The sequence below is a fragment of the Arthrobacter globiformis genome (assembly GCF_003261175.1).
Taxonomy (GTDB): Bacteria; Actinomycetota; Actinomycetes; order Actinomycetales; family Micrococcaceae; genus Arthrobacter; species Arthrobacter globiformis_A.
This window is the reverse complement of the sequence record NZ_QLNP01000084.1, coordinates 1-56,146: the sequence shown is the minus strand read 5'-3', so window position 1 is coordinate 56,146 and position 56,146 is coordinate 1. Positions and strand designations below refer to the sequence as shown.

General features: G+C 64.6%; 53 protein-coding genes (1 of these 53 cut by a window edge). 15 read left to right on the top strand and 38 right to left on the bottom strand.

Annotated features, from left to right (window positions below; all coding sequences use genetic code 11):
- From allB to DBZ45_RS13400, 7 genes are all read right to left on the bottom strand, one after another.
- A protein-coding gene (gene allB / locus DBZ45_RS13430; protein WP_111904391.1) for an allantoinase AllB crosses the window boundary here: on the bottom strand, positions 1–748 show its 5' portion. It extends 596 nt beyond the left edge of the window; the window shows 748 of its 1,344 coding nt (coding positions 1–748); the start codon lies at positions 746–748; the stop codon falls past the left edge of the window.
- Positions 741–1,946: a glycerate kinase gene (locus tag DBZ45_RS13425; RefSeq protein WP_111904390.1), complete on the bottom strand. Its 1,206-nt coding sequence runs from the start codon at positions 1,944–1,946 to the stop codon at positions 741–743. The genes allB and DBZ45_RS13425 overlap by 8 nt, the downstream gene beginning before the upstream one ends.
- A 48-nt stretch (positions 1,947–1,994) precedes the next feature.
- Positions 1,995–3,773, bottom strand: a complete 1,779-nt coding sequence (gcl, locus tag DBZ45_RS13420) for a glyoxylate carboligase (protein WP_111904389.1) — start codon at positions 3,771–3,773, stop codon at positions 1,995–1,997.
- Between the two features lie 133 nt (positions 3,774–3,906).
- Complete coding sequence (locus DBZ45_RS13415) at positions 3,907–4,785, bottom strand: 2-hydroxy-3-oxopropionate reductase (protein ID WP_111904388.1); 879 nt, start codon at positions 4,783–4,785, stop codon at positions 3,907–3,909.
- Positions 4,786–4,829: 44 nt separating this feature from the next.
- On the bottom strand, positions 4,830–5,630 hold the full coding sequence (locus DBZ45_RS13410; protein ID WP_111904387.1) for a hydroxypyruvate isomerase family protein: 801 nt from the start codon (positions 5,628–5,630) through the stop codon (positions 4,830–4,832).
- Positions 5,631–5,885: 255 nt separating this feature from the next.
- Complete coding sequence (locus tag DBZ45_RS13405) at positions 5,886–6,299, bottom strand: SRPBCC family protein (protein ID WP_111904386.1); 414 nt, start codon at positions 6,297–6,299, stop codon at positions 5,886–5,888.
- Positions 6,296–6,619, bottom strand: coding sequence for an ArsR/SmtB family transcription factor (locus DBZ45_RS13400; RefSeq protein ID WP_111904385.1), 324 nt, complete (start codon positions 6,617–6,619; stop codon positions 6,296–6,298). Before DBZ45_RS13400 ends, DBZ45_RS13405 begins: the two co-directional genes overlap by 4 nt.
- 274 nt (positions 6,620–6,893) lie before the next feature.
- Here DBZ45_RS13400 and DBZ45_RS13395 point away from each other — a divergent pair, with 274 nt between their 5' ends.
- Positions 6,894–7,100 carry a hypothetical protein gene (locus DBZ45_RS13395; RefSeq protein WP_111904384.1) on the top strand — a complete coding sequence of 69 codons (207 nt, stop codon included), beginning with the start codon at positions 6,894–6,896 and terminating at the stop codon, positions 7,098–7,100.
- Positions 7,101–7,138: 38 nt separating this feature from the next.
- Here the strand turns inward: DBZ45_RS13395 and DBZ45_RS13390 are convergent, their stop codons facing one another.
- The 12 genes from DBZ45_RS13390 to DBZ45_RS13335 all read right to left on the bottom strand — a co-directional run bounded on the left by DBZ45_RS13390 (position 7,139) and on the right by DBZ45_RS13335 (position 20,889).
- A complete protein-coding gene (locus DBZ45_RS13390; protein WP_111904383.1) occupies positions 7,139–8,545 on the bottom strand; it encodes a UDP-glucose dehydrogenase family protein in 1,407 nt (468 codons plus the stop codon).
- Between the two features lies 1 nt (position 8,546).
- Complete coding sequence (locus tag DBZ45_RS13385) at positions 8,547–9,656, bottom strand: phosphotransferase (protein ID WP_111904382.1); 1,110 nt, start codon at positions 9,654–9,656, stop codon at positions 8,547–8,549.
- Positions 9,653–10,966, bottom strand: coding sequence for an aminoglycoside phosphotransferase family protein (locus tag DBZ45_RS13380; protein ID WP_111904381.1), 1,314 nt, complete (start codon positions 10,964–10,966; stop codon positions 9,653–9,655). The genes DBZ45_RS13385 and DBZ45_RS13380 overlap by 4 nt, the downstream gene beginning before the upstream one ends.
- Positions 10,963–12,864, bottom strand: a complete 1,902-nt coding sequence (locus DBZ45_RS13375; RefSeq protein WP_223257075.1) for an ABC transporter ATP-binding protein — start codon at positions 12,862–12,864, stop codon at positions 10,963–10,965. Before DBZ45_RS13375 ends, DBZ45_RS13380 begins: the two co-directional genes overlap by 4 nt.
- Positions 12,861–14,036: a glycosyltransferase family 4 protein gene (locus DBZ45_RS13370; RefSeq protein WP_111904380.1), complete on the bottom strand. Its 1,176-nt coding sequence runs from the start codon at positions 14,034–14,036 to the stop codon at positions 12,861–12,863. Before DBZ45_RS13370 ends, DBZ45_RS13375 begins: the two co-directional genes overlap by 4 nt.
- Positions 14,036–15,256, bottom strand: a complete 1,221-nt coding sequence (locus DBZ45_RS13365; protein ID WP_111904379.1) for a glycosyltransferase — start codon at positions 15,254–15,256, stop codon at positions 14,036–14,038. Before DBZ45_RS13365 ends, DBZ45_RS13370 begins: the two co-directional genes overlap by 1 nt.
- On the bottom strand, positions 15,243–16,445 hold the full coding sequence (locus tag DBZ45_RS13360; protein WP_111904415.1) for a glycosyltransferase family protein: 1,203 nt from the start codon (positions 16,443–16,445) through the stop codon (positions 15,243–15,245). The genes DBZ45_RS13365 and DBZ45_RS13360 overlap by 14 nt, the downstream gene beginning before the upstream one ends.
- Positions 16,446–16,807: 362 nt before the next feature.
- Entirely contained in the window at positions 16,808–17,779 is a 972-nt protein-coding gene (locus tag DBZ45_RS13355) for an SRPBCC family protein (RefSeq protein ID WP_111904378.1), read from the bottom strand.
- 271 nt (positions 17,780–18,050) lie between these two features.
- Positions 18,051–18,632 carry an AAA family ATPase gene (locus tag DBZ45_RS13350; protein ID WP_111904377.1) on the bottom strand — a complete coding sequence of 194 codons (582 nt, stop codon included), beginning with the start codon at positions 18,630–18,632 and terminating at the stop codon, positions 18,051–18,053.
- A gap of 369 nt (positions 18,633–19,001) precedes the next feature.
- Positions 19,002–19,850 carry a PhzF family phenazine biosynthesis protein gene (locus tag DBZ45_RS13345; protein ID WP_111904376.1) on the bottom strand — a complete coding sequence of 283 codons (849 nt, stop codon included), beginning with the start codon at positions 19,848–19,850 and terminating at the stop codon, positions 19,002–19,004.
- A gap of 156 nt (positions 19,851–20,006) precedes the next feature.
- Complete coding sequence (locus DBZ45_RS13340; RefSeq protein ID WP_111904375.1) at positions 20,007–20,534, bottom strand: YbaK/EbsC family protein; 528 nt, start codon at positions 20,532–20,534, stop codon at positions 20,007–20,009.
- Positions 20,527–20,889, bottom strand: coding sequence for a hypothetical protein (locus DBZ45_RS13335; RefSeq protein ID WP_223257073.1), 363 nt, complete (start codon positions 20,887–20,889; stop codon positions 20,527–20,529). Before DBZ45_RS13335 ends, DBZ45_RS13340 begins: the two co-directional genes overlap by 8 nt.
- Before the next feature lie 269 nt (positions 20,890–21,158).
- Between DBZ45_RS13335 and DBZ45_RS13330 the strand changes: the two genes are divergently transcribed.
- Positions 21,159–22,910 (top strand): ABC transporter ATP-binding protein, encoded by a 1,752-nt coding sequence (locus DBZ45_RS13330; RefSeq protein WP_111904373.1) that lies wholly within the window; start codon positions 21,159–21,161, stop codon positions 22,908–22,910.
- On the top strand, positions 22,907–24,946 hold the full coding sequence (locus DBZ45_RS13325; RefSeq protein WP_317616964.1) for an ABC transporter ATP-binding protein: 2,040 nt from the start codon (positions 22,907–22,909) through the stop codon (positions 24,944–24,946). Before DBZ45_RS13330 ends, DBZ45_RS13325 begins: the two co-directional genes overlap by 4 nt.
- 304 nt (positions 24,947–25,250) lie before the next feature.
- Here the strand turns inward: DBZ45_RS13325 and DBZ45_RS13320 are convergent, their stop codons facing one another.
- The 8 genes from DBZ45_RS13320 to DBZ45_RS13285 form a co-directional block, all read right to left on the bottom strand.
- Complete coding sequence (locus tag DBZ45_RS13320; RefSeq protein WP_223257072.1) at positions 25,251–26,150, bottom strand: hypothetical protein; 900 nt, start codon at positions 26,148–26,150, stop codon at positions 25,251–25,253.
- A gap of 153 nt (positions 26,151–26,303) precedes the next feature.
- On the bottom strand, positions 26,304–26,888 hold the full coding sequence (locus DBZ45_RS13315) for an AAA family ATPase (RefSeq protein ID WP_111904372.1): 585 nt from the start codon (positions 26,886–26,888) through the stop codon (positions 26,304–26,306).
- Positions 26,889–26,938: 50 nt separating this feature from the next.
- A complete protein-coding gene (locus tag DBZ45_RS13310; RefSeq protein ID WP_190243124.1) occupies positions 26,939–27,715 on the bottom strand; it encodes an SDR family oxidoreductase in 777 nt (258 codons plus the stop codon).
- Positions 27,712–29,211 (bottom strand): mannitol dehydrogenase family protein, encoded by a 1,500-nt coding sequence (locus tag DBZ45_RS13305; RefSeq protein WP_111904371.1) that lies wholly within the window; start codon positions 29,209–29,211, stop codon positions 27,712–27,714. Before DBZ45_RS13305 ends, DBZ45_RS13310 begins: the two co-directional genes overlap by 4 nt.
- Positions 29,212–29,291: 80 nt before the next feature.
- Complete coding sequence (locus DBZ45_RS13300; protein ID WP_111904370.1) at positions 29,292–30,272, bottom strand: ABC transporter substrate-binding protein; 981 nt, start codon at positions 30,270–30,272, stop codon at positions 29,292–29,294.
- A 43-nt stretch (positions 30,273–30,315) separates the two neighbouring features.
- Entirely contained in the window at positions 30,316–31,401 is a 1,086-nt protein-coding gene (locus tag DBZ45_RS13295) for an ABC transporter permease (protein WP_111904369.1), read from the bottom strand.
- Positions 31,398–32,162 (bottom strand): ATP-binding cassette domain-containing protein, encoded by a 765-nt coding sequence (locus DBZ45_RS13290; protein WP_111904368.1) that lies wholly within the window; start codon positions 32,160–32,162, stop codon positions 31,398–31,400. The genes DBZ45_RS13295 and DBZ45_RS13290 overlap by 4 nt, the downstream gene beginning before the upstream one ends.
- 112 nt (positions 32,163–32,274) lie before the next feature.
- Positions 32,275–32,961, bottom strand: a complete 687-nt coding sequence (locus tag DBZ45_RS13285) for a nucleoside/nucleotide kinase family protein (protein ID WP_111904367.1) — start codon at positions 32,959–32,961, stop codon at positions 32,275–32,277.
- Between the two features lie 362 nt (positions 32,962–33,323).
- Between DBZ45_RS13285 and DBZ45_RS13280 the strand changes: the two genes are divergently transcribed.
- Positions 33,324–34,346, top strand: coding sequence for a LacI family DNA-binding transcriptional regulator (locus DBZ45_RS13280; protein ID WP_223257077.1), 1,023 nt, complete (start codon positions 33,324–33,326; stop codon positions 34,344–34,346).
- 156 nt (positions 34,347–34,502) lie between these two features.
- On the top strand, positions 34,503–35,720 hold the full coding sequence (locus DBZ45_RS13275; protein WP_190243123.1) for an AGE family epimerase/isomerase: 1,218 nt from the start codon (positions 34,503–34,505) through the stop codon (positions 35,718–35,720).
- Positions 35,721–36,497: 777 nt separating this feature from the next.
- Here DBZ45_RS13275 and DBZ45_RS13270 read toward each other — a convergent pair.
- From DBZ45_RS13270 to DBZ45_RS13255, 4 genes are all read right to left on the bottom strand, one after another.
- Positions 36,498–36,995 carry a MarR family winged helix-turn-helix transcriptional regulator gene (locus tag DBZ45_RS13270; RefSeq protein WP_111904364.1) on the bottom strand — a complete coding sequence of 166 codons (498 nt, stop codon included), beginning with the start codon at positions 36,993–36,995 and terminating at the stop codon, positions 36,498–36,500.
- Between the two features lie 100 nt (positions 36,996–37,095).
- Positions 37,096–37,311 (bottom strand): hypothetical protein, encoded by a 216-nt coding sequence (locus DBZ45_RS13265; RefSeq protein ID WP_111904363.1) that lies wholly within the window; start codon positions 37,309–37,311, stop codon positions 37,096–37,098.
- A 36-nt stretch (positions 37,312–37,347) separates the two neighbouring features.
- Positions 37,348–37,551: a hypothetical protein gene (locus DBZ45_RS13260; protein WP_111904362.1), complete on the bottom strand. Its 204-nt coding sequence runs from the start codon at positions 37,549–37,551 to the stop codon at positions 37,348–37,350.
- A 752-nt stretch (positions 37,552–38,303) separates the two neighbouring features.
- Positions 38,304–38,756 carry a MarR family winged helix-turn-helix transcriptional regulator gene (locus DBZ45_RS13255; protein ID WP_111904361.1) on the bottom strand — a complete coding sequence of 151 codons (453 nt, stop codon included), beginning with the start codon at positions 38,754–38,756 and terminating at the stop codon, positions 38,304–38,306.
- Between the two features lie 322 nt (positions 38,757–39,078).
- Here DBZ45_RS13255 and DBZ45_RS13250 point away from each other — a divergent pair, with 322 nt between their 5' ends.
- The 5 genes from DBZ45_RS13250 (at position 39,079) to DBZ45_RS13235 (ending at position 42,191) form a co-directional block, all read left to right on the top strand.
- Positions 39,079–39,555: a MarR family winged helix-turn-helix transcriptional regulator gene (locus DBZ45_RS13250; protein ID WP_111904411.1), complete on the top strand. Its 477-nt coding sequence runs from the start codon at positions 39,079–39,081 to the stop codon at positions 39,553–39,555.
- A gap of 96 nt (positions 39,556–39,651) precedes the next feature.
- Positions 39,652–40,446 (top strand): tetratricopeptide repeat protein, encoded by a 795-nt coding sequence (locus DBZ45_RS13245; RefSeq protein WP_317616963.1) that lies wholly within the window; start codon positions 39,652–39,654, stop codon positions 40,444–40,446.
- Complete coding sequence (locus tag DBZ45_RS13240) at positions 40,443–40,697, top strand: hypothetical protein (protein ID WP_111904360.1); 255 nt, start codon at positions 40,443–40,445, stop codon at positions 40,695–40,697. The genes DBZ45_RS13245 and DBZ45_RS13240 overlap by 4 nt, the downstream gene beginning before the upstream one ends.
- A gap of 4 nt (positions 40,698–40,701) precedes the next feature.
- Positions 40,702–40,965, top strand: a complete 264-nt coding sequence (locus DBZ45_RS22730; RefSeq protein ID WP_146617523.1) for a hypothetical protein — start codon at positions 40,702–40,704, stop codon at positions 40,963–40,965.
- A 323-nt stretch (positions 40,966–41,288) separates the two neighbouring features.
- Positions 41,289–42,191 (top strand): TerC family protein, encoded by a 903-nt coding sequence (locus DBZ45_RS13235; protein ID WP_111904359.1) that lies wholly within the window; start codon positions 41,289–41,291, stop codon positions 42,189–42,191.
- A 259-nt stretch (positions 42,192–42,450) separates the two neighbouring features.
- Here the strand turns inward: DBZ45_RS13235 and DBZ45_RS23265 are convergent, their stop codons facing one another.
- Positions 42,451–42,570, bottom strand: a complete 120-nt coding sequence (locus DBZ45_RS23265) for an SDR family oxidoreductase (RefSeq protein WP_262982860.1) — start codon at positions 42,568–42,570, stop codon at positions 42,451–42,453.
- Positions 42,571–43,458: 888 nt separating this feature from the next.
- On the opposite strand from DBZ45_RS23265, the gene DBZ45_RS13225 reads away from it, so the two are divergent.
- Complete coding sequence (locus DBZ45_RS13225; RefSeq protein ID WP_111904358.1) at positions 43,459–44,250, top strand: response regulator transcription factor; 792 nt, start codon at positions 43,459–43,461, stop codon at positions 44,248–44,250.
- Positions 44,251–45,460: 1,210 nt separating this feature from the next.
- Positions 45,461–45,916: a hypothetical protein gene (locus DBZ45_RS13220; RefSeq protein WP_190243122.1), complete on the top strand. Its 456-nt coding sequence runs from the start codon at positions 45,461–45,463 to the stop codon at positions 45,914–45,916.
- Positions 45,917–46,264: 348 nt separating this feature from the next.
- On the opposite strand, the gene DBZ45_RS13215 is transcribed toward DBZ45_RS13220, so the two are convergent.
- The 3 genes from DBZ45_RS13215 to DBZ45_RS13205 form a co-directional block, all read right to left on the bottom strand.
- The gene (locus DBZ45_RS13215) at positions 46,265–46,801 is read right to left on the bottom strand and encodes a hypothetical protein (RefSeq protein ID WP_146617522.1); all 537 of its coding nucleotides are present in this window, start codon (positions 46,799–46,801) and stop codon (positions 46,265–46,267) included.
- A 152-nt stretch (positions 46,802–46,953) separates the two neighbouring features.
- Positions 46,954–47,454, bottom strand: coding sequence for a hypothetical protein (locus tag DBZ45_RS13210; RefSeq protein WP_111904355.1), 501 nt, complete (start codon positions 47,452–47,454; stop codon positions 46,954–46,956).
- 52 nt (positions 47,455–47,506) lie between these two features.
- Positions 47,507–47,707 (bottom strand): hypothetical protein, encoded by a 201-nt coding sequence (locus DBZ45_RS13205; RefSeq protein ID WP_317616962.1) that lies wholly within the window; start codon positions 47,705–47,707, stop codon positions 47,507–47,509.
- A 209-nt stretch (positions 47,708–47,916) separates the two neighbouring features.
- Between DBZ45_RS13205 and DBZ45_RS13200 the strand changes: the two genes are divergently transcribed.
- A complete protein-coding gene (locus tag DBZ45_RS13200) occupies positions 47,917–48,603 on the top strand; it encodes a TetR/AcrR family transcriptional regulator C-terminal domain-containing protein (RefSeq protein ID WP_111904354.1) in 687 nt (228 codons plus the stop codon).
- A 230-nt stretch (positions 48,604–48,833) separates the two neighbouring features.
- Here DBZ45_RS13200 and DBZ45_RS13195 read toward each other — a convergent pair whose 3' ends face one another.
- The 3 genes from DBZ45_RS13195 to DBZ45_RS13185 form a co-directional block, all read right to left on the bottom strand.
- Positions 48,834–50,528, bottom strand: a complete 1,695-nt coding sequence (locus DBZ45_RS13195) for a serine/threonine-protein kinase (protein WP_223257071.1) — start codon at positions 50,526–50,528, stop codon at positions 48,834–48,836.
- 538 nt (positions 50,529–51,066) lie between these two features.
- Positions 51,067–52,806, bottom strand: a complete 1,740-nt coding sequence (locus DBZ45_RS13190; RefSeq protein WP_111904353.1) for a P-loop ATPase, Sll1717 family — start codon at positions 52,804–52,806, stop codon at positions 51,067–51,069.
- A 637-nt stretch (positions 52,807–53,443) separates the two neighbouring features.
- Positions 53,444–53,914 carry a hypothetical protein gene (locus tag DBZ45_RS13185; RefSeq protein WP_146617521.1) on the bottom strand — a complete coding sequence of 157 codons (471 nt, stop codon included), beginning with the start codon at positions 53,912–53,914 and terminating at the stop codon, positions 53,444–53,446.
- 163 nt (positions 53,915–54,077) lie between these two features.
- Here DBZ45_RS13185 and istA point away from each other — a divergent pair, with 163 nt between their 5' ends.
- On the top strand, positions 54,078–55,295 hold the full coding sequence (gene istA / locus DBZ45_RS13180) for an IS21 family transposase (protein WP_111904276.1): 1,218 nt from the start codon (positions 54,078–54,080) through the stop codon (positions 55,293–55,295).
- Positions 55,295–56,083, top strand: a complete 789-nt coding sequence (istB, locus tag DBZ45_RS13175; RefSeq protein ID WP_111904277.1) for an IS21-like element helper ATPase IstB — start codon at positions 55,295–55,297, stop codon at positions 56,081–56,083. The genes istA and istB overlap by 1 nt, the downstream gene beginning before the upstream one ends.
- The last annotated feature ends 63 nt before the right edge of the window (positions 56,084–56,146 follow it).

The following is a 56,146-nucleotide window of genomic DNA, read 5'->3' as shown; positions in this document are numbered from 1 at the left end:
TCATGGGCAGCGCGTCCGACGACGAGAGGTGCAGGATGTGCGCGCGGGCGCCGGTCCAGCGAGCGCGCTCGATCACCTCGGCGATGGCCTTGTTCTCGGCGCCGCGGGGGCGGGAGGCCAGGAACGTGGAGTAGTGGGCGCCGCCGGGGTGGGGTGCGTGGTCGATCGCGTGCGAGTCCTCGGCGTGGACGATCATGAGCGAGTCGAAGGACTTCAACTCGCGCATGTCCTCCTCCATCTCGTCCGCTTCCAGGTGCGGGAACTCGTCCACGCCGGAGTGCAGCAGGAAGCATTTGAAGCCGAAGACACCCTCGTCGTGCAGCGGGCGTAGGTCGGCTTTGTTCCCGGGGATCGCTCCGCCCCAGAATCCGACGTCCACGAAGGCCTGGTCCTCGGCCACCTCGCGCTTGAGCTTGAGGCCGTCCACGTTGGTGGTGGGCGGGATGGAGTTCAGCGGCATGTCGATGATGGTGGTGACCCCGCCGGCTGCAGCGGCGCGGGTGGCGGAGGCGAAGCCTTCCCACTCGGTGCGGCCGGGCTCGTTGACGTGGACGTGGGTGTCCACGAGTCCGGGGATCAGGGTTTCGTCGTCGGCGAGTTCGATGACCTCGGCGCCCTGGAGCCCGTTGCCGAGCGGTTCCAAAGCAACGATCTTGCCGCCGCGCACGCCCACTTCACGGGCTGCGATCCCGGCGGTGGTGAGGATGCGCCGGCCCCGGATGACCAGGTCAAAGCGTTCTTCAGACATTCAGGGGCTCCTTCGTGTAAGCACTGTCGGTCAGGTGCACGCCGATGTGCTGACCCAATTCTTCAAGCAGTCGGCCTGCTTCAGCTATACATATCTCTACATTGCTTTCCAGCGCCGTCAGCGGGTAGACCTGCCGGAAACCTGACCCCTGCTGCTGTTCCGCCGAAAGCGTGGTGCGGCCGCAGACGGCGAGCACCGGCAGTCCGGCTTCGGCGGCTGCCCGGGCGACGCCCATGGGCGTCTTGCCGAGCAGGCTCTGCTCGTCGAGGCTGCCTTCGCCGGTGATCACCAGGTCCGCGCCGTCCAGCCGTTCTGCCAGCCGGGTGAATTCAAGCACGACGTCGATGCCCGGGCGGCGTGATGCCGCCAGTGCCGCGATGGCGGCGTAGCCGACGCCGCCGGCCGCTCCGGCGCCCGGTGCGTTGGCGGCCTTGACGGCCCGCGGCCCGATCTCCGCGGCGAGGACCTGGACAAAGTTGGCCAGGGCAGCGTCCAGCTCGCCGACGTCGGCGGCGGTGGCGCCCTTCTGCGGCCCGAAGATGGCCGCCGCGCCTTCCGGCCCGAGCAGCGGGTTGTCCACGTCGCTCGCCAGGATGAAGCGGGACTCCTCCAGGCGGGCATCGAAGCCGGAGAAGTCGATGGAGGCGAGGTGCGCCAGGGCGGCGCCGCCGAGTGGCAGCTCGTTGCCGTCGGCGTCGAGCATTCGGGCGCCGAGTCCCTGCAGGACGCCCGCGCCGCCATCGGTGTTGGCGCTGCCGCCGACGCCCAGGATGATCTGCCGGCAGCCGGCGTCGAGCGCAGCTCGGATCAGTTCACCGGTTCCCACGCTGCTGGCGGTGCGGGCGGTTGCGGAACCCGGCCGCCCGCCGTCGTAATTCGGCAAAACCGCGAGGCCGGACGCCGCGGCCATTTCGATCACAGCCTCCCGGCCGCGGACCGCGAACTCCGCCGTCAGCGGCTGCCCGGTGGGGCCGCTGACCACGGCGCTGCGGCGCGTGAAGCCGGAGCCGACGGCGGCGTCGAGGGTGCCCTCGCCGCCGTCGGCCACGGGAATCCGCAGTACCTCAAGAGTGCCCTCTTGTCCAAGGGTGCCGGGGCGGCCCGCTGTGGCGGAACGCAGCCCGGTTTCAAGGTGCCGGGCGACGTCCGGGGCGGAGAGTGAGCCCTTGAACTTGTCCGGCGCGATCACGATGCGCATTGCTTGCCTATCTTCGGTACTTTTCGGTGCGGCTGGATTAGGGCTGGTTTAGTCCTGCAGGGCCAGGATGGCGGTGGGCGCGTCGGCTGCGGTGGCGGCCAGCTCCTCGAACTCGTTCACGGCGTTGATCTCGAGGCCCATGGAGATGTTGGTGACCTTTTCCAGGATCACTTCGACCACCACGGGAACCTGGAACTCGCCCATGAGCGCCTTGGCCTTGTCGAATGCGGCCGGCATGTCCTCCGGGCTGGTCACCCGGATGGCCTTGCAGCCCAGGCCCTCGGCCACCTTGATGTGGTCCACGCCGTAGCCCTCGGTCTCGGGGGAGTTGATGTTGTCGAAGCCCAGGGACACGTTCTGCTCCATGTTGAACCCGCGCTGCGACTGGCGGATCAGGCCCAGGTAGGAGTTGTTCACCACCACGTGGATGTACGGCAGGTTGAACTGCGCACCCACTGCCAGCTCCTCGATCATGAACTGGAAGTCGTAATCGCCGGACAGCGCCACCACAGTCTCGCCCGGCTTGCCGCGGACGACGCCGAGTGCGGCCGGGGCGGTCCAGCCCAGCGGGCCTGCCTGGCCGGCATTGATCCACCGGCGGGCGCCGAACACGTGCAGCATCTGGGCGCCGGCGATCTGGGACAGGCCGATGGTGGACACGTAGGTGGTGTCCTTGCCGAACGCCTTGTTCATCTCCTCGTACACGCGCTGCGGCTTGATCGGCACGCTGTCGAAGTGGGTCTTGCGGTGCAGGGTGGCCTTGCGCTCGGCGCACTCGGCAACCCAGCCCTTGTAGTCCGGGAGGGTTCCGGCGGCCTGGCGCTCGCGGGCCAGTTCCAGCAGGCCGTCCAGGGCGGCGCCGGCGTCCGAGGCGATGCCGAAGTCCGGGGAGAACACGCGGCCGATCTGGGTGGGTTCGATGTCGATGTGCACGAACTTGCGCCCGGCGGTGTAGGTGTCCAGGCCGCCGGTGTGGCGGTTGGCCCAGCGGTTGCCGATGCCGATCACGAAGTCGCTGCGCAGGAAGTTCTCGTTGCCGTAGCGGTGGGAAGTCTGCAGGCCCACCATGCCGGCCATCAGCTGGTGGTCGTCCGGGATGGCGCCCCAGCCCATCAGCGTGGGGATGACGGGAACGTTGAGCAGCTCGGCCAGTTCCACCAGCTGCGCGGAGGCACCGGCGTTGATGATGCCGCCGCCGGCCACGATCAGCGGGCGCTCGCCGGCGGTCAGCATGTCCAGGGCCTTTTCCAGCTGCTTGCGGGAGGCCTTGGACTTTTCAACGGGGAGCGGCTCGTAGGTGTCGATGTCGAATTCGATCTCGGCCATCTGCACGTCGATCGGCAGGTCCAGCAGGACGGGGCCGGGGCGGCCGGAGCGCATCAGCTGGAAGGCCTTCTGGAACGCGCCGGGAACCTGGCCGGGCTCCAGGATGGTCATGGCCATCTTGGTGACGGGCTTGGCGATGGACTCGATGTCCACGGCCTGGAAGTCTTCCTTGTGCAGCTTGGCCACGGGGGCCTGGCCGGTGATGCAGAGCATGGGGATGGAGTCGGCCCACGCGGCGTAGAGGCCGGTGATCATGTCGGTGCCGGCGGGGCCGGAGGTGCCGATGCAGATGCCGATGTTGCCGTCGGCTGCGCGGGAGTAGCCGTCGGCCATGTGGCTGGCGCCTTCAACGTGGCGGGCCAGCGTGTGGCGGATGCCGCCGTGGGCCCGCATTGCGGAGTAGAACGGGTTGATCGCCGCCCCGGGCAGGCCGAACGCCTCGGTGGCGCCCTCCTTTTCCAGGATGGCGATGGCAGCGTCTACGGTGCGCATCTTGGTCATGGTGTGCTCCTAGAAAGTCTGTGTTTTGCCCGGTTCAGGGCGGATTTTGGGTGTGCTGGGGGAGCCGCCGTCGTTTGCGTACGACGGCGGTTGCCCGGTTCTGCTTGTTTTGCCCGGTTCTTAGCGGGGTGCTTTACTCCCGGCCGCTGAGCTGCAGGACCTGCTTGAAGAGTCCCGAGTGGTCCAGGCCGCCGTCGCCCTGGTTGACGGTGGCGGCGACGAGCTGGGCGACGACGGCGCCGAGCGGGATGGAGACGTTGGCTTCGCGGGCGGCGGAGGTGATGATGCCCAGGTCCTTGTGGTGCAGGGCGAGGCGGAAGCCGGGGTCGAAGTTGCGGTCGAGCATCTTCTGGCCCTTCTGGTCGAGGACCTTTGAACCGGCCAGGCCGCCGCCGAGGACCTTGAGGGCGGCGTCGGTGTCCACGCCGTAGGCCTCGAGGAAGGCGATGGCCTCGCCGAGGACCTCTATGTTGACCGCGACGATCAGCTGGTTGGCTGCCTTGACGGTCTGGCCGGAGCCGGAGGGGCCGACGTGGACGATGGTCTTGCCGACGGCGTTCAAAACGTCCTGTGCTGCCTCGAAGTCGGCCTTGTCGCCGCCGACCATGATGGAGAGGACGGCGTCGATGGCGCCCTGTTCGCCGCCGGAAACCGGGGCGTCGAGGGGGCGGATGCCGGCTGCGGTGGCGTCGTCGGAGAGGCGCTTGGCGACGTCGGGGCGGATGCTGGACGCGTCGATCCAGAGGGTGCCCTGCTTGGCGTTGGCGAAGACGCCGTCGGGGCCGCTGACGACGCCTTCGACGTCGGGGGAGTCCGGCACCATGGTGATGACGACGTCGGCGTCCTTGACGGCGTCCGCGATGCTGGAGGCGCCCTTGCCGCCTTCGGAGACGAGCTTGTCGATCTTGTCCTGGCTGCGGTTGAAGCCGGTGACGGTGTGGCCGGCCTTGACGAGGTTGATGGCCATGGGCAGGCCCATGATTCCGAGTCCGATGACTGCAACGTTGCTCATGATGGTTCTCTTTCTGAAGTCTGTTTGTGGTGCGCGGGTGGGGACTAGTTGGCGGCGTGTTCGCGGATCGCCCAGCTGAAGGCGGTTTCCTGCGGTTCCTTGTATTCGAGGCCGATGTAGCCGTCGTAGCCGAGTTCGCGGCTGCGGGCGATCCACTCGCCGAGGGGAAGCTCGCCGGTTCCGGGAGCCCCGCGGCCGGGGTTGTCGGCAATCTGGATGTGTCCGAAGTCCTTGGCGTGGTTCTCGATGACCGCGGCGACGTCGTCGCCGTTGACGGCCAGGTGGTAGAAGTCCGCGAGCAGCCTGATGTTCTGGGCGCCGGATTCCGCCTTGACCCGGGCGATCACATCGAGCGCATCCTGGGCCTTGAGGAGCGGGTAGCGCGGGGCTCCGCTGACGGGTTCGAGGAGGACGGTGCCGCCGATGCGGGCCACGCCCTCGGCAGCCGCGGCCAGGTTCTTGGCTGCGAGTTCGTCCTGCTCCTCCGGGCGGAATTCCTCCTGGCGGTTGCCGTAGAGGGCATTGAAGGCGGTGCAGCCGAGGCGCTCGCCGATGCCGGCGACGACGTCGATGTTGTCCTTGAACTCGGAGCAGCGTCCCTTCCAGGACACCAGGCCGCGGTCGCCGCCGGGCATGTTGCCGGCGTTGAAGTTCAGGCCGGAGAGCTGGACGCCGGCGTCGGTGATGGCGCGCTCGAAAGCCGTGGTCTCGGCGTCGGAAGGGACTGAGGTCTCAAAGGGCCACCAGAACTCGACGGCGTCGAAACCTGCCGCTTTCGCGGCTGCCGGGCGCTCGAGCAGGGGCAGCTCCGTCAGGAGGATGGAGCAGTTCACTGTGTACGTCATCGTAGGTCCTTCCGGGAGGGGCTTTGATCTATCTTCCCTGCTTTGCGGCCTGCATACCGTTTCCGCTTTGTGGAATTTAGATTCTGCTTTATGAAAAGTGTAGGGAAAGGGTGGTGGGGTAGTCAAGGGGAGTGGTCAGGGGAAGGGGACGACGGTGGCGATGGCATTCTGGAGGCCGCCGAAAGCGAAAGAAGGGCCGGCACTTGAGGTGCCGGCCCTTCCTGATGTTTGAGGTCTGTATTTTTCCCTGGGGCGTTACGCCCGCGCCGCGTCGACGAGGACGCCGTCAATCCGGGACAGCACACCTGGCCAGCCGTTGCCCATGCCCTCGAAGGCCTGCTGGCCCATGGGAGTGTCGAGGTTGAATCCGGCGTGCTCGAGGTGCAGGACCGTTCCGTCCTGGACGGTTTCAAGCGTCCACGTGACAGTCGTGTCCAGGCCGCCTTCGGCGAAGAGGAAGCTGATCGACGTGCCGGGATCGACACGGAGGACTTCGCACTGCTGCGTGCCCCAAGCGCCCATGTCGAGGGTGAATCGGTGGCCGACGGCGGGGGCGATGTTGCCCGGCGCCCACCAGCGGGCGAGCAGGTCCGGCGTCGTGAGTGCTTTCCAGACTGCCCCCGGCGGGTGCGGGAAGTGGCGGGTGAGGCGGATCGTATTGTCGGTCATGGGTTCTCTTCTTCCGATAGTTCGGCCAGTAGGTTGCCCAGCGCATCCAGGCGCCGGTTCCAGTAGTGCTCGTAGTGCTTCAGCCAGCCGCCCACCTCGGCCAGGCCGGCAGCCTGCAGGTGATACACCCGGTGCCTTCCTTGCCGCTCCTCCTGGATCAGCCCGGCCTCGCGGAGCACGGCGAGGTGTTCCGACGCTGCGGAGCGGCTCTGCTCAAGCAGCCCCGTGAGGTCGCCGGCTGTCCGCGGCCCGTTCCGGAGTTCGTCGAGGATGGTGCGCCGTGCCGGGTTGGCCAGGGCGCCGAAGATGTCGGGAGGCACGTTTGTAGAATATGTCGGAAATTTCCGAAATGAAAGTGGGGCGGCACTTGTCGGTGGCTGGGTAGCGGTTCTCTGGCAGGAAACCGAAAAAACCCCTGTTTCGCGGGGCTGCAGGCTCGTAAAATGAAGGTGGGGCCGACGGCACGAGCCCCGGAGAGCGATCCTTACGAGCCCGGGGCGCCTTCCCAAAACGCCGCCGGCCCTTATGAATGCCGCCAGGTTTCGATCCGGTCACAGATCTTCCCGCAAGGTCACGCCCATGTGACCATTGGGCATGAGCGAAGAACTTATGGCGGCGGCACCCTCCGGCGGTGGCGCTCCCCGTAACCGAACGGCCGGACTGATCCACTCCGAAGGCTCCGAAGCCACACGGAAGATACGCGAGCAGGCCAAACGGCGCCGGGAAGCAGAAGCGAAACTGCAACTGCACCTGATGGAAACCCGCACCAAGTCAGCGGGAACGCCGGACCCGGCACTCTAAAGCATTCAACCAAGAGCGGGCGACGTACCGGACGCCCGCTACGCCTCTTGTGCCACCTGCCCGGCCAGTACCTGCCCCTGCGAACCACGCACCGGCAGTGGGTTGGGGGCGCCGAGTGCGCGGTAGTCCCAGCCGGCGGCGCGGTACGCTTCGGCGTCCAGCGCGTGCCGGCCGTCCACGATGTTCCGCAGCTGTACCAGGGCGCCGAGCGCGACTGGATCGGCGCGGCGGAAAAGGTCCCATTCGGTCAGGAGCGCCACGATCTCTGCCCCGGTCACGGCGGCCTCGAGGGTCTCGGCATAGGCCAGGTCCGGGTAGCTGCGCCGGGCGTTGTCCATGGCTTTCGGGTCGAACACCGTGACCTTCGCCCCGGCCTGGTGGAGCATGCGGGCCACGTCCAGCGCCGGGGCATCCCGGACATCGTCCGAATCCGGTTTGAACGCGGCGCCCAGGACGGTGACTTGCACGCCCGTGAGGTCCCCGCACGCCATTTCGGTGATGAGGTCCACGGTGCGTTGGCGGCGGCGCTGGTTGATGGCGTCCACTTCCTGCAGGAAGCCCACGGCCTGCCCGACGCCGAGTTCTTTGGCCCGGTGGGTGAATGCGCGGATGTCTTTGGGCAGGCAGCCGCCGCCGAAGCCGAGGCCTGGTTTGAGGAAGCGGCCGCCGATCCGGCTGTCGTAGGAGAGGGCTGTGGCGAGCTGGTTGACGTCAGCGCCGGTGGCTTCGCAGATTTCGGCCATCGCGTTGATGTAGGAGATCTTGGTGGCCAGGAAGGAATTCGCGGCGGCCTTGACCAGTTCGGCGGTGGCGAGGTCCGTCACCACCACCGGTGTGCCGTCCGCGATGATCGGTGCGTAGCAGGCGGCGAGGAGTGCGCGGGCCCGCTCGGAGGGCACGCCGAACACCAGCCGGTCCGGGTGCAGGGTGTCCTCTACCGCGTGCCCCTCCCTCAGGAACTCCGGGTTCCAGGCGAGCTCAACGCCCGCGCCGGCCGGGGCGTTTTGCTGCAGGAACGATGTGAGGCGTTCCGCCGTGCCGATCGGGACCGTGGATTTGCCGGCCACGAGGCATTCCCGGTCGAGGTGCGGCGCGAGCAGGGAAACGGCAGCCTCCAGATAGCGAAGGTCCGCGGCCTGCGAATCGGGCATCTGCGGGGTGCCGACGCAGAGGAAATGGATTCCGGCGTCGGCCGCCGCCGAGAAGTCGGTGGTGAAGCTCAGCCTGCCGGTCTCCAGCATCCGGCGCAGCAGTTTCTCCAGCCCCGGTTCGTAGAACGGCAGCTCTCCACCCGACAGCAAACGGATCTTATCGCTATCGACGTCGATCCCTACCACCCGGCGCCCCATCAAGGCCATGCAGACGGCATGCGTTGTGCCAAGATAGCCCGTCCCCAGGACGGAAAGGGAAAGCCCGTCCGGGCCCTGTGTTGGGAAATTGTTCATGTCAGGTTCCAAACCGTGTCTGTTCCGGATGCGCCGTAACCAGCGACGTTGCATACGTCGCTCGTTGCGGTCCCCATAGCGGGCGGAACGAGTAAATGCAGGCCAGCCGTAGGCGTGCTGACGCGCAATAGGCGGCAAGCCTGCCGGGGCTGACGTCAAGGCGTTCGGCCGAGGACATGATGCTGGCGTGGGCGATGATGTACCGGCCGGTGGTGAGTAGGTGTTGCCGCCACCTCAGTTCCACGTGGACGTCCAAGTTAGCCAAGTCCAGGGCAGCCTCGGCCCGGCAGGACTCGTCGAAATCCAGCAGGCCCGGGGCGCCCGGGTGGTCTGTGCCGAGCATTTGCTTCTCGTGCAGGTCTCCGTGAGCCCAACCCAGAGGATCCCGGGGCTGGGCGAGGAGGGCGGCGGTGACTGCATCCGCCTGCACCATAAGGGCAGCGCGTGCCTCGGCAGCTTCGGCAATGCCCTCGCTGTGGCGCAGCCAGTGGTCGATCCAACGCCGCAGGCTGACGGCTTCCTCCTCCGCGTCATGCAGCGGGAGACGCTCCAAGCTGCTCCGGAATGCCGGGCTGCTGGCACTGGCCACGGTTTCAATCCACGCCCGCTGCCACTGCGCCCACTTGGCGGCGTAGAACGCGTCCGTGATTCCGGTCTGGTCCTGGCCGAGCTCATAGAAGGAGCGGCCGGGGACGGGGCTGAAGACCAGGACGTCCCGCCCGGCGGTGATGAGGCGGGGCGTGTTGAAGCCGGCCCCGGCCAGGGGAGCGGCCGCAATGGTGTGGCTGGCTGCCGCGTTCGGCGCCCACCCGGGTGGAAGCACCTTGATGTAGCTCACCGGAGTGCGCAGCACGGCACGTCTGTGGGCGCGGTGAACCACAACTTCGCCCTTGGATGACTCTCCGGCCAGAGCGGGCAGGCGGCGGTCATTCACCGTGACAGGGTCGAACCGGCCCTCGCGGTAAAGTCCCGCCAGCACACCGGGCCGGCCCGGTGTGCGGACTTCCAAGATGTACCGGCCCGCCGTGGTGCCGGGCCATGCGCGCTGGACCGACCAGACGCGTCCTTCAGCGTCGGTTACCCGGCGGGGGACAGGAGGATGCCAGTTCATGTGATCAGCTCCCTTGCCCTGCTGAGATGCCATGACATGTCTGCGGCCCATTCCGGGGACCGGTCGCGGAAGGGGTCAACGCTGCTGTTGAAGAGCCGAAAGGCCGCCCACGCATCCACCCCGGCTTGCGTGAAGCGCCCGCCCGCCTGGAGGTAGCCGTCCATAAGACCGGCCGTTTTGGGGCCGCCGGCAGACCCGCCGCGGGCAGATGCACCGCCTGCCGATCCTCCGCTGGCAGGAGCGCCCCCGGAAGCGGGCAGCACCGTCTCTTCTGCCGCGGCGAACGATCCCAGGTCGGCCTCGGCCGTCCCGGCGTGTGCCCGGTCGAAGTCAATGAGGCGCACCTCCGAACCCCCTACCAGTACCTGATCGGGTGAGAAGTCGCCGTGCACGAGCACCTGGCCGGGCTGGCCGCCGTTCAGCAGCAGTGCACTGAGCTCGGCTTCGATGCGCCTGGCCGGTTCCTCCAGCGCAGGCAGGAGGGAGGAAACCATGTTGCGGGTGGCCTGCAGTTGCGTGGTGATTCCCGCTGGCCAGCTCCCCGCACCGTCCTGGAGGTGGGGATCAGCAACCCCGTGCAGCCTGGCCAGGGCTTCCCCGGCAGCGAAGGCGCCCGACTCGTCGTCGAGCCCGGCGAGGTCACCGCCGCCCCAGGCGACGCAGGCGCTGATGCCGTGGTCCAGGCACTCCGCGTCCCCCAGCTGGGGGAGCAGCGGGACCCCGTGAAGACGGAGGCGATCCAGGAAGTGGCTCTGCTGTCCGGCGGCGGCAGGTTTCGCTGCGGCCTTAATTACGACGGCGGTGCTCGCCTGGTGCGCGGACAGCACCAGCCGCCGTTCCGGCTTGTACCGCAGCACGCTGCCGCCCGCCAGCAGAGTCCCGCCCTGTCTGCTCGAAATGCCCAGCCGTTCGGCGCCGTGCTCGCGCAGCCACAGGAGATTCTTGTACAGGGCCCAGTCGTCCTCCACTCCGCCTACCGCCACCAGCGTGTCCTGTTGCCCGGGGACCGGCCGGAGGACGCGCATGTTCCCGCCGCGGGACCGTGAGGTGCTTTCGCGCCGCAGCAGCTTGGCGGCGGGGGCGGCCAGGGTATAGGCCCAGCCGTAGTCGAAGCTGCCGCTGCGGATCCTGCGGAAAGCCACCAGCAGTGAAGTGCCCGGCTTGTAGCGGACGCGGGTGACGCGCACGGTCTCGCCGAGCAGTTGGGACAAGCGGCCGTTGTCCAGCAGCCAGGAAAGGGCAGGCAGCGCGGCGTCGCGGCTGGCCAGGGACTGGTCCGGATTGCTGAATCCGGAAGGTGAGGCGTTCACGGCACCACCTGCCTGGCTTCGCCCTGATCAACCCCGCCGGGACGATCCGGCACGCCCGGGTCCTGGTCCGCCATCCACTGGGCGAACCTGGAGCCGGAATCCCTGAGCAGGTCGTCGGGCCGCCCGGTTTCGACGACGCGCCCGTGTTCGAGCCAGATGATGCGGTCGCAGGAGCGCGCGGAGTGGGCATCGTGGGTGATGGTGATGGAGGTGCGTCCCCGGGTGAGGGTGTCGAGGGCCTGCAGGACGGCGTTCCGCGACACGGGGTCCAGCCCTGCGGTGGCCTCGTCCAGGATGACAATCGGCGCCTGCCGGAGGACGGCGCGGGCAATGGCGATCCGCTGCCGCTGGCCGCCGGAGAGGTCCTTCGCGGCTTCGCCCAGCACGGTGTCGTAGCCATCCGGGAGGGCGCGGATGAAACCGTCGGCCTGGGCGAGGACGGCGGCCTCCTCGATCTCTGCGTCCGTGGCGTCCAGCCGGCCGAAGCGGATGTTGTCCCGCACCGAGGTTCCGAAGAGCACCGAGTCCTGCAGCAGGATGGACACGTGCGAGCGGACGGAAGCGATGGTGAGGCCGCGGAGGTCCTCGCCGCCTACCCGGACGGACCCTGTGCTGGGGTCGATCATGCGCAGGACGAGGCTGGCGAGGGTGGATTTGCCGGCGCCGGACGGGCCAAGGACGGCCAGGTGTTCGCCGGCTGGAATGGTGAGGCTGATGCCGTGCAGCACAGGTCCTGCGCCGTGCCCGGCGGAGACATTGTCCAGGACGATGTCCGGGCGGGCGCTGTCCAGGCGGCGGGCGTGAGGGGCTTCAGGCAGGTCGGTCTGGGCTTCGAGGAGGTCCGCGACGCGTTCACCGGAGGCGGTGGCCCGCGCGATCCGGCCGGTCTGCTTGGCCAGGTCCTTCAGTGGCTTCATTCCGGTTTTGAGGTACATCAGGAACACCACCAGGTCGCCGGGGGTGATCGCGTGCTCCAGGACGCGCCAGCCACCGCCGGCGAGGACAACCGCCGTCGCGATGCCGATCAGCACGTCGGTGCGCCGCTCCAAGCCGGCCGCCAGGCGCAGCGCCGCGACGCCGGTGCCGAGGGTGGCCTGGTTGCTCTTGCGGAAGCCGGAGCTGATGGTGTCTTCGAGCCCGTAGGCCTGCACCTCGCGGATGGCGCCGAGGGTCTGGGCAGCGGTGGTGGCAAGATGCCCCTCGCCCTTGCGGGAGCTGCCCGCGGCGGCGGTGATGGGGCCGGAGCTGGCGCGGGAGAGCAGCGCGAACACTCCGCCGGCCAGGAACACCACCAGGGACAGCAGAGGGTCGAGCCACAGCAGGATGCCAGTCATCAGGACCAGGGTGATGGTGTTGCCCAGCAGTGGCAGGCCGGCGGTGACCGCGACCTCCTGCAGGCGGGACACGTCGCCCACCAGCCGCTGGACGGTGTCGCCAGTGGACGCCCGGGTGTGGTGGCGCATGGACAGGCTTTGGACGTGGCGGAAGGCGCGGGCCCGCAAGTCGGCGGCGACCCGGGATCCGATCAGGGCGAAGCAGATCGCGGACCAGTAGTTGGCCACCGCCCGGCCCAGCGCGATCGCCACCACAAAGGCGCCGCACAGCACCAGCGTCTGGACGCTGGCATCGAGTGAGGGTCCTGGCTTGTGCAGCGTCGCGCCCAGTGCGCGGGAAACGGCGTCGACCACGAGTTTGACCGGCCATGGCTCGACGAGCCGGAACACGACGTCGAACGCCAGGGCGGAGAATCCGCCCGCCATCAGCCACCGGTGGCCCCGCAGGTGCGGGCGCACGCAGCGCAGCGTCCGCCGCAGCCCTGACTCCGGCCTGGCCGGGCGAGCTGGCCTGGGCCGCCGTGAGGAGCGGGCGGGGCTTGCGTGGGAGGGGTTTGCGCTCATCGTGCCACCCCTTGGCTGAGGGGCAGGGTAGCGGTGATGCGGGACAGCACGCTGTCCCAGCTGTAGAGTCCGACGGCGGCGGCCCTCGCCTGGGTGCCCAGGCGCTCGCGGAGCGCGGCGTCCGCGCCGAGGCGCCGAAAGGCGGCGGCGAAAGCCGATGCATCACCCGGCGGGACGAGCAGTCCGGTGCGTCCGTCCTCCACGATGGACGGTATCTGGCCCACTGCCGTGGCCACGATGGGCATGCCCGCGGCCATGTACTCGTAGACCTTAAGGGGGGAAAAGTAGTCGCCCTGGCCGGGCAGAGGCTGCGGGTAGGGTGCGGCGGCTGCATCGCATCCGTGCAGCAGCCCGGGCACCGCATCCGGGGGCACCGCGCCGGTGAACTCCGCCTCCACGCCCAGCCCGGCTGCCGCCCGTTGCAGGTCCTGCCTGCCGGGGCCGTCGCCAATGATTTTCACGCTCCACCGTCCGTCGTGGCCTGAAGACCCGGATTCAGTATTGGCCAGCGCTACCGCCGTGAGCAGGGCGGGGACACCGTGCCACGGCTTCAGCGTGCCCACGAATGCCACGGTGAGCCGGCGCGGGTGGCGGCGGCCATGCGGCCGGGGACCTATCCGTTCCGTGTTCACGCCGTTCGGTGCCAGCAGTGTTTTGGCCCCCGGCACCCGGCCCTCCACCCACCGGACCACGGGCTCGGAGACAGAGGCCACGGTGTCAGCGGCCAGGGCGTTGCGGTGCAGGACCGCCTCGGCCAGGCGGACGTCGAACAGCTGCCGGTACCGCTGCTGCTCCTCGATCAGGGGCGCATTGACCTCCAGCACCGACGGGACGCCGAGGGTTCCGGCAACCAGGGCGAGCGCCGGGCTGAAGAGCGAGTAGCGCTCGTAGACCACGTCGCAGCCGTCGCGGACCACCGCCTCGGCCAGGGCCGCAGCAGCCTCCCCGATGGCACGCTCCCGCTCCTCCCCGTCGGCGCGGCGGGGCGGCAGTTCGACGACGGTGAGGTCCGCCAGGTCTGCCGGCCTCTCGGTTCCGGCGTGGGTGCAGTAGACCGTGACGTCGGCCCCGGCGCGGCGCCAGGCGCGGGAGATCTCCTGCACATGGACCGATGATCCCTTGGTGCCGAAGACCGGAACGCCGGGGTCTGCACACACGTAGGCGACGCGCATCAGGCTACCCTCCTTGCTTCCATCGACAGGGCCCGGAGTGCCTCCGCCTGCCGCCGCACGTCGTAGTCCTTCTCGATCAGGGCGCGGGCGTTGCGGGCCATCGAAACCCGGTCCATGGCCGGTGAACTGATGCGGCGGATCGCCTGGGCGAGCAGATGAGGCTGGCCGGGCCTGGTCAGTATTCCGGTGTGCCCGTTGCGGACGGCCTCGGGTATGCCCGTGACGGCTGTGGAGATGCAGGGAACGCCGGCGGCCATGGCCTCGAGCAGGACGGTGGGCATCCCGTCGGCGTTGCCGTCCGAGCCCACGACGCACGGCGCGATGAAGGCGTCGGCCGAATCCAGCAGTTCGTGGACCTGGTCCTGGGTCTGCGGGCCCAGCAGCCGCACACTCCGCACCAGCCCGAGCTGTTCCACGGAGGACTGCAGCTGTTCGGCCAGCAGCCCCGTGCCCGCGATTCGCAGGTCCAGCGGGAAACCGTGGGCCACCAGCTCCGCGGCGGCGGGCAGCAGATGCTGGAAACCTTTCTTTTCGACCAGGCGTCCCACCGCGGCCACCCGTAGGGTTGCGCCGATGGGACGCGGGTCACGGTAGGGGAATCGGTCCAGTTCCAGCCCATTCCGGACCAGGTGGAGGCGGGAGGTGACGTCCGGGAAGAGGCGGCGCAGAAAGCGCAGGTTGTACTCGCTGATGGTCACAGCGTGGTGGGCCTGGGCAAACTTGATCCGCAGATCGTCGGGGCTGACGGAGTCAAGGAAGATGTCCACGGCGTGCGCCGTGAACGAATACGGAATGCCGGTGATCGCCGAGGCCAGCCGGGCCACGGTGGTAGGGGTGGACGCGAAGTGGACGTGCAGGTGCCGGATGTTGCGGTTTTTCAGGGCGACGGCGAGGTTGATGGCTTGGAGGGCATCATTCGTGTCCGCCGTGGCCAGCTCAGCGAAAACCCTGGCGACGGCGGGGGCCAGGCCGGCGGCCTCAGCCGCACGGAAGACATTCCATGCGCCGTCGGCGCTTTTCGGGCGGCCGATATACGTCACGGGCGCTTTGACGCGGGCCAGCTCAGGATGGAACCGCGGATCGTTCGGTGGGAGCAGGGAGAAGATCTCGATCGTGTCCCCGGCTGCCTCGCGTGCCAGAATCTCCGACACGATGAACGTTTCGGAGAACCGCGGGTACATCTTGAGGATGTAGGCGGTGGCTGGTTCAGACTGCAGCATGGGCGGCACCTTCCCGGACGCTGCTGACGGCGGGGACCAGCGCGGGCTGCAGGAGTTCGGCCGCCAGATGTGGCACGCGGACCAGCCCGTTGAGCAGCGCCCGTCCACGGTCCACCTTGGTGCCGAGCCGGCTAGCCAGCCAGCGGGAGAGGGTGCCCGGCGTGAGCGTGCCGATTTCGCGAGACTCCACGTACCCCGCGGACGCCAGGGAAGCGGCCCTGATCCGCTGCTCGGACCGCGAGTGGATGCGCGGCACAATCAGGGCAGGAACGTCGGTGCTCATGATCTCGCAGACGGTGTTGTAACCGCCCATAGACACAATGGCCTGGGCGCCGCGCAGGTGGGGAACCATGCCATCAAGCCTCTCGATGATCCTGACGCCCGCCCCGGCCCGCCTGCGCAGGTCTGCGAGCTGCTCCGCCGGCATCTGCGGTCCCGCAACGACCAGGTGGCCGACGCCCTCCGGCAGTTCCGCCTCCGCCGCCAGGGCTGCCAGCGCGTGTCCGTCGGCGCCGCCGCCCACTGTCGTCATGAAGTAGGGACCTGGCATTGTTAGTTTCCCCGGACCCGCCGGTCTGCCGGCCGCGAGGTAACCCGTGAAGCGGATCAGTTGTTGCACAGACGGCGGGATCTCGCCCGCGGCAACGGGGTTGTGCACTGCAGGATCGCCGTAGACCCAAATTGCGTCAAAGAGGTCGTTGACCAGGGGCGCGCCGCCCACCCTCTCCCACTCGGCGATGGCCGCTTCAGGGGCGTCCAGGATCTCCCGCAGCCCCAGCACCGTGCGGACGGATCCGGCTGCGCGCGCGCGGCGCAGGGCTGATTCCAGTTCACGGTGGATGCCCGTCGCGTGGCGGTCAACCACCACCAGGTGGGGGAGGAACCCGCCCAGCACAGAGTCGAGCAGGCCTGCCCGAAGCGAGATGAGGTCCTGCATAGGGACGCTAAGGTTGCGGGGCTGATAGCCGGCCGGCCCCTTTTCCACTGCTGGCAGGATGATCCAGTCCCAGCCGGCAGGAACGTCGAACCCGGGAGCCAGCGCCGTGCCGGAAACGAGGAGGCCTGTCACAGCGCGGCCGGTCAGGACGGGAAGCTGGTTGCTCAGGGCATGGGCCAGCGCGAGGTTGCGCCGCACGTGGCCGAGGCCCACCGAGTCGTGTGAATAAAGAACAATCCTTAAGTGGTCCATGTGGTCCCCCACTGCCGGCCGAATCGAATGACAACTTTTGTTTCGGCAGGCGTCAATGAGACGACTTACTCGGAGATGGGAGAACCGCTAAAGAACTCTCATAATGTCCGGGTGCTGCGGCGTCAATGCCGCGACTATTGAAATATCGGGTTGTGCTTGCCGGGCGAAAGCGGGGGCAGGCAATGGCCTTGTGCTCCTGCCCCCGCCAGGGGCAGGAAGGGTAAATCCCACGTTGCCACCGCACGCCGTAGAGGTCAATGCTCAAAATAAAGCGTTCAGACAGGGGCATTGAGGGCGGTGAATGGAAAAAACGACGGCGGGAGAACCCGCCGTCGTTTGTGGTGTTCCGGTCCTGGTGCTGCCTAGTGCTGGCCGGAGGTGCCGCCAAGGGGCGGGAGGGTGCCGGGGCCGCCGTCTTCCCGTTCGGCCCGGTCTGCCGCGCTTCGAGTGTCGCTTGCGGCGGTTTCGTCCGAGTCGCCTTCGTCGTCAATCAGGCCGTTGGTCTGGTCGAAGGGATGGGCGACGGTCTCGTCCGTCAGTGCCGAACCGGTGCCCGCCGCAGTTCCGCCCGCAAAAGCTCCGCCCGTAACAGTGTCCGCCGCTGTTCCGCCGGCGAAGCCGGGGGTACCGGTCGTGTCGGTGACGACATCGGTGACGACAGTGGTTTCGGTGTACTCCGGCACCACCGGGGTGACGGTTTCGTCGACGACATACACGGTGTCGGTTTCCTTGTCTTTGCCGCCCGCGGCAACGGCCGCGGCCGCGCCCGCAGCAGCGGCCACTCCGGCTGCGGCAGCCATCTTGCCGGAGACGCCGGCCTTGCCGCTGTCGCCGAGCGATCCGGCCGCGTGCTCAACGCCCGGGGTGCCCACCGAGCCGCCTTCGTTGACCGAGCCCCGCCAGGCGCCGCTGGCGTAGCCTTCGTCCTCGATGAATGCCTTGAACCTCTTCAGGTCCGACTCGGCCTGGTGCTCCACGACGTGCAGCTTGTCGCCGATCTTCTCCACGATCCCTTCGGGTTCGTAGTCGATGAACAGCTTGATGGAGGTCTGGCCGCCGCCCACGTCTTCAAACTCCACGGAGCCGGCGTTGGTGGCACCCTCAGTGGCAGCCCACGCAACCTTCTGGTCCGGCTGCTGCTCGAGGATCCTCGCCTCCCACTTGCGCTTCACGCCCGCGATCTCGGCGACCCATTCGAGGCGGTCATCGCTGAGTTGGGTCACTTTTTTGACGCCGCCCATGAAGTGCGGGAAGTCTTCGAACTGGGTCCACTGGTTGTATGCCGTGCTGACCGGCACGTTCACCAGAATGCGCTTCTCAACCCTCGTGCTCATAGTGTCTCCTTCGTCGAAGTGAACAGATGACGGTCCGGAATCCGAAGTCATCAGCTTGCTTACTATATCGTCGACGGCGGAGCGTGGCCAGAGCCGGCGGTGCCCGGATCGTGGTTGCGGGGGTGAAAAGGGGAAGCCTCCGCGCGAATCAAAGGACTCCAGCGCGGAGGCTTCCAGCGCTCCGATTTGGGGGGAAAGAGGAGAGCTGGCACTAATGTACAGCCGGACGGACTTCCGGGAAGGCGTATTCGGCCGTTTCGGGAATTCTTGACTAAACCTTGAGTTGCCGTTGCGAATCGACCGCGTCGATCAACCTGCCGAGCACCTCGGCAGGTGGCCCGCCGGCGTCGATCTTCACCATGTCCGCGTACTGGGGCAGCGCGCGGTAGGCGTTCCGCAGGGCGGTCAGGTCGGCCAGGGATTCCTCGTCCGTCCCGCGCTCCACGATCCGCCGGTGAGCTTCTTCGGCGCTCACCTCCAGATGGAGGACCAGGTCCGGGGCCGGGAGGGTGCGGAGCAGCCAGGGGAGAAACCGTCCGCGGCGCAGGCCCCTTGCCTCGCGCAGCGCCAGCTGGCAGTGGAGGTGCCGGTCCATGACAACCAGCCCCTCGAAGCGGGTTGCCCGGACCGTGGATAGCAGCACGTTGAAGACGCGCATGGTGGTTTCCGCCGCGTCGGCCAGCCGGGCAGGCAGGTGGGTACCGAGCCTGGCACTGAGCAGGGACATGCGCCGCCGGCCTGCATAGTTGCTCAGCAGCACTGCCTTGCTGCCCTCCGCGCGGGCCGCCGCAACCAGGGAACGGGCCGCCGTCGTTTTTCCCGAACCGTCGATTCCTGTCAGAACAATGAGCATGTGGCCTCCTTCCGTCTCCCTGTCCAACGGCGGGCGCCCGGGCAACGTTGCGGCTTTGAGTCGCACCTCACGTTGATGGGCAGGATTCACAGGCGGCGCACAGGTGCGCAACCGGCGTAGGGCCCGCCGTCATGAACGGCCGACGGCGGCGCAGGCCCGATCTTGCGGCGATCCTTCCGCAATGTTGCGCCAGGCTTGAGCCTGCGGCGCGACAGTATTCCCAGGGGCCGTGCAGAAGCGCCGCGGCCCCGCAAGAGATCCACATGAAGATCAGCCAAGAGACACCACGGACTGGGACGGGCAGGTTCAATGGGGCACCGCCCGTCCCCGGCAGTTCCTCTTCCAGTCTTATTCCAGCCGAGTATGGAATTACAGGGAGACGCTGCCCCTGATGACGGTGCGGCTGGTGCCACCCACCCAGATGCTGTCGCCTTCGGTAGTGATGGTCAGCCGGCCGTCTCGGCCCAGGACGGTGCCCTGGCTGACGGTGTAGTCGCCCTCCGCCACGCCTGAGCCGATGAGCCACTGCGCAAGGCCTGCGTTCAGGCTGCCGGTGACCGGGTCTTCGGGGACGGCCAGGCCGGGAACGAACCCGCGCACCTCAAAGTCCGCCGGACCGCCGTCGCCGTACGCGCCGATGACGCCGACGTTCAGCTTGCCCATGGCCACGAAGTCCGGCGTCAGGTCCAGCACCTGCCGGGCCGAGGCCAGACGGATGCCGAGCCAGCCCGGGCCGTTGTCCACCCAGTTGCTGTCCAGGACCTGTTCGGGCGTGATGCCCAGGCTGGCGATGGCCTGTTCCAGCACCTCGGGTTCCACGGGACCGGAACGGCGCAGCGGAGGGGCCTCGAAGAACTGTTCGCCGGCCGTCTGGCTGATCTTGACCAGGCCCACCCCGCATTCCTGCACGAGTTCGCCGGGACGCTGCGGCTGTCCGCCGTTCTCCAGCCACGCGTGGGCGGAGCCGAGCGTCGGGTGGCCGGCGAAGGGAAGCTCGGACGCCGGTGTGAAGATCCGGAGCCGGTAGTCCGCCTCCGGTAGCGTCGGCTTCAGCAGGAAGGTGGTTTCCGAGAGGTTGGTCCAGTTGGCGAAACTTTGCATCTGCTCGTCGGACAGGCCGTCGGCGCCATGGACGACGGCCACCGGGTTGCCGGGCTTGGGCCCGGGGGCAAAGACGTCGACCTGCGAGAAGGGGTACTCGTTCACGGTGGCGGGCATGCTGGTCTTTCTGTGGAGATTCAACGTCGGCTGGAACTCACATGGAGCCCCCAACCACGGTAGGCAGCCTGCCGGACAACGCACCAGAGCCAATTCAGGAAAGTGGCCCTGGCCGGTGCCGCGGCAGCGGTGCCGCTACAGCCGGGCCGGCGACAGTCAGGAGCCGGAGTCAGTCCGCGCCGACGCGGGTTCGCGCGGCGTGGCGAGCCCGTCCACCACCTCGACCCCGGGCAGTTTGAGGAGCTCGGCGGGGTCGAGGACGATCTTGCTGGACCTGTTTCCGCCGCCCATGACCACCCGGGGCACCCCCAGCACGGCGCGGTCCACGTAGACGGGCAACCCCTCGATGCCGGGCACGGTGACGCCGCCCACCAGCATGCCGGTCAGCGCGGTGGTGGTATCGGCGTCGGCAAAGGAGGCCCGCTTGACGTCGAGCAGGGCCCGTACGGAGCGGTTCACGTCCAGCCGGGTGGTGCCCAGGACCACGCACACCGCATACCGTGGCGGCTCCACCTTCTTGGAGCCGACCAGGATGGTGTTGGCCGCCTCCTCCAGGCTGAAGCCGTAGTGGGCGCAGAACTCGGCCGTATCCGCCAGATCCGGCGAACATTCGAGGACCTCGTGGGCAACCCCGTGGGCGGCCAGGGCCTCGGCCACGGCGGGGAGCAGAAGGGCGTCACTCATAGAAGTTCTCCCTTGAGGGCGGGGTCCGGACCAGCGACAGCGGATAGGCGGGAACGCGCCGCAGTAGGAAGAACCGGTTGGACGCGGGCAGCCACATCAGCGTGGCACCCGCCAGGGTCAGCACCAGGCCGGCAAGGATCAAAGCGGTGAGGTCGACCGGTGCGCCGAGCGCCGACAGGGCGGCTGCGACGGTCAGGAGGATGCGGGCCCAGCGCGCGCCGTGCAGCAAGTGCTGGGCCGCCAATACCTGCAAGGCGGTGAGCGGGACGGCGAACGCCACGAGATAGGGCACGGCCCAGTCCGGTATTGACTGGCCGAAGTCGATACCGGCCACCTCCAGGATGACAGGCATCATGCCGGCCACCACGGCGCTGGCCACCCAGCAGGCGGCCGCTAGCCGGACAACCTGCGGTATGTTTACTGGCGCAATTTTTCCGGGCTCGCGAAAGCCCAATTGCTGATCGCTCAATGAAGTCCCCATTCTTCAATTTGCGGTGTTCATTCGCGGTGTTCAATTGCCGCTCTTCCGGAATTCCGGCGATGGCCCCAGCCTACAGGCTGCCCCAAGCCGCCGGACGTAAACTGGCCTTCCGATCACTTCGAGGACCTGCTGCGAGGGCCTGCATGCTGTGGAAGCTTCTTGTCCGGTACCTGCAGCCGCAACGGCGGCTGCTGATCGCCGTCGTCGTTTTCCAGCTGGCGCAGTCCATTGCCTCCCTCTATCTCCCCACCCTGAACGCGGACATCATCGACCTTGGCGTGGCCACGGGGGACACCGGTTACATCCTGCGCGTTGGCAGCCTCATGCTGCTTATCACGCTGCTGCAGATTGGGTGCGCGGTGACGGCGGTGTACTTCGGGGCCAAGGCGGCGATGGGCATGGGGCGGGACCTGCGCGGGGCGATCTTCACTCGGGTGGGCGGGTTCTCCGAGCAGGAGGTCACCAGGTTCGGCCCGGCCAGCCTCATCACCAGGTCCACCAACGACGTCCAGCAGGTGCAGCAGCTGGTGCTGATGTCCGCGACGCTGATGGTGGCTGCGCCCATGCTCAGCATCGGCGGCGTGGTGATGGCCGTCCGGCAGGATGCCCAGCTGTCCTGGCTGATTGCCGTGAGCGTGCCGGCGCTGCTGCTCGGCGTCGGGGTGATCATCAGCCGGATGGTGCCGCTGTTCCGCCTGATGCAGCTGCGGATCGACGCCGTCAACAGGGTGCTCCGCGAGCAGCTGGCGGGCATCCGGGTGGTGCGGGCATTCGTGCGCGAGGACCTGGAGACCGAGCGGTTCGCGGGCGCCAACGCGGACGTCACAGACACGGCGCTGCGGGCCGGGCGGCTGATGGCGCTCGCCTTTCCCGTGGTGATGCTGGTGCTCAATGTTTCCAGCGTGGCGGTGATCTGGTTCGGATCGTTCCGGATCGAGGACGGCTCCATGCAGGTGGGCACGTTGGTGGCATTCCTCAGCTACCTGCTGCAAATTCTGATGTCCGTCATGATGGCCACGTTCATGGCCGTAATGATCCCCCGGGCTGCAGTCTCGGCGGACCGGATCGGGGAGGTGCTGGAGACGGAGTCGTCCGTGCGGCCGCCGGTGAACCCGGTGGTGTTCACGGCTGATACTTCCCATGGCACCGCTCGCGGTGAGTTGGAAATGCGCGACGTCGGATTCGCCTATCCGGGTGCCGAACGGCCGGTCCTGAGCGGCATCAGCTTCACCGCCGCCGCAGGCAAGACGACGGCAGTGATCGGCAGCACAGGCTCGGGGAAAACCACCCTGGTGAACCTCATGCCGCGGCTCTTCGACGCCACCTCAGGGTCGGTGATGATCGGCGGCGTGGACGTGCGGGAGCTGCATCCGGACCTGCTCTGGGGGCACATCGGACTGGTGCCGCAGCGTCCCTACCTGTTCTCCGGAACCGTGCGGAGCAACCTGCTGTACGGCAAACCGGACGCCACCGAAGAGGAGCTTTGGCACGCGCTGGCCACTGCCCAGGCTGAAGACTTCGTGCGCGAGATGGAGGGCGGCCTGGACGCGCCGGTCTCGCAGGGCGGCACCAATGTGTCCGGCGGGCAGCGGCAGCGGCTGGCGATTGCCCGGGCGCTGGTGAAGCGGCCGGAGCTGTACATCTTTGACGACTCGTTTTCCTCGCTGGACACCGCTACGGACGCCCGGCTCCGGCAGGCGCTGCACCGGGATACCGCCGGGGCCACGCTGGTGATTATCGCGCAGCGGGTCTCCAGCATCATGGACGCGGACCAGATTCTGGTGCTCGACGGCGGCAGGATCGTCGGGCGCGGAACGCACAGTGAGCTCTTGGAGAGTTCGGAGACGTACCGCGAAATCGTGTCCTCGCAGCTGGCGGCGGAGGAGGCGGCATGAGCACCTCAAGCCGCGCCCAGCGAGCCGAGCAGACCGGAACCGGCACTGCCCCCGGAGCCCAGCGGCCCGACGTCGTACGCATTCCCCGGCCGGCGGGCGGGCCGGGACGCGGCGGACCGTTTGCCGGGATGAACGTCCCGGCGGAGAAGGCGCTGAACTTCGGGCCGTCGGCCCGGCGGCTGCTGGGGGAACTGCGCCCCGAGCGGGCCTGGCTGGCGCTGGTACTGGCGCTCGCCGTCGTAAGCGTGGCGTTCTCGGTGACCGGGCCGCGGCTCCTGGGCGAGGGCACCAACCTGATCTTCGCCGGCGTGGTGTCCAAGAACCTGCCGGCCGGGGTGAGCAAGGAGCAGGTGATTGCCGGGCTGCGGGCGTCCGGGCAGAACGCGCAGGCGGACATGATCGGGGCGATGACGCTGACGCCGGGCGCAGGGATCGACTTCGCGGCGCTCGCGAATGTGCTGCTGTGGGCGCTGGCGCTGTACGTGCTGGCGTCGGCGTTCGGCTGGATCCAGGCTTACGTGCTCAACGGCGTGGTGCAGCGGACCGTGTACCGGCTGCGGGAACGGATCGAGGCGAAGATCCACCGGCTGCCGCTGCGGTACTTCGACTCGATCCAGCGCGGCGAGCTGCTCAGCCGGGTGACGAACGACGTGGACAACATCTCGCAGAGTTTGCAGCAGTCCATCTCCCAGGCGGTCACGTCACTGCTCACGGTGGCGGGCGTGCTGGTGATGATGTTCCTGCTCTCGCCGGTGCTGGCGCTGATCGCGCTGGTGACGGTGCCGCTGACGCTGGTGACGACGGCGCTGATCGCCAAGCGCTCGCAGAAGCTGTTCGTGGCGCAGTGGAAGCACACGGGGGAGCTGAACGGGCAGATCGAGGAGACGTACACGGGGCACGCGCTGGTGAAGGTGTTCGGCCGGCAGCGGGAGGTGGAGGAGCGGTTCCGGCAGAAGAATGCGGAGCTGTTCGAGGCGAGCTTCGGCGCGCAGTTCATTTCCGGCCTGATCATGCCGGCGCTGACATTCATCGGGAACCTGGTGTACGTGGGGGTCGCGGTGGTGGGTGCGCTGCAGGTGGCGTCCGGTGCGATGCAGTTGGGCGACGTGCAGGCGTTCATCCAGTACTCGCGTCAGTTCACCCAGCCGTTGGCCCAGCTGGGGTCGATGGCCAACCTTCTGCAGTCGGGGGTGGCGTCGGCGGAGCGGGTGTTCGAGCTGCTGGACGAGGAGGAGCAGTCGTCCGATCCTGCTTCTGTTGTTGCGGCCTCCGGCCGTTCGTTCGACGGCGGGCGGGGCCGGCTCGTGTTTGAGAACGTCTCGTTCTCCTACTCACCGGACAAGCCGCTGATTTCCTCCCTTTGTTTGGTGGCCGAGCCCGGGCAGACGGTGGCGATCGTGGGCCCCACCGGGGCGGGCAAGACCACCTTGGTGAACCTGATGATGCGGTTCTACGAGCTGGACGCCGGGCGGATAACGCTCGACGGCGTGGACGTCACCTCTGTGCCCCGGCGCGAGCTGCGCTCGCGGATGGGCATGGTGCTGCAGGATACGTGGCTGTTCGGCGGGACCATCCGGGACAACATCGCGTACGGCCGGCCGTCGGCGTCGGAAGCGGAGATCGTGGAGGCGGCGCAGGCGACGTACGTGGACCGGTTCGTGCGCGCCCTGCCGGAGGGGTACGACACCGTGCTCGAGGACGAGGGCTCCAACGTGTCGGCAGGGGAGAAGCAGCTGCTGACGATTGCCCGGGCGTTCCTGTCCCGGCCGTCGGTGCTGATCCTGGACGAGGCGACGAGTTCGGTGGACACCCGCACCGAGCTGCTGGTGCAGAAGGCGATGAGCGCTTTGCGTTCGGATAGGACTTCTTTCGTTATTGCCCACCGCCTCTCCACGATCCGCGATGCCGACCTCATCCTGGTGCTGGAGGCCGGCCAGATCGTGGAGCAGGGCACGCACGCTTCGTTGCTTTCTGCGGGTGGGGCGTATGCGCGCCTGTACGAGGCGCAGTTCGCTGCGCCTGCGGCGGAGGTTTAAGGCCTGCGAGCTGCCGCTGTCCGTTCTGGTTCAGTCGGCTGATCCATGCTTATCCGCCGAGCCACCGCTGCTCATCGACCGAGGCTCGAGTTCCGAAAGTGTCAGGTTGGGGTCTGAGACCTTCGGATGGGTACGTGAGGAAATGCGCTATCAGACCCTATTCTGACGGTTTTTAGGCGGTTGCCTGACGTCAGGTTGGGGTGTAGCTCAGCTCGATGTGGAACGCCCAAGTTCAAGCATTGCCCGCAGGTCCCGGCAGCTGCTGGTCCATTTCCTGTACAGCTGCCGGCACCTTGTGTGTGGGTTAGGAGGCGACGAGGGTGCCGTCCACAACGGCTTCGAGTTCGTGCAGTCGGGGCAGTGCCCGCGTGGTTAGCAGGTGTTCGCGGACTTCGGGTGAAAGGGCCAGACTGTCCTTCCACAGTGAGCGGCCGGCCATGGCGCCGCCTGCGCCGTTTGCGACGGCGATCTCTACCTGCTTGATGAACGTTTCGTGGTCGACGCCGGCGGAGAGAACGGCCCAGGGCACGCCGGCGGCGGCTTCGGTGACGGAGGCGCTGGCTTCGGCTGATCCCGGGTACTGGAGCTTGAGGACTTTCGCGCCGCATTCTACGGAGAGTCGTGCGGCGTCGGCGACGAGCCGGGGGAACGCGGCCGCGTAGTCCTGCTCGCTTTCGCCATCGAGCCGGTAGACCAGGATTTCTACGATGAGGAGGAGACCTTCCTGGGAGCATTCGGTGACGAGTTCGCGGATCTCGTCTGCGACGCGGGAGGTTGCGTCCTGGCGGTCGGGCCGCATGTACCAGAGCATTTTGGCTACGTCGCCGCCCAGTTCGCGTACTTTGCGCGGCGACATGCCGGGGACATACTTCGTGTAGCGCAGGCCCTCGACAGTCTCGAAGCCGGAAGCGTCGAGGCCGACGACGAGTGCGGTGTCGCGGGAGAGAATGCCTTCGTCTGCTACGCGGGGGAGGGCGACTTCGGGGTCGAGCAGAATGGCTGGTGCGGCGTTGCCCAGGTAGCGGACGAGGTCTGCCTTCGCGTCGGAGAGTTGCTGGGCGGTGATCGAGCCCGGTCCTTCCGGCGCGTCGTTCATGACGGCCTTCATGCCGTTGCGCTGATCGGCGGCAACGATGAGCATCTTGCCGCCCGGCGTCGAGATGGCGGCCATACCGCGGCGTTCAAGGGTCGTGAGTTCGTTCACTGGGTTCTCCTATTGGGTGGTTATGGTCTTGTGGGTTTGGCTGGCATGCGGCGCCGATGGCAGCGCTGTGCGCGGGCACGGCGGCTCGCAGGGTGGCCTTTTCTGCGGCATTACCCTGTGCTGGTGAAAGTGTGGTGTGGCTTTGGTGGTCGGTCAGTGCACGGCTTCGCGGACTGCGAAGTCCTTCAGGAAGTGATTGATCTGGTCGGGCGGGGCGAGCAGCCCGTCAATCCTGATGTGCCCGACACCGGGAGGGCGTGTCACGTCCGGGGAGAGGAAGCGTTCGGGTTCTTTGACTTTCTCGAGGTCGCGTGCGGCCCCGCGCAGCTGCATACGGATCACGACCTCCTCGGCCGGGGTGTCCATCCAGGCGAGGTGAACGCGGGACGCCGGAACGGCAAGCCGTTCGACAAGCCTCGCCCAGGCCACCGGGAAGGTCCGCTCCGATGTGAACGGGGCGACCACCACCACGCTGTTGCCCAGACCGAGGTTTTCCCGGGTGGTGTCGAACAGGCAGGTATAGCGGATGTCGTTCACGCTTGCCCGCGCCGGGGGGTCCGAGGTTGGCACGTCGACCAGGAACTCGCCGCCCATGTATTCGAACAATGGATTGGTCAGCGTGTCCAGGTCGAGGTAGGTCCAGCGGAGCTCACGGGCGAGTCCCTGGGCGAATGTTGTCTTGCCACTGGCGGGTACTCCGCAGACGATGATCGCTTCGGAAGTGGGTTCTTCGGTCATGTAAGTGTTATCCGTTCCAGGTCGCGGGCCAGCGTTACCGGCTTCGGCGGTCAGCGGTTGGAGTATCCACCGTCGATGGGCAGGGAGACGCCGGTGATCATTGAGGCTGCGTCACTCAGCAGGAAGACGATCGGCGCAGCAATTTCCTCGACGGTGGCCCATCGTCCCAAGGGCATCTGCTCGAGGAAGGGGCGCTCTATGTCGGGCCTTCCCCAGTACCAGGCAGACATGGGGGTCATGACAACGGTGGGGTTGACGCTGTTGACGCGGATGTTGTGCTTCCCCAGTTCCAGCGCGGAGACCCGGGTGATGTTGTCCAGGGCGGCTTTGGATGAGCCGTAGGAGATGTGCCCGGGGAGGGCGACGAGGCTGGCCTGGCTGGAGACGTTGACGATGGCGCCTCCGTTGCCCTGTCGGATCATGGAGGGTGCGGCGTACTTGATGACCAGGAGGGCGCCGCGGGCGTTGATGCTGATGACCTTGTCGAAGACGTCGATATCGGTGTCCTGCGGGGTGGCGATTTCCCCGCCGAAGCCGCCACAGTTCACAACGCCCCACAGGTCCAGGCCCTCGATGGCGTCCCTGATGCCGTCCTCGTCGGTGAGGTCGAAGGCCAGGGGTTGTGCGCCTGTTTCGTCGCAGAGAGTGGTGAGTGAGTCGAGGGTCCGTGCGCTGGCGATGACCTTTGCCCCGGCGGAGGTGAGCTGCCTGACGGTCGCGGCCCCGATGCCGCCGCTTGCTCCCGTGACGAGGATCGTGCGGCCGGTGAAGTCGGTCGCTGCTGTACGTGCTTCGGAGCTGGTGCTGGATGTCGGCGGGTGGTTCACGAAGTTCTCCTTGTTGATACGGATCGGTCGGTGAGGTCTTGGACGGCGATGAGCGCGCCGGAGCGTTTCAGGGCGGCGCGGGCTTGCCGGTAGGCGGCGGTGAAGCGTTCGTTTTGTCCCAGGTCGCCGAAGACTTCGGCCAGGTGAAGGAATGCGCCGGGTTCGGCCTGGTCGGCACGGACGCCCGTCTGTAGTTGTTGGAGCCGCCGGTCGGTGATTTCGATGGGTGCGCCTTGTTCATCTGTGCCTTCCAGATATCGTGACCAGGCGGCGAGGACGAGGACCGCACGGTCGATGGGACCTCCGAGTTCGAGCTGTTCACGGATGACGGGCAGGAGGAACTTGGGAATCCGTTCGGAGGCGTCGACCATTTGGCGTGCGAGGGTGTCTTGGATGGCTGGGTTGGAGAAGCGGCGGAGCAGTTCTGTCCGGTAGTCGTCCAGATCGATGCCGGGGACGGGCTGCAGTGTTGGTGTGGCTTCCTCCTCCATGTAGCCCAGGATGAATTGGGCGAAGTGTGGGTCGGAGCAGACCTGGTGGACGTACCGGTAGCCGGCGAGGTAGCCGAGGTAGCTCATGACCTGGTGGCTGGCGTTGAGCAGCCGAAGCTTCATCAGTTCGTAGGGTTCAACGTTATTTACGATTTGCACGCCTACGTCTTGCAGGGGTGGGCGGCCGTTGGTGAAGCTGTCTTCCAGGACCCATTGTTCGAAAGGCTCGGCTACGACGGGCCATGCGTCCGTCAGCCCGTAGTTCGTGGAGACGGTTTCGCGGTCGGCGCCCGTTGTTACGGGGGTGATGCGGTCCACCATGGAGTTTGGAAAGGCGACATTGTCGCTGATCCAGTGGGCGAGGTTAGCGTCCTTAAGACGGGCGAAGGACATCAGGGCTTTGCGGGCGGTGTCGCCGTTTCCCTGGATGTTGTCGCAGGACATGACGGTGAACGGGAGAGTGCCTTGCTCCCGCCGCTGGGCCAGGGCTGCGGTGATGAGGCCGAACACCGAGCGGGGGACGGTGTCGGGCTGCTGGTCATGGACAACGTCGAGGGCGCGCGGCTCGAATTCCCCGGTGCTGTCGTTGATGCTGTACCCGCCTTCGGTAACAGTCAGGGACACGATCCGCGTATCAGGATCAGCGAGTTTGGCGATGACCGCGTCGGGGTCATCGGGGGCGAACAGGTATTCGGTGAGGGAGCCGATGACGCGGGCTGTTTCGGTGCCATCCGGGGCCCTCAGCACGAGGGTGTAGAGGCCGTCCTGGCCTTGGAGGGCGTCGCGCATCTGTGCGTCCGAGGGCAGGACGCCCACGCCGCAGATTCCCCAGTCCTGACAGCCGCCCCGGTTCAGGAGCCTGTCGATGAACATGGCCTGGTGCGAACGGTGGAATCCTCCGACTCCGAAATGGACGATGCCGGTCTTGACCGCAGAGCGGTTGTAGGTCGGAACCGGCAGCCGGTGGGCCAGTTCTGGGAGGGCCGCCTCGTTCAGGTACGTCATGTCATTCTTTCCTTCAGTGGGAGATTGGGCGGTGCTGTTGCCCGTTTGGAGTGCGGGCAACAGCACCGCCCGTCCGTCTGCTAGCAGGAGGACTTGTAGACGTACTGCGCACCCTCGCCGCTGATGTTGTCGGCGGTGATCTGCTTGAACCCGGTCTGGATGTCCTTCTGCGTGGATTCACCCTTGATGGCCTTGAGGGCCTGCTCCACGCCCTGGGTGCCGATGGAAGCCGGTTCCTGGGCGATCAGTGCCTGAACGACGCCGTCCTTGAGCTGCTTGACCTGTGCCGGTCCGGCGTCGAATCCAACGATCTTTACCTGGTCCTGTTTGCCGGCCTGGCGGATGCCGGTGGCTGTTCCCTCCGCGGCGAACGTGTTGGCCGCAAAGACGCCAACGATGTCGGGGTCTTTGGCCAGGGCGGCGGAAACTAGCTTGGCTGCTTCAGCGGGGTCGTTGTGGCTGTACTGCACGCCCAGGTACTCGAATGCCGGGTCAGCTTTCGCGCCCTCCTCGAAACCTGCGACCCGGGCATCGGCTGTCGAGACGCCGGGATCGGTGGAGATGACGAGTACTTTTCCGCCGTTGGGGTTGAGGTTCTTAATCGCCTTGAAGGCTTCCAGACCGCCGCCTTTGTTATCTGAAGCGATGGAAGACGCGGCGAAGGATGGGTCCTGTACCGTCGTGTCAACCAGAACAACCTTGATCCCGGCCGCGGCAGCAGCCTTCAGAGGCGCCTGCATTGCCGCCACGTCCGTGGGTGCGATGAGAATGGCGTCCGGCTTCGAGGCCACAACGGAATCAACGATGGGCTTTTGCAGCGTCGGGTCGAATTTTGCCGGCCCCTGGGTGTTGATGGTCGCCCCCGCCGATTTGGCAGCAGCATCGATGCCGCACTGCATGCTGACGTAGAATTCGTCGCCGGCGACACCCTGGATGAACGCCAGCTTGGGCTGCGCCGAAGCGGAGGTCCCGGTGGAGGCGTTGCCGCCGGCGCAGGCCGAAAGGGACGATGCGGCAAGTACGCCCGCAGCGAGCAGGGTGATCTTAGGGGTCAACTTCATTGTCTAGCTCCTCTTTGCTGTGATGTGTTGGGGTATGGGTGAATCAGTTGGATCGGCGTCCGAAAAGTCTCTTCTTGCCGTCATCTTTGGCTGAATGGCCGCGGGCCGCGGCGGCCCGGCGGCGCTGGTCGACGTAGACGGCGGCGACGAGGACTGCGCCGACGGCGACCTGCTGCCAGAACGGCTGGACGCCGACGATCACGAATCCGTTTTGCAGGACTGCGGGGATGAAGAGCCCGACGACGGTTCCAAAGATGGTGCCGACTCCGCCGAAAAGTGAGGTTCCGCCGATCACGACGGCGGCGATCACGTTCAGGTTGGTTGCGGACTGACCGGCGATGGCCGTAGTGCCGTACTGAGCCAGTGAGAGGATCCCCGCCACACCGGCCAGGGCGCCGGAGAGTGCGTAGATGGAAATCAGTTGGCGGTCCACTTTCACGCCCACCCGGCGGGCCGACTCTTCGTTGGAGCCGATGGCGAACGTGTAGAGGCCGAACCGGGTCCGGTGCAGCACGATTCCGAAAATCACGATGAGCACCATCGCGATGAGGGAAATCGTCGGCAGCGTGGTCCCGGGGACGTTGCCGTAGCCGATGGTGTCCTGCAGAACCGCGGGAACTTCCCGGATGTCCACGCCTCCGGTGATGACCTGGGCGAGCCCGAGCGCGCCACCGAGGGTGCCCAGCGTGACGATCAGGGGCGGGACCTTGGCCTTTGCGATGAGGACGCCGTTGAGCAGGCCCCATCCGAGTCCGCAGCCGATGGACACGATGATGCCCACGAACGCCGTTCCCCATCCTGCGTCGCCCATGGACTGCATGACTTTGGCAGCTACGACGCCGGAGAAGACGAGGTTGGAGCCGACTGACAGGTCGATGCCCGAGGTGACGATAACAAACGTCATGCCGATGCCGAGGACGCCGAGGATGGAGACATTCTGGATGATCTGGCGGACATTGCCCCAGGTCGGGAACACCTCCGGTGCCATGGCGGCGAAGATCAGGAAGATGACGAGCAGGACGAGCAGGATCTGGAATGACTGAACCTGCAGGACCTGCCGAAGGGAATGGGTGCGCGTGAGGGCACTGGCGGTCCCTGCTGTGCGGGGTGTGGCTTCGGTGGTGGTCATGATTGTGCTCCATCAAGGGCGCCGGTCATGGCGCCGACTAGTTCTTCCACAGACGTTCTCTTTGCCTCGTAGGTGGCCACTCGGCGCCCCAGGCGGAGGACTTGGACGCGATCGGCGACGTCGATGACGTGTGGCATGGAGTGGCTGATGAAGACGACGCCCACACCCTTGTCGCGGACACGGCGGATAGTGTCAAGCACGTTCCTGGTTTGCACGACGCCCAGGGCGGCCGTCGGTTCGTCCAGGAAAATGACGCCTTTGGCCCAAGCCACGGCGCGAGCGATGGCGATGGCCTGCTTCTGGCCGCCTGACATGCTGCCGACCGGGTCCGAGAGGCTTCGCACCGTGGCGCCCAGTTCGTCAAACGCCTCCCGGGACTTCAGCCGCATGGCCTTGTTGTCCATGAACCCGAATCGGCCCTGAAGGCCGGGCTTGGGGATCTCGCGCCCGAGGAACATGTTCTGGGCCGCGTTCAGGTGTGGTGCCAGGGCAAGGTCCTGATAGACGGTTTCGATGCCCAGGCTGTTGGCGTGGCTGGGGGATGTGAGTTCGACTTGGCCGCCGGCAAAGAGGATCTGCCCTGAGTCCAGGGCGAGGTTGCCCGAAAGTGCCTTCACCAGCGTCGATTTTCCAGCGCCGTTGTCGCCGATCAGGGCAACGACTTCACCGGCGTTGACGTCAAAATCGGCCCCGTCGAGAGCCCGGACGTTGCCGAAACTGCGGGTCAGGCCGCGTGCTTCAAGAACCGGAATGGTAGTCATGCTCTGGTACCTGTCAGATCGTGGTCGGTCGTCTCAGTCCCGGCCAGCTGGCCGGGGACACTTCGTTGTGCTGTCACTCTTGCCTTCCTCTTTTCACACTCATGCGCTCGGTTTACGGCCGGTGGATGCCGGTCAAGTTGATGATCAGGTCGGCCCGCTCCCGGGTGCTTTCGACCATGTCGGCATTGCGTTGGTCGCTGCCCAGCGCCCACGCCTCCGCCTCCGCGGCAGGTTTACCGAATGCTTCGTGGCGCCGTATGAGCCGCCGCTGCCGCTCGTCGTTTCCTGTGTCCAGGTACCAGACCTGGTCTATGACTTCCCTGCCCTCCCGCCAGCCCAAGGCATCCAGCAAAAGGTAGTTTCCTTCCGTGATGACCAGCGGAACGTCACAGCCCACCGGCACAGCGCATCCAATGGATTCCTCGAGACTGCGGTCGAAGACCGGGGCATAAACCACCGGCTCCCGGTTGGACTTCAGCCGCCGAAGCAAATGGGCGTAACCCCAGGAATCAAAGGTGTCCGGTGCGCCCTTGCGGCCACGCGAACCATGGCCGGCGAGGACCCCGTTGGCCAAGTGGAATGCGTCCATGCCTACCAGTGCTGCCTGGTCACCAAGGGCCTTGGCGATGGCTAGTGCCGCCGTGGATTTGCCTGCTCCGGGCGCCCCTGTAATTCCCAGTACGAAGCGGTTTCCTCCGGCGGCCAGGGACCTGGCGCGCTCCACCAGCTCCTCCAGCGTGCAGGTAAGTCGTTCTCCCCTTCGATGCGGGGGATGCCTCTGATCTTCAGCGGTAGTCATCACTGTCTCCTCCGATGGTCCTGCCACGGTGAAGAAGCTGTGCTGCTACACCATTGAAGCGCTGTCTAAATCAACTGCTGGGCCCAAAGCCTGCGCTCCGCCTGATTGGCGGAGGCCTCCTTGTGACCTGCCTAACAGCAATCTAAAGTCCCCATGTCATCGATGTCAAGGAACAATCGAAAATTCATGTCATCGATGACATGGTTGCTTGAAGTTCAGTCAACCATGAGGCAGGATGGAGGCGCAGGCGGTTGTCACCGATGACATGAATCAAGGTGCTCGCGAAGACATTTCCCGCGTCATGGCAGTAGTGTGGCGCGGCTGTTCGAAGCGGACGATGAAGGAGCCGAAGAGTGACTACCATGCAGGACGTGGCCACGCGCGCCGGCGTGAGCGCCAAAACGGTTTCGAGGGTTTTCAACGACGACCCACATGTCACTGAAGACACCCGCGAACGCGTGCAGTCGGCCATGCGGGAACTCAAGTACGTGCCGAACATGCTGGCCCGGACCTTCCGCGAAGGCAAGTCAGCCGTCATAGGCATCGCGGTGCCCGATGTCGCCGATCCTTTCTTTGCGGCCGTCACGAAGGAAATCGAACTGGCCGCACGTGAACAGGACATGGCAATAGTCGTGACCAGCCTGGGGGATGACCCATCCTTGGAGCAGAGCATCATCGAAACAACTGTCCGCCACCAGATTGGAGGCCTCATTATCGCCCCGATCTCCGCAGACCAGTCCTACCTGGCGCGTTGGCAGGACAGCTTCCCCATCGTTTTCATCGACCGGACGCCTTCGAAGTTCAACGCCGACTACTTCGTGGAGGACGACTTCGGGGGAGCGTGTGAAGCCACCCAGCACCTCATCTCACACGGGCACACGCGCATCGCGATTGTCGGAGATTCCACTGAGGTGCCCACCACAAGGCTTCGCTTGGAGGGATACCTGGCTGCCCTTGACAGCGCAGGCCTGAAGGTCGACAAGGATCTGGTCATGCTCGGTTCCCACGACGCGGACTGTGCCGCTGCGGCGTGCAAAACGCTGCTCGCCTTGCCCGAGCCCCCAACCGCAATCTTCTCGTCCAACGCCCGCTTTTCGATCGGCGTTTTTCCAGCCCTTCAAACACTGAACCGGACCGATATCGCCCTCATCAGCTATGGCGACTTCACGATGGCTGATGTTCTCCGCCCTTCGGTCACCGTCATTGACCAGGACCCCCGCCACGTTGGACGCGTAGCGGCCGAACGCATCCTTGCCCGGATTTCCGCCCCCGCCAAGAGGTTCCGACGCAAAAACATTCTCCCCGTCAACCTCATCGAACGCCAGTCGTGCCAGTCGAGCCCGGTGCTGACTGCCCCTGAGCCAGGCCTTATGACGATTGGCTAGCTGGGCCGTCTCGCTACCCTGACCGGCCCGCCCGCAAACCCGACGGCGGGCCGCCAAGGTGGCGGCAATCGCGTTTTGTTCGGGCCCGGAGGTGGGTCCGCCGGCCGATACGACCTTTCCATTAAGCGGCTTGATTCAGTCGCAGAGAGGTGCCCCTTGTTCATCTATCCCCACTCCACGACCGTCACCAGTCATCGCGAACTGGCGCGCCTGATTGACTTCGCCAAGGCTTCAGCCGTTCCTGGCGGCTTCGGATTCCTAGACCGCTTCGGAGCCGTGGAAAAGGGCCGTTCGCCCGCTTGCTTTGTCACTGCCCGAATGACCTACTGCTTCAGCACCGCCTCCCTGCTCGGCATGCCGGACGTCGAAGGCTACGCGAGCCACGGTGTTGCCAGCCTTTCCGGCGCATTCCGGGACGAAGCCTTTGGCGGCTATGTGAGCTCCCTTGACGGGACACCGGCCGCGCAACGGAAGCGAGCATATGACACATGCTTTGTCGCACTGGCTGCATCCAGCGCCGCCACCGCCGGCATTCCAGGCGGCGAATCACTGACGGAGCACGTCTCTGACGTGCTCCGGGCCCGATTCTGGTCGAATGAAGCCGGGGCCCTCTTCGAATCCTGGGACCGGGAGTTCGCCGAACCGGAACCCTACTGGGGCGCCAATGCCAACATGCACGGGCTGGAGGCCCTGCTCGCACTCTACGGCTACACCCGAAACACCGAGTGGCGGGAACTCGGGCTGCGCATCGCCGAGACTTTCATCAACACCCGGGCACGGTCGGCTAACTGGTGGCTTAACGAACACTACGGACCGGACTGGACACCGATGCCCGAGTTCAACGCAGACAATCCCCGCCACGAATTCCACCCCTACGGAATGACGCCCGGGCACCTGTTCGAATGGAGCCGCCTCCTGCTGCAACTGGAGTCAACATTCGAGCAGCCGCCGGCCTGGCTGCGCGAAGCAGCCGCAGGCCTCTACGAAACAGCCGCGAAGCACGGATGGGCTGCAGACGGCAAAGCGGGCTTCGTGTATACGGTGGACTGGAACGGGCAACCGGTGATTCGTGACCGGCCGCACTGGGTAACAGCGGAAGCGATTTCCGCGGCAGCGACCTGGACACGGCTGACGGGCGGCGCCCCACGCTACGCAAACGACCTGCGAGAATGGGCCAACTTCGCCCAAATGCATTTCGTCGACACCGAACACGGCAGCTGGCACCCCCTTCTCGACCCCAACAACCGCCCAAGCTACACAATGTGGTCCGGGAAGCCAGACATCTACCACGCGCTTCAAGCGGTTCTCCTACCTCAGATGCCAGTCGCTGAGAGCACAGCGCGAGCCATCATGACCGCTGGAAACGGCAGCTGACCGAATTTCAGTTGGCCGCCGTATCAGTAGGATTCCTCGTGAAAGACCGACAATTCCCGCCGAAAGCGGTGGCTCTGGTCGCCTGGGTTACGTTATCGGCCGCGACCCAGCCTGCTCTTACGCCCTGGCCCGACGCCCCCGCGATCAGCACGGCTCCCGAACCAAACACACGACGCGGTCCTCACGTCAAACCTACTGCGCTCTGGTGTCAGGTTGCGGTGTACCTCAGCCAGACAACTAAATTGCCTGCAGCAGTCCTGTGAATCGGAGATATTTGGCGGCGTTTTGGCGGTGCTAAACGTCGCCTTGGTGACCATCTATTACCGGGGATGAGCGGCGGAGCTTACGTCGTCGATCGCCCAGCGCAGGATCTGTAGGTCGTAACTTTCGCGCTGGGTCAGGCCGCGCAGGTATGCCTCGAATTCGACTGATCTTGTCCTGCCGGATGAGATTTAGTGCCGTGAGTCGCGGATCTTCCATGATGGCCCCTGATTGTTGCGGCCGACCCTTCCGGCGCGGCGTTTGTACTTTCGTTGTTGCCGCCGCTGCTGGAGCTATTGCCCATGTTCCGTGGCTGGACCGGCTCGTTCTGGCTCGTAGTGAGGTCAGTCCCAGCGATGCTGGCGGGCTACCTTGCGGGGGCGGTCGAGGCGTCGTCCCGTGCCGCCATCGAGTTGGCTATACGTCTGGGCCGATCCGGCGCTTAAGGGGTTGATCCGGACCCACCTGGAGCTCGGGTGACATTCGATTTCCGTGTCGCTGGCGGAGCGGGAGGCGTTAGGAGTTGGTCGTCTTCGCGATCGCGTGCTCAGTCTTTGTTGCAGCGATAAGCCGGGTCATTGCCGTATGCAGCTGGACAACGTCCTCGCGCTCCAATCCCAGTTTCTCCATCATGGTTCCCGGCACGGACATCGCTTCCTTCCTGAGGGCGGCTCCGGCGTCCGTCAGTTCGACAGCCAGGGAGCGCTCGTTCCCTGCCACCCTGCGGCGGGAGAGAAACCCGGCGGCTTCGAGGCGTCGGAGCAATGGAGATGTTGTTGCAGGTTCAAGGTCCAATTCTGTGCTGATTTCACGCACTGACCTGGGGCTCTTTTCCCACAGCGCCAGCATTACCAAATATTGGGGGTGCGTGAGCCCCAACCGGTCGAGCACAGGTTTGTATGCCGCGACAACGTTGCGGGCCGCGACGGTCAAGGCAAAGCACAATTGCTTCTCCAGCAGAAGGTCTTCCTCAGCGCCTGCTGTCTTGGTCTGCCGGACGCTCAACTCGGTCATTACAATCTCCAAACCACTAATCGTCCGAGCATGCTCGGACGGGATGAGGCAAGCCCCCCGCGCGGATCTTCTCCGGCAACTCCTGACAAAAGCGACTGCGTTAACGCAGGGACTTGTCCTCAGGATTCTTCGGTACGACGTAGGTGCTGCCGTCGGGGCGGTGAAGGGTTTCCCACTGCCGTGTCTCGGCTTGGCGCTTTTCCAGTAGTTCCCTGTTCGCGCTCGTCATGTCGTGATCAATGGAAGTCCTGTGGGCGGGTCCGAAGACGGCCCGCAACTTGCCCGTTGCGTTCATGAATTTTTCCACAAAAGCCATCGGTGTTTCCTTTGCTTCCGTTTCTAACAAGAGCGTCTATCGGGATACGAGGTAGCTTGTGCCGTCGGCGTTGCGCACCGTGGTCCACTGGCGCAATTGCTCTTCGCGTTGGCGCTGGGCCGCGTCCTGCCGGACCATCACACGCCCCTGAACGGAGCCCTGCTGGGCAGGCCCGAAAATGGCCCGCAGCTTCCCGGTCCGGCGCATGAACTTCTGAACCGGGGTCTCTTTACTGGTCATGCGCTTCCTTCCGCATTTTCCTACTAGCGACGACTGTAAGTGTACTAAAAGTTAGTGCACTAATCAAACTGCAGGACATGGGTCGTACCGCTAAATCAACTTGCTTCATTCGCTGCAGCACCAATAGTCGCAAGACGCCTGAGCCTAAATCGCTTACCGCTATGACATCGGCTGTCCGGCAGTCTGCTGTGTCTCAACTATGTACAGCATTTCGAGCTGCGGAGCCTCTCCGCGGCGTTGTGGTCTTGAGAAAACGGCCTTGCGGCTGGGTTGGGTAGCGGCCGGTGCTGGTGGTGCCGCGGTCGTCGGTCGTCAGCACGCTGAGCACCCAATCCGCCCGCTGCATCCTCCCCGCTCTCATATCCGGAGAATGTGACCCGCGGACCTTGGCTTCGGTGGCGTACGCCTCAATGCGCCGCAAATCCGCGGCGCTGGTCGAAGCCCTCGCGGGCCGTTTCACTGAGGCCGAACCTGGGCCCCCCTCTTCCTGCCGCCAGAGCTGACACGTCAAGAGCTGGACTTGAGCTGCCCGCTACTGGGCTCATCACTCCTTTGCAGGAACCGCCCATTCCAGCCAAGGTGGGGCTAAAGGAGAGCCTCCGCGCCATCCATCCCTGGCGGTCCGGCGGCTTATCGTGCCGCTCATCGGACCGGGCCGCCCGCGCCCTTCGCGCAGCTGGTGCAGCAGTGCGACGACCCGGCGATGTCTCCCCGCGCGTGGGTCATCTCCGACAGGCTGCCCCTCGGGCATCTTAGTGCCGGATCCGGGTGGAGAGGGCCAGTCGGGTCATGCGCTCCCGCAGGTCCTGGGCTTCGGTCCGGGTGAGGCCCAATGTATCCAGGATGGCGCCAGGCACGGCAAGAGCTTTGTCCCGCAGCGCGGCCCCTTCGGGAGTCAGCGCCACTGCCAGGGATCGTTCATTTCCCTCGACCCGCCGGCGCGTGACGTACCCGTGCCCCTCGAGCCTCTTGAGCAACGGAGAAAGGGTTGCTGATCCGAGCAGCATTGTCTGGCTGAGATCCTTCACGGAGCGCGGACTTTTCTGCCACAGGGCGAGCATCACAAGGTATTGCGGATGCGTGAGGTTCAATTGCTCCAGCAGGGGCGTGTAGGCATTGATAACGGTGCGCGCAGCGACGGCCAGTGCGAAACACAGTTGCCGTTCGAGCAGAAGATCATCTTCGCTCCCTGAAGGGGAAGTCATGCTTGCAATGGTAACGGCGCGGCTGCTCGAAGAACCTCTGCCGCAAGCGGAAACGGGCATTCGTGCACGAATAGTTCGTGCACTTGTGCTACCTTGGGATTGGTTCCATCCCGGCAGGTCCTCCCCAATGCGCCGTCGGGATGGAATCACGTTCCGATTCAATGCTCCTTCCCGCCGGGCTGTATGTGAAAAACCAGGGCCGCCTCGCGATCAACGCTGGACGGCAGGCAAAAGTCGCTCTATGTTCGGTCCGGGCGGCCGCTCCTTATCCAAGCTGCATACGAAGTGTTCGCGTACGAAATGTCGAGGTAGTATGACTTCCATGACTATCCCTGCTGGGGGGGACGATGATGTTTTGTTTGAGCAGCAGCTTGTGTTGGCGGTTTCCGTTGCCTCGCGGGCGGTCGTCAGCGCCTGTACGCCGGTTCTGCAGGAATTGAACCTGACGCATCCGCAATACCTCGTGATGCTCGCGCTCTGGGAGAGAAGTCCCCGTCCGGGGCGGGAGATCGGTGACCTGTTACCGGAACCGGGGAGCTTGTCGCCGGTACTCCTGCAACTCGAAGAGTCTGGCTACATCGAGAGCCTGCGGGTTCGGGACGGCAACGCTCCGGATGCGGTAAGCCTCACCGCCAAAGGGGCGGCCCTGTACAGGCGGACACTTCCGATTTCAGGAACGATACTCGGCAGACTGGGTCTTAGCCCCGAGGGCGCCGAAGAACTGTACGAGGCCATGCCCCGCCTTCTCAAGTCCTGTCAGGCGGACTCCGCTCGACCGGGAAATCCTGCAGGGGTGTGAGCAATGAGGCGTCGGTGATGATTTCCGACGCCTGGCACAGTCTGAAAAATTGGGGGCCGCGGCAACGGTCCCGGGGCGCTTCAGAAGGACAAGCCAATGGCACCCAGCGATGACGTACGTGACCCGTCCCCGGAGACACTGCCAGCCACCGTGGTAGACCTTGATTCCATGGCCGGCAGACTCCAGACCTGTTCCGCCCTGGAACGGGTCTGGATTCTCGCCCTCCTGGGCCGATACACCGAATCGGTCGAAGAAGGCCGCGCCCTGCTGGCGGCCTCGGCCAACAGACTGTACCCCCTGCTGGCTCTTGCCCACGTCTTCCAGAGTCAATGCCGGTGGCAAGAAGCGGCCCGCCTGCACGAAGAAGCCCTCCGAGTGGCCCAAACCCCAATCCGCGAAGCTACCGTCCGTCACCAGATCGGCACACGCCTCTTTCAGGAGGGAAGATTCCGTGACGCGGCCGCCGAGTTCGAATGGGCCCGTGACCTCTTCAGGTCCTACGGGCATCGGCACAGCCGGATCCAGGCATCAGAACAAGCAATGCTCCGCGCCCGCGAACTGGCAGCCACACCATTCCCCGGGCAGCAACCTGCCCAGCCCACAGCCCCCGAACGCAGAGGCCCCCATCAACGCACGAGGCGGGAGCCGGCAGAAGGAATACCGACCGGTCCACGTGAAGGGACGACGACACACCCGCAGGCGGCCGTAGCCGTCTTTGACGAAGCCGCGGACCCACCCGCCCCCTCCAGACCGACGCCTTTGCAGGGACCGCATTCACCTTCTCAAAAGCCACGCAGCCCCACTCACGGAATCAAAAAACTTATACCGGCCGCCGAGCAAACAGACGAAAAATTTCCCAAGAAAACACAGAAAGCAAAACAGCAAAAATGATCACGACCATCGAAACGGGGCGTAGCTATCACGTCACCGGCGACAAGCCACAGTCGATCCAGCAAGAACTGGACTCCGCCGTCGAACTGGCCCGATACCAGGCCATGAAAGATGGCGGGCACGGCATCCTGGTCACCCGCCTCGGACCAGGAACCTTCACAGTGACCGTTAGCGCAGACGTTCCCTACGGAACCACTCAGGAATCCTGTCAGATAAGGACCCCACGGCCGCGAGTTACGATAGGAAGCTAAAACCATGAAAGCCAAACCTGAAGCCATTCCCGAGGGAAGCCACGTTCACCTGCTCAGCCACGGCCACCACATAGGAAGCGGCATCATCGATATGTGGATGCCCGATGGTTCCGCCCTCTGGATATGGCTCGATCACGGAGCAGGCAAGCGCTTGGTACATGAAAGCGACGTTGTGGACGTCGTGCTCTCTACCCCGATCCTCGACGGCCGGTTTCCTGGAAGTTTGACATGGACTGCAACGCCCGATCGCCCTCGATCTGATCTATGACGGTTTGGGGCTGCAACCACGACCACGCCCCAGTGCAAGGGGGGCGGGCGCCTGGGGCGGGTCTCAGGGGACCGGGCGCCAGCGCAATGAGAGCCGCGACCGGAACGGCTTCTGACCACATGGAGCGAAGCATGCCGGTCACGGTCTCAGCCCGCTCCGGAACCAGGGCCGGCCGGCATTGGCGGCGGAAGTGTGCGCTGTCCCGTCATGACCACCACTATGGCCACAGACGGCCCCTGGTGACAATGAATCTCGGGTGGCATCCGGGGGAAGCGGAGAGTTGCCCTCCTGAGCCAAGAAACGACGTCAGTTACACTTCGTAAGTGGACTTAGCATTTGAATTGACGCCCGACCTGGCCATCGCTTTCGTGACCCTGTTCGTTCTCGAGATTGTCCTGGGCGTGGATAACGTCATCTTCATCTCGATCCTGGCCAGCAAGCTGCCCGTGGAGCAGCAGGCCAAGGCCCGCAACCTCGGTCTCACCTTGGGCATGCTGATGCGGATCGTGCTGCTGTTCGCCGCGTCCTGGATCATCAGCCTGACGAACGACCTGTTCGTACTCTTCGGGAAGGGCTTTTCAGGCAGGGACCTGATCCTGATTTTCGGCGGCCTGTTCCTGGTCTACAAAGCAGTCACCGAGATCCACGAAAAACTCGAAGGACGCGAGTCACACGGCCCTGGCCGGGTCACCAGCGTGACGTTCGGTGCCGTGCTGACCCAGATTATCCTGCTGGACATGGTGTTTTCCTTCGACTCGGTGATCACCGCCGTCGGCATGGTGGATAACCTCCTGGTCATAGTCACCGCGGTCCTGCTGTCATTCACCATCATGCTCTTCTCCTCGAAGTTCATCTTTGCGTTCGTCAACCGGCACCCCACCGTGAAAATGCTGGCCCTGGCCTTCCTGGTGCTGATCGGGTCCTTCCTCATCGCCGACGGCTTCGAGGTTAAGATCGACAAGGCCCTGATCTACGGCCCCATGGCCTTCGCCATCATCGTCGAAGCCCTGAACCTGACCTACAAACGACGCCAGGAAAAACTTACAGGCGAACCCATCGAACCGGTCCATCTCCGCCACGCCTACTCCAAGGCCGATGACCACGACGCCATTGCCGCCGCCACGTCAACCGGGCCCGACGCCGGGGCAGTCTGCCTTTCCCGCAAACCCGTGACCGGCCGGATCGTCGACGGCGACGGTCACCAGGAACCCGCCGGCCTCGGGTAGCTGGCACCCAACGCCTGCCTTTATTTATCCTCCATCGATGGCCCGTTTCGAGCACGGAGCCCACGGGGTGGTTGATCCGCCGAAAATGGGACAGTTTCCGCTTTGTCCGGTTGGGGTGTACTCAAATTTGGCGCTGCTTGGCTCACCGACCGACGACGCGGCGGAACTGAGAGCCCTTAGGGCCTCTTGACCTTCGGGCCTCACACAACAGCGGAACATCTCGGAATGCAGCGTGCTCCGCTGTTGTGCGACGACCTGACTAGACGGTGGTAAATCCGCCGTCGATCAAGACGTTGGTGCCGGTGATCATCGCGGCAACGTCACTGGCAAGGTAGGCAACGAGGGGCGCGACCTCGTCGAGCTGGGCGAACCGGCCCACGGAATCTCGCGCTTGGCCTTCTCGCCTTTTTCTCCGGCCCAGGCTTTTTTGCCGAGCGGGGTCTCAACAACGGTAGGTGACACTGCATTGAGGAGGGTGAACACAGCCGCACACCAGTGCACTGAAAGCTGCATTAGCCCGCGAATTGTTCGTGAACGAACTATCTGATAGATTTTCTATCGTCCTCTCGGCGGGTATGCCCCCCAAATGCCCGCCGAGAGGAAGCGCTGACGCGGAGGACCGGGCAGAAGTAATGGCTGCGAGGCTGTCAATGCCGTTGAAAGCTAGGGTTTCGTCCGTATCAGCGAGAAGGTTCCACGGGATTCATCTCTGACCCCGGCGATGACGCTGGTGAGCTGGGTGCGGGGAACCGAAGAGTGGGCAGATCCGGCGCTATGGCGTTCCGCCCAGGCTGAATCCGGAGGAGCAATTTGAACACTGGCGCACTTGGTACGGCAGTGCAGTTGATACTCCCATGCGGCTGGAAAAAGTCGAAAATTCAGTGCACCGAAACTCTAATCCAACCGCTTCCAGCCTGAGCGGTCCCGGTTTCGGCATTGTGGAACTCGTAAACGAGCCAGTGTCCGGCTACTGGAACCGCGATGCACGTTCCGGGGAAATCAGGCTTGTGCATTTCAAAACCTCATGGGCTGAAAAGTTAACTGACCAAGGTCGACCACGACACCGATAATGCTTGGCGAAGACGCCCGCTCATTCTAAAGGGGATCCTTGCCGCTTAAGTGAGCCCGAAATCACACTGCTACCCCCTAAAGGCCGCTCCGGAGGAACCCTGCATTTGAGCCGCACGAACATGCACAGTTCCCCCGGCAGTGAACACGGTATTTCGGGTCCGCGAAATCAGCATAGTCGTAAGGTCTTGGGAAATCGATGAGCGATCTTGGCCTTGCGGTGGTGATCGAGGACGACGCTGACGTGCGAAATATTTTGGAGGCCCTGTTCCGCGAGTGGGGATTTGGAGTGTATTCAGCCCCTGACGGAAAGTCGGGCGTTGAAGTCGTCCGACGACATAACGCCGACATGGTTACCTTGGACATCGGTCTTCCCGACATCGACGGCTTCGAGGTACTGAGGCGGATCCGCAAATTCAGCGACGCCTACGTCGTCATGCTCACGGGCAGGGATGACGAGGCCGATATCTTGACTGCGCTTTACTCCGGCGCCGATGAATACATCACCAAACCATTCCGCCCCCGGGAGTTGCGGGCCCGCCTCACGGCCGTAATGCGCCGGCCTCGGCACGCGCCCCCCAGTGAGACGCTGTCCGCGCCTAGCCCAGCACACTGGCCAAGCAGCGCTTTCGGCAACGGGTCCTTCATTACACACAACGGATTGACGCTCAATCCCCAAACTCGCACCGTCCTAGTTGACGGGACGACCCTGGTGCTGACACCAAGCGAGTTTGATCTGCTACACGAGCTGCTGGAGGCTACAGGAGGGGTCCGTACGAGGGCAGATCTCGTACTGGCACTCAGGGGGGAGCGCAACCGCCACGATATCTACGTCAGTGAATCCGCTGAACGGGCAGTGGCGGACCATATCGGTAACCTTCGCCGCAAACTACGGGATGATCCGCAGTCCCCGCGTTGGTTGGACACGGTGCGTGGCGTGGGATATCGACTAGCGCCGGTCCAGCCACCAGTACCGGACGAGCAAACCTGAGGTGGCATGCCAAGTCCTGTTCGACGCCTGTCCCAACCCAACGTCAGGTCCCTCTGCCGTGTCGGGTCGCAAACCAAACTTGATGACCAGATCGAACGGGCGCCCGGCTTATCTGGTCCCCGAACCAGGCAACCCGCGCGATGCAAACGCACTCTGCATTCGCATAAAGAACCATCTCGTCGGATACCCAGCCGTGACAACGCCTAGCTCCGTGCTGTCCGGATTACCATCAAGGCACGCCGACAAATGCGACGTCGGGCTCGCCAGCAGTTTCTGGTCATTGCCACAGACGTGGCCGGCGCCCGCTGATCCGCGGCTGGACCTATCCTCCTGCGTGGCCCAGAAGCTGCGGTCCGGTGTCTGCTGGACCATGTGGAAGGCACCCAGGACCTGCGCCGGCTTGACGTTGCCGCCGGCTGGCGTGGCCGGCCTGAAGAACGCCTGCTCGAAGGCTCGGACAGTGAAATCCTCTACCCGAACGCGATGGGCGGATTCGAAGGCGACATCGAACTCAATTGGAGCTCGGCCTCACCTCGATGCCAAGGCCTTGAGCCCTTCAACGACTCCAACGTTTCGGCTTCTTGCCTTCTTCATCGACGCTTGGCGCCCCGCTTCTCACGGCTTTCGTACGCCGATAACCACGATTCCGTCAACCTCCCGCTGATTGTTGTCACTTCACAGCGCCGGCAATGCGTTTCCACGATTGTGTGTCGTTCCTCCCACGTGCACAGTCCGTGACCGGGTGCTTCCGCCCGATGGAACGCCTGGGAAAGGTGATTCGTGAAGTAAGCCCAGTTCTCCGTCCTGGTCGTCGAAGCGGCGAAGCCGTGACGGGACTATTCGGCGCCCGGCACCGGGCCTGGGCTCTAGCTCAGAGGCAGATCGTGGGATGGGAAGGCGCCCTTCATCCATCCGTGGTCAGTGGTTCGAATCCGCTAGTCTCCACGAGGTCGTCCTTTCGGCGACCTTATTAGGGGTGACAGGTTCGATATGACATGATCGTCTCCGAAAGAAACGGGGAGGAAAACGCACGGTCGTCCCGTCAAAGGTCCGGGCAAAAGAGTATGGGGGTAGCGGTATGGAGCCGCAGAGACATGAGGGACCGGGTCACCCAAATCAGCCTCCCTATCCGCCCCAGCAGTACTATGCACAGAACCCTCAGCAGTATCCCCAGTACGGCCCGCCCCAGCAATGGGCTCCGCCTCCACCCATGAAAAGCAAGACGGGATGGATTCTCGGCATCATCGCTCTCTCCCTGATGATCTGCGGAATCCTACTGTTCGTCGGCTGCTCCGCCTTGGTGAGCGAGATCAACGGAGGCGGCGGAAGCCAAGCCGAGAAGGCTGCGGCCATGAGGGCTGCAGTAGATAACGTACGGGAGGACGGTTGGACCGAAATTCACCGGTTTGAGCGGAAGATTGACCCCGGCTGCCTGTCCATCGACACCCACTGCCTAAGGCTGGAAGTTGCGTGGGCCGTTGACCATGAGGTAACCGTTGACGAAGTTGCCTCACGCCTTGGTAAGAACATCGATGAGTTCAAAGCCGAAGGATATGGTAGCGGAACCTGCATGACGAACCGCGACAGCAACAGCATGACCGAGATTTGCGTCGGTGACAGGTCCGATGGTCGCCACGACGCCAGCGTCACAATGACCCGGAAGTAGGCTGCAATTTAGCAGAGAAAAGCCCCGGGCAAGCGGGCACGGGTGGCTCGCAAGGTGCGCACGCCTGAATGAACGAAAGCGCCGCCTCTTGCGTCGACGCGCAGACGCGTCCATGACTTTTCCGCGCGGGAAACACTAACAGTGAGCGTCGATAACGGATATTCCGTCACCTTGGGGGAGTAGTACGATGAGCCCCCCCAGGCGACTCCCTGTACCGGGACCTGGCTAGTCTTCCAGGACAGCGCGCGCCGGTGCCGCATCGTGGAAGGCCGCCAGGGACTTCTCCTGCTCCCCGTTCTTGCGGCGGTGGAACCCAGGAGGATCACGCAGAGCTAGCCTCTGCTGGGGCTATTTCTCTCCTCGAGAGCTCACGGACAGATAGCATTCCCAGAGGTCATCCATCGCCTTGTATAGACGTGCACCGAGTGCGTCTAGCTCCGCTGGACTATGCTGAGCGGCCTCCAGCTGTCCTGCTAACGCCCCGGAAGTAAACCTCTTTCTTCGACTGTTCCAGAACGTGGTTGAACCCTCTACTAGCGAACCGCCAACGGTGGCGTGCAGGATCTTGTTGCGTTCTTCCAGGGCTGCTTTGGCTTCAGTTAGCGCGGCCAGAGTGACGGCCTTGTTTTCAGCGCTGGTCGTATCGGATTCGAGTAGTAGCTTCTTCGCAAGCTGGATCATGGAGGAAGCGCTCATGTTGGCAGTCACGGTGTTCCCAACAGCCGCATTGCCTTCATTAATCAACTCTGCGCACAGATCCACCAAGTGCTGCTCCACATAAGCGGCCCATATGGCGATGCGGCCTACAGCGGCTTCGCCCTCCTGAGTCATGGCGGTGTATGTCCGGTGATCAGGCAGTTCCGGTGTTGCTGACGCGTCATCCATTCTCATCAGCCTATGCCGCTTTCAGCGAGATTCTCGTTTATTGATGACCGAATTCGACGACGATAACGGAGGTTCCGTCCACCAGAACGTCCCGATGATGGAGATGATCCAGAGCAGCTGCCGAGGGGCTTCTACTGCGCGCGAATCTCTCGTTATCTGTGAGCTGAGGCTAAACGCCGATGGGCGTGATTCCGTCGGATTGGGCTCTCGGTGGCTTCTCCCGGGGGCGGCTCCAGCTGGAATCCGCACCTGCAGTGCAGGACCCGGGTCTGCAGGTAGGCGCCCAGAATGTCGGTCGGGCTGGGCTCGGTGTAAACCGGACGTTCCAACATCCGGCGTGCCGGGTCCGAGGGGGTCATTGGTTCGCCGCAGTGAACGTACATGGCGCCGAGGTGGACGACGTCCTCGTCCGGACCGAGGTAGCGGGCCAGGACCGGGGCGAGGGACTCTGCGTTGGTTGCCAGGGCGCTTGAGCCGCGGCAGGAGGAGCAGCTGAACGCGACGGCGATGGATCCGCTTGAGGTGTCCAGGACGGTGATGGATTCTGCGAGCAGGTGCTGGTCGGTGCCGCACGTGATGCACCAGGGGCGCTGCCCGCATGGCGGGTGGTCTTCGGCCGGGTAGCGGCTGCCGGAAGGGGTCGTGGGCGGCATCAGACCAGATTAGGGTAGCTGGACAGGAGATAGTCCGCTGCGGCCGGGCCTTTCAGCGCAGGCTGTTCTGGTCGGGGTCTACCCGCCGGTGCATTGCCGCCCAGAAGGAGCGTTCCCTTCGAGGCCGGGTCTGGGTGATGGTGCACCAGCTGATGTAAAGCCCGTAGAGCCGGTCGCGCCCGAGCGTGGACCCTGCGTCCGGGTCGCAGATAGTGGCGTCGTGTAGAAACTGATCGAACTGTGAAACGGCCATGGCTGGCTCTTTTCGTTTCCGGTGCAGGTAAGGCTGCCACGTGGCTGCAGCAGCTGGGCTCCGGCGCCCTGCACTGGGCGCTGTAGCTGTCACCGGATCGCCGCTAAACGGCCGGGTTCCCACCCGTATGCCTACATTGTAGACTTCAGGGGTAGATAACGGAAGCCGCATCCTGTTCCCGCGCCGGGGCAGGCGGGAAGGATCCAGCCATGAGCGAGGGCAACACAGCCGGTTCCGGCCGGAAACCCCGGCTGGACCGGGCAAGAGTGCTTTCCGCCGCCCTGGAACTGGTGGATGAGGAAGGGCTCGAAGCGCTCACCATGCGCCGGCTCGGGCAGAGGCTGGGCCGTGACCCGATGAGCCTGTACCGGTACGCGGAGAACCGGTCGGCGCTCCTGGACGGCCTGACTGAACTCGTCCTGGGCCAACTGACCGTCCCGCACGGGATGGACTGGCAGGCTACGCTGCGAGGTGCCGCCCATGACATGCGGCGGCTCGCGCTCCTGCACCCCAACGTCGTGCCCCTGCTGATGACCCGGCCACTGTCGACCCCCCTGGGCCTGCGCCCACACGGGACGGTCAGGCCGCTGGAGCAGATCCTCGCACTGCTGATCGACGCCGGCTTCACGCCCGCAGCCGCCCTGCACGTCTACCGCGCCTTCTACGCATTCCTCTACGGACACCTGCTCAACGAACTGCAGGAACTGGTGGCGAATCCGGACGAAAGCGATGCGGTCCTGCGTTTGGGCCTGTACCACCTCCCGGCCAAGGAGTTTCCCCGGCTCAGGGCACTTGCCCCGGTGCTGGCCGACTATGACGGCGCCCGGGAACTGGACGAAGGACTAGGCATCCTCCTCTCCGGCCTCGCAGCAGCACTCACAGCAACGGACAAATAACCGGGGGAGCCCGGCACCCGGGTGATCCCGTCATCGCGGGCCAGGCCGGAGCTGGGAACTCCCTTGCCGACCGGGACCAGCACGGCAGTGGCGAAACACCGATAACCGCGATTCCGCCAAGTAGGCCTCGTCGCCTGAGTTACCGGCGGTCCGAGTGGATGCATACGTCGACCCAGCTACCTCGCTTCGGTCGGTCGTGCAACTGATCGCCGTGCGCCGAGAATGCCTACCTACCTGTGGCCCTTTGTGCCGCTGTGGTTGTGGGGCTTGTCGCGTTTGGGCTTGCCGACACGGGAGGCGCCGGGGATGGGCCTGTCGACGGCGGCGGACTTGTCGACGGCGACGGGCTCGTCGATGCCGGCGGGGCCGGGGGTGGGCTTGGCTTGATTGTCGATCATGACTTGGTTCTCTTGCTGGACGGGATCGTTGGATACGGCTTGGGCAGGTGCCGGGTTCACGACGGCGACCGGAGCAAGTTCCCGGTTTACTGCGGGAATGCCCTCGGGCGCGGCGGCGGGTTTAGAGACGGGGGAAATTGCCTCAACGGGTGATTTTGTGGAAGCGGCGATGAGTGTCTGCAGATCGTTGCGTACCAGGCGGATGGCCGCAGTTATGTTCCGGTACTGCTCGAACGTCAAGCCGTCACGTGCGGCTTCGTCGGTCGCGTCCTTTTCGAGGCGGTCCAGGTGCGCAAGGGCGCTGTGCAGGTCCTCGTCGCTTATGTCTTGGCGTACCTGGTCAAGGATTGGCAGGAGCACGGGTAAGGGCTCCAGGGCTGACTGGAGCTGTTGCAAATGGAAATCCAGAGGATTGTTTTGCACGAGGGCTGCTTGTGGTGCGGGCGCCGCCGATTGATCCGGGCCACCTCGCCCGAATGTCGCGGACGTGGTGCCGGCCAGAATAACCGCCGCGACGGATGCAACGATGAGTGTCCGCACACGGCTGCCGTGTTTACGGCGCATGCGCGGAGTAACAGTTGGGCGGCGTGAAGGAGCGGGCGGATACGGCCGATTGCCCAGCTGCGGTACAGGTGCGATGCTCACAGATGTTTGAGGCGCAGGGGGAGCTGCAGCGTCCGGTACCAGAACCAGGTGCTGCAGCGCGGTCGCGGCTTCGGCTGCAGAGGGGCGGTCAGCCGGGTGCCTGGCGGTCATCGCGGTCAGCAGGGTTTTCCACTCAGTGTCGACGTTGTCGGGTATGACGGGGCTCCTGTGGATTCTTGCCACACCGGACTCGATCTGGTTCCCGGGAAACTCAACCCTGCGGGTGAAGCACTCCAGCAGCACCAGACCCAGGGAGTACACGTCGCTGGCGCCGTTCAACGGCTCACCGAGGGCCTGCTCCGGGCTCAGGTAGGCGGCAGTGCCGACGGTGCACCCTGTCCTGGTCAGGTGCTCTTCCTCCATCACCCGGGCAATGCCGAAATCGGTGAGCTTGGCGCGCCACTGCTTTCCCGACTCACTCGGGTCGGGAGTGTGCAGCAGCACGTTGCCGGGTTTGATATCGCGGTGGATTACGCCGCGGCTGTGGATATAGTCCAACGCGGATGCCAGATCAGCTCCCACAGCGGCGATGTCGGCAGGCGTCAGGCCGTCGGTGCGCAAGTGGCGGCGGAGGTCCGGGCCAGGCACGTATTCCATGATCACGTAGTTGCGTTCCATAGCCGGGTCCGTGCCGGCATCGAACAATGTCACCAGGGACGGATGGATCATCGAAGCGAGAATCCGGATTTCGGCTTGCTGACGGGCCAGCAACTCTGGCTCGCCGCCTTCCTTGGAGAAGAGTTTCAGGGCCACGTCACGGCCTAATGCTTCGTCGACCGCCCTGTACACCGCCGCCGCGGCACCCCGACCTACCAATTCCTGGAGACGGTACCGCTGGCACATCAGCTGCCCGGCCACATCGGGCCGTTGCCCCTCAGTCATGCGAACTCCCACAAAGCGTCTCATCTGTCGTATCCGGCCTGCTGTCAGGCGCGGAATATTCGCCCAGCCTCACAACCGCCCGGTGCAACGCGAAGGGTAGTAAGACTGCTTAGTATTACACAAAGGGGAGCGCGATAGGTCGCCGATCTGCTGGACTGGGCCGGTGACCTCGCCGGCGAAGAATTCACCCAAGTAGCGCGTGAGGCCTACGCATTAGCCGGAAAATTCCACGCCCGGGCCAATGACTCGCTACACAGGGCTTCAAACCCGCCGCAGTCCGGCGCTAACCCGAGACGACACCACGACCGGCCTAGGACTTCGTTCCGCCCCGCCCTGGGTGAACGCGGAGGTTCGGGCGCCAGCCCTGCACTTTCCGGACCAGAAAAACGCCGATAATGGATATTCCGTCAACGATTGCCGAATACGAATGATGGCGGCTTCCATACCGGACCTACGCCGCCGACTTGAACCTCGTGCCAGTGCCTTTCGGCGTCCGGTTTCCTAGCAGCCAAATGGATGGGAAGCGCCGAATGGGCTGCTAATAATCCTCGGGAGCTTGCCCCCGTCGCTCCTGAGGCCGACGCACGTCTAAGGCGGAATGTAGCATTCGGTGAACGTATACGCTCTTGCATGTGTCCATCCGACTACGCCGATCAATAAGCGCCGGGTCATCCAAATGGAACTTCGGCGCCTTGCTGCCGTCTGCGGCGATGCCAACGATCCCCAGCGAATAGAGAACTTTTAGGAGCGGGCCGTAAGTTACATGCCAAGCCTCACCTTCAGCCGCAGCCCACACTCCGGCAGTTGCGGTCGTCAGCCACTGCGTACCCGGGAAATCTGCTTCTGCAGTAAGCAGTGCTATGTCTTCAAGAACGGCTACGAACTCCGGCACGGACATGGCTGAGGAACAACCTCTGAGCTTGTTCAGCACTTGATCGATTCCGGGATACGTTAGCTTCCATTCATCCCGCAGCGCCAGTAGCCGTCCCTCAGAATAACCAGGTTCAGCAGCCTGTATGGCCTCCCAACTTACCGCTCGCTTGTCAACGCTCTCACGTAGACAGAGATTGACGAAGGATATTGCATCGCGGGGGCGAAGAAGTGTCCTATCCAGGATGTAATCCAGAGGGTTGCCGCGGGTCTTGTTCGCATGTGGGAGGAGGGCACGAACCGTCTTTGGTCCCTCTTCCTCACCGCTGGTGGCTGCCTTCACGCGCTCATCCAACAGGCGCTCTAAAGAGGTTCTCGTCCATCTCAAGGGCAACACGAGGGCCCGGAATTTTTCCTCTTGCGCAGCTCCACGCTTGCCAAAGTCTAGTTCCTGAAAGATATTTGTTCGGAGCGCGACCAAAATTCGGAGGCGCGTGACGCGTTTTAGGCTGACCACCGTGCTGAACAAGCACCTAATCAGGTCATTGGCGACGCGCTCGTCCACCCAGTCTCGGTCGAGGTCGTCGATGATGAGGTAGGTGAAGTGCTGTTCAGAATCCAAAACGTGGTCGTTGAGAATCTCCATCATCTTGTTCAGTCGGGCCAGTTGAGTTTCGTTCACTAGGCGCTGAAAACGGTCGACTAGTTCGGCCCGAGTCGCCGTCGACCTACCGAGTTCGCCACTTGTTCCTGCCGTCAAGTCGATCGCAGGAACGCCGAACTTAACTCCGGCCTCGGCAGACACCTTTTGTGAAAAGGTGTCTGTGATTTCCTTGACGCGCTCATCAGCTTCGCACCAAAAACGGCCCTCAAACTCGTCCAAGTACTCGAGGGCAGCTGCCTTTGTTCGGTCGTTCCGGATCCAGTCCCGAAGATTTGCGAGCATATTACTCTTGGCTACGGGGGAGTCGACCTTATATCGGTGCCGAATAACCTCGACCAAGATGACGTGCTTCCACAGGGCGATCCAAAATTGGTCCAGATTAACTTCGAGACTATCTAGCCACCGAATTGCTTGAAGGTTCGTTATGTACGGAAGAGACAGGTCTTCAGGGTTGATCCGAATTACGTGCTCCGGGTGAAGGTCCTCGATCCTTGATAATGCAGCAGATTTTCCCGCCCCCGTTCGCCCGATGACGAAGCACTTGCTCTCAGTCCGAGACTCGATCATTTCATAGTCTCCGGTCTCAAAAAATGCCTCCTCTAGGAGCGAGTCTGCCTCTGCCTGCTCGCCGCCCAGATTGAAGCTGCTCCGGATGCGCTGCTTCTTCAATGCCATGCTGTCCCCCGATTTGATCCTTTGCTGCACTCTATAACGAACCGTCTGGGGGAGGATCAGATCTTCCATAGCTTTGCCGGCGTTAACGACCGTCGGCCAGCATAGCTTTGGGGCCAGGAAGTCAGGTCCTTCCCGTCGGGGGACAAGACTGGCAGCAACTGAAAGGGAACCCCGTCTCCTCTAATGAGGCCACAGCGAACGCTGATAATTATTATTCCGTCAGCTTGCAGTTAGCGGATCGTTGCATCTTGTCCCGTGTACAAAGAGCAACCCGTCTGAAGGGCCCTCGGTTGCACCGAACCCGGACATCGACGTGATGACAATATGCGGCCGAACAGCTCGAACCGGCCCCTGAATTCCGAGCCGGCAACAACCAGACCCGTGAAGCCATTGGGAAGTCAGTTTTAGAGTCCATGCGGCAGAACCCGGTGGCTCCGTACACATTCGGTCGGTAGCTGACGTGTGATGTTTGTTCTTGCGTCAAACTCTGCGTGCTTCATTGGTAACTGGGCTCATCTGCCGGGGCTCATCCGCGCAAGATGAGCCGACCACTCATGGGCGGCTGCGTTGAGCTGCCTTCTGCAAGCCTAATCGCGTTCACCAGTGAGCCACCGCGCAGTGCAGGGCCGTCCCGAATCGCCAGCATCCACGGACACAGACACCGCGGTTAAGTGGTTCCCCCTCGACTGCGGATCGTGGCCGAATTTCATGGCTCGGAGTAGGTCACTCGTTCGCCGCCCCTCAGGATGGCGTGGGCGGGCTCGTGCCTGATCCAGCCGATCCCATCCCAGAATTTCCTAGATTCGGCGCCATCGTTCAGGGCAGTCATGCGCGGCAGCGGGTTTTGGTCTCGGATCCCCTGCACTGCCGTGCGACCGATCCCCTTGCGGCGCAAGGGGATCGCGACCTCGAACGCGAGGATGTCGAGCTGCCCGTGCGGGAGGTCGCCGAGAACAGGGTCTACACGAGCACCTGTCACGACGTACTTGCACCGCGCGACTTCTTGGTCGCGGAGCAAGACTGACACCCAGTGGTCCTCGGCTGGCGGCTCGCTGCCGTAGGTTTCCCGCCACCATGGCATCACGAAATCGGACGAGCTCTCGTAGGCCGGATACCAGTACTTGCGCATACGCACGGGCGTCCTGTTGACAATTTGGAGGTTATCGGCACCGCTCATCGAGCGACTGTATCCGATCCCGTGCTGAGCGCGTCAAGCTGGCTGCCGCCTCTCCCTCGGGATCCAAGAATCGCTGCGGTCGACGGCTAGTGTCGGTGACGGTCGAAAACTGAACCATTGTGACGGTTGAAAACTGAGCCACCCGTTTCAAACGATTGGGTGGGTGATCACTGTGGAGGATTGGGCGCTTATTCGGCGATTGCATCTTGCCGAGGGTGAGTCGATGAGGTCGATAGCGGCGCGGCTGGGGATCTCCCGGAACACTGTTGCCAAAGCGGTTAGTTCTGATGGTCCGCCTGCGTATGTGCGGGCACCTCAGGACTCCGGGATCAAGGCCGTCGAGCCTGCGATTCGTGCTTTGTTGCAGGAGAACCCGCGGATGCCCGCGACGGTGCTCGCGGAGCGGGTGGGCTGGTCGGGGTCGGCGGCCTGGTTCCGGGAGAACGTGGCCAGGATCCGGCCGGAGTATGCGCCGGCTGATCCTGCTGACCGGATCACCTATGATCCCGGGGATCAGGCGCAGTGCGACCTTTGGTTCCCGGAGGTGCAGATTCCCGTTGGAGCAGGCAAGACGCGGGTGTTGCCCGTGCTGGTGATGGTGTCTTCGCATTCGCGGTTCATCATGGCCAGGATGATCCCGTCGCGGATGACCGGGGACCTGCTGGCCGGGATGTGGGAGCTGCTCGGATCCCTGGGTGCGGTTCCGCGGCGGCTGATCTGGGACAACGAAACCGGGATCGGTCGCCGGAACAGTTACGCCGCCGGGGTGGCTGCGTTCGCCGGGGTCCTCGCCACCCGGGTCGTTCAGGTCAAACCCTATGACCCGGAAAGCAAAGGCGTGGTCGAGCGGGCCAACCAGTTCTTGGAGACCTCGTTCCTGCCGGGCCGGGTCTTCACCTCACCGGAGGATTTCAACGCCCAGCTGGCCATGTGGCTGCCGAAGGCCAATGCGCGGCTCGTCAGGCGGACAGGTGCCCGGCCGGCGGAGCTCATCAATGCGGACAAGAAGGCGATGCTGGCGCTGCCACCGGTTCCACCGGTCACCGGATTCACCGCCAGGGTCCGGCTCCCGCGGGACTACTACGTCCGGATGGGGTCCAACGACTACTCCGTCCACCCGCAGGCCATCGGCCGGTTCGTCGAGGTCACCGCCGACCTCGAAACCGTCACGATCAGCCTGGACGGCAGAACTGTCGGAACCCACACCCGGTCCTGGGGCAAGGGCCTGACGATCACCGACCCAGACCACGTAGAGGCGGCAAAGGCACTACGGAAGGCCTTCCAAACCCCTCAGCCGGTGGGTGAGACAGCCGGGCTGCGGGATCTGGCCGACTACGACCGCGCATTCGGGGTCATCCTTGATGACGGGCAGGTCGCCTGATGCCCGCTATCAAGGAAACCGCTGGCCAGATCGAGTACTACTCCCGGGCAATGAAAGCACCCCGGATCCGGGAAGCAGCAACCCGGCTCGCTGATCAGGCCCGGGAAGGAGGCTGGACCCACGAGGAATACCTCGCCGCTGTGCTGTCGCGGGAAGTGGCCGCGAGGGAAGCCTCCGGAGCAGAGATCAGAGCCAGGGGCGCCGGGTTCCCGGCCCGGAAATCACTCGAGGACTTCAACTTCGATCACCAGCCCGGCCTCAAACGCGACACCATCGCCCACCTTGCCACCGGAGCGTTCCTCACGGAAGCATCCAACATCGTCCTGCTCGGACCGCCCGGCACCGGCAAAACACACCTCGCAACCGGCCTGGGCTTACGGGCCACCCAGCTCGGACATCGGGTCCTGTTCGCGACGGCCATCGACTGGGTAGCCCGCCTCCAGACAGCCCACCAGAACGGCAGACTGCCCCAGGAACTCGTAAGGCTGCGCCGCTACCGGCTGATCATCGTCGATGAAGTCGGCTACATCCCTTTCGAGCAAGATGCCGCGAACCTGTTCTTCCAACTGGTCTCATCGCGCTACGAGCACGCCTCGCTGATCCTGACCTCGAACCTCCCGTTCGCCCGCTGGGGCGACGTGTTCGGCGACCAGGTCGTCGCCTCGGCCATGATCGACCGCATCGTCCACCACGCCGAAGTCATCACCCTCAAAGGCTCCAGCTACCGACTCAAACACACCCAAGTCGACTCACTGCCCTCGACAAGACCCGAAAATACGGCAGAATAACCAACGTCAAAGTGGCTCACTTTTCCACCCGCGAAACGGCTCACTTTTCGACCATCGCTGACA

Coding starts and splice junctions, on each gene's coding strand:
- DBZ45_RS13295 (WP_111904369.1), bottom strand. CDS start 31,401: ATGACCACCACCGAAGCCACACCCCGCACAGCAGGGACCGCCAGTGCC.
- DBZ45_RS13200 (WP_111904354.1), top strand. CDS start 47,917: ATGAGCGAGGGCAACACAGCCGGTTCCGGCCGGAAACCCCGGCTGGAC.
- DBZ45_RS13260 (WP_111904362.1), bottom strand. CDS start 37,551: ATGACCAGTAAAGAGACCCCGGTTCAGAAGTTCATGCGCCGGACCGGG.
- DBZ45_RS13370 (WP_111904380.1), bottom strand. CDS start 14,036: ATGCGCGTCGCCTACGTGTGTGCAGACCCCGGCGTTCCGGTCTTCGGC.
- DBZ45_RS13415 (WP_111904388.1), bottom strand. CDS start 4,785: ATGAGCAACGTTGCAGTCATCGGACTCGGAATCATGGGCCTGCCCATG.
- DBZ45_RS13240 (WP_111904360.1), top strand. CDS start 40,443: ATGATCACGACCATCGAAACGGGGCGTAGCTATCACGTCACCGGCGAC.
- istB (WP_111904277.1), top strand. CDS start 55,295: ATGCCCGCTATCAAGGAAACCGCTGGCCAGATCGAGTACTACTCCCGG.
- DBZ45_RS13330 (WP_111904373.1), top strand. CDS start 21,159: ATGCTGTGGAAGCTTCTTGTCCGGTACCTGCAGCCGCAACGGCGGCTG.
- DBZ45_RS13270 (WP_111904364.1), bottom strand. CDS start 36,995: ATGACCGAGTTGAGCGTCCGGCAGACCAAGACAGCAGGCGCTGAGGAA.
- DBZ45_RS13325 (WP_317616964.1), top strand. CDS start 22,907: ATGAGCACCTCAAGCCGCGCCCAGCGAGCCGAGCAGACCGGAACCGGC.
- gcl (WP_111904389.1), bottom strand. CDS start 3,773: ATGACCAAGATGCGCACCGTAGACGCTGCCATCGCCATCCTGGAAAAG.
- DBZ45_RS13255 (WP_111904361.1), bottom strand. CDS start 38,756: ATGACTTCCCCTTCAGGGAGCGAAGATGATCTTCTGCTCGAACGGCAA.
- DBZ45_RS13185 (WP_146617521.1), bottom strand. CDS start 53,914: ATGAGCGGTGCCGATAACCTCCAAATTGTCAACAGGACGCCCGTGCGT.
- DBZ45_RS13425 (WP_111904390.1), bottom strand. CDS start 1,946: ATGCGCATCGTGATCGCGCCGGACAAGTTCAAGGGCTCACTCTCCGCC.
- DBZ45_RS13205 (WP_317616962.1), bottom strand. CDS start 47,707: ATGGCCGTTTCACAGTTCGATCAGTTTCTACACGACGCCACTATCTGC.
- DBZ45_RS13385 (WP_111904382.1), bottom strand. CDS start 9,656: ATGAACTGGCATCCTCCTGTCCCCCGCCGGGTAACCGACGCTGAAGGA.
- DBZ45_RS13340 (WP_111904375.1), bottom strand. CDS start 20,534: ATGAGTGACGCCCTTCTGCTCCCCGCCGTGGCCGAGGCCCTGGCCGCC.
- DBZ45_RS13245 (WP_317616963.1), top strand. CDS start 39,652: ATGGCACCCAGCGATGACGTACGTGACCCGTCCCCGGAGACACTGCCA.
- DBZ45_RS13280 (WP_223257077.1), top strand. CDS start 33,324: ATGCAGGACGTGGCCACGCGCGCCGGCGTGAGCGCCAAAACGGTTTCG.
- DBZ45_RS13190 (WP_111904353.1), bottom strand. CDS start 52,806: ATGGAAGATCTGATCCTCCCCCAGACGGTTCGTTATAGAGTGCAGCAA.
- DBZ45_RS13215 (WP_146617522.1), bottom strand. CDS start 46,801: ATGGATGACGCGTCAGCAACACCGGAACTGCCTGATCACCGGACATAC.
- DBZ45_RS13195 (WP_223257071.1), bottom strand. CDS start 50,528: ATGACTGAGGGGCAACGGCCCGATGTGGCCGGGCAGCTGATGTGCCAG.
- DBZ45_RS13335 (WP_223257073.1), bottom strand. CDS start 20,889: ATGATGCCTGTCATCCTGGAGGTGGCCGGTATCGACTTCGGCCAGTCA.
- DBZ45_RS13315 (WP_111904372.1), bottom strand. CDS start 26,888: ATGACCGAAGAACCCACTTCCGAAGCGATCATCGTCTGCGGAGTACCC.
- DBZ45_RS13305 (WP_111904371.1), bottom strand. CDS start 29,211: ATGACGTACCTGAACGAGGCGGCCCTCCCAGAACTGGCCCACCGGCTG.
- DBZ45_RS13225 (WP_111904358.1), top strand. CDS start 43,459: ATGAGCGATCTTGGCCTTGCGGTGGTGATCGAGGACGACGCTGACGTG.
- DBZ45_RS13365 (WP_111904379.1), bottom strand. CDS start 15,256: ATGCTGCAGTCTGAACCAGCCACCGCCTACATCCTCAAGATGTACCCG.
- DBZ45_RS13410 (WP_111904387.1), bottom strand. CDS start 5,630: ATGACGTACACAGTGAACTGCTCCATCCTCCTGACGGAGCTGCCCCTG.
- DBZ45_RS13390 (WP_111904383.1), bottom strand. CDS start 8,545: ATGAACAATTTCCCAACACAGGGCCCGGACGGGCTTTCCCTTTCCGTC.
- DBZ45_RS13250 (WP_111904411.1), top strand. CDS start 39,079: ATGACTATCCCTGCTGGGGGGGACGATGATGTTTTGTTTGAGCAGCAG.
- DBZ45_RS13375 (WP_223257075.1), bottom strand. CDS start 12,864: ATGAGCGCAAACCCCTCCCACGCAAGCCCCGCCCGCTCCTCACGGCGG.
- DBZ45_RS22730 (WP_146617523.1), top strand. CDS start 40,702: ATGAAAGCCAAACCTGAAGCCATTCCCGAGGGAAGCCACGTTCACCTG.
- DBZ45_RS13210 (WP_111904355.1), bottom strand. CDS start 47,454: ATGCCGCCCACGACCCCTTCCGGCAGCCGCTACCCGGCCGAAGACCAC.
- DBZ45_RS13285 (WP_111904367.1), bottom strand. CDS start 32,961: ATGACTACCGCTGAAGATCAGAGGCATCCCCCGCATCGAAGGGGAGAA.
- DBZ45_RS13265 (WP_111904363.1), bottom strand. CDS start 37,311: ATGGCTTTTGTGGAAAAATTCATGAACGCAACGGGCAAGTTGCGGGCC.
- DBZ45_RS13405 (WP_111904386.1), bottom strand. CDS start 6,299: ATGACCGACAATACGATCCGCCTCACCCGCCACTTCCCGCACCCGCCG.
- DBZ45_RS13355 (WP_111904378.1), bottom strand. CDS start 17,779: ATGAGCACGAGGGTTGAGAAGCGCATTCTGGTGAACGTGCCGGTCAGC.
- DBZ45_RS13300 (WP_111904370.1), bottom strand. CDS start 30,272: ATGAAGTTGACCCCTAAGATCACCCTGCTCGCTGCGGGCGTACTTGCC.
- DBZ45_RS13220 (WP_190243122.1), top strand. CDS start 45,461: ATGAAAAGCAAGACGGGATGGATTCTCGGCATCATCGCTCTCTCCCTG.
- DBZ45_RS13345 (WP_111904376.1), bottom strand. CDS start 19,850: ATGCCCGCCACCGTGAACGAGTACCCCTTCTCGCAGGTCGACGTCTTT.
- DBZ45_RS13350 (WP_111904377.1), bottom strand. CDS start 18,632: ATGCTCATTGTTCTGACAGGAATCGACGGTTCGGGAAAAACGACGGCG.
- DBZ45_RS13290 (WP_111904368.1), bottom strand. CDS start 32,162: ATGACTACCATTCCGGTTCTTGAAGCACGCGGCCTGACCCGCAGTTTC.
- DBZ45_RS13395 (WP_111904384.1), top strand. CDS start 6,894: ATGAGCGAAGAACTTATGGCGGCGGCACCCTCCGGCGGTGGCGCTCCC.
- DBZ45_RS13360 (WP_111904415.1), bottom strand. CDS start 16,445: ATGGACCACTTAAGGATTGTTCTTTATTCACACGACTCGGTGGGCCTC.